64 protein-coding genes and 1 pseudogene (2 of these 65 cut by a window edge) are annotated in these 52,993 nt (G+C 71.8%); 16 read left to right on the forward strand and 49 right to left on the reverse strand.

Features of this window, described 5'->3' with window-relative positions; all coding sequences use genetic code 11:
* A protein-coding gene (locus tag AB0E19_RS22210) for a response regulator transcription factor (protein ID WP_003948568.1) crosses the window boundary here: on the reverse strand, window positions 1-275 show its 5' portion. It extends 337 nt beyond the left edge of the window; the window shows 275 of its 612 coding nt (coding positions 1-275); the start codon lies at window positions 273-275; its stop codon lies off the left edge, out of view.
* A 436-nt stretch (window positions 276-711) separates the two neighbouring features.
* Between AB0E19_RS22210 and AB0E19_RS22215 the strand changes: the two genes are divergently transcribed.
* On the forward strand, window positions 712-1,056 hold the full coding sequence (locus tag AB0E19_RS22215; RefSeq protein WP_360601318.1) for a WhiB family transcriptional regulator: 345 nt from the start codon (window positions 712-714) through the stop codon (window positions 1,054-1,056).
* 103 nt (window positions 1,057-1,159) lie between these two features.
* Here the strand turns inward: AB0E19_RS22215 and AB0E19_RS22220 are convergent, their stop codons facing one another.
* Complete coding sequence (locus AB0E19_RS22220; protein WP_362182797.1) at window positions 1,160-2,059, reverse strand: LysR family transcriptional regulator; 900 nt, start codon at window positions 2,057-2,059, stop codon at window positions 1,160-1,162.
* 387 nt (window positions 2,060-2,446) lie between these two features.
* Between AB0E19_RS22220 and AB0E19_RS22225 the strand changes: the two are divergent.
* Both AB0E19_RS22225 and AB0E19_RS22230 read left to right on the forward strand, forming a co-directional pair.
* Window positions 2,447-2,833: pseudogene (locus AB0E19_RS22225) on the forward strand (MOSC domain-containing protein); the annotation flags it as partial.
* Between the two features lie 52 nt (window positions 2,834-2,885).
* On the forward strand, window positions 2,886-3,659 hold the full coding sequence (locus tag AB0E19_RS22230; RefSeq protein WP_362182800.1) for an SDR family oxidoreductase: 774 nt from the start codon (window positions 2,886-2,888) through the stop codon (window positions 3,657-3,659).
* A 20-nt stretch (window positions 3,660-3,679) separates the two neighbouring features.
* On the opposite strand, the gene AB0E19_RS22235 is transcribed toward AB0E19_RS22230, so the two are convergent.
* Entirely contained in the window at window positions 3,680-5,530 is a 1,851-nt protein-coding gene (locus AB0E19_RS22235; RefSeq protein ID WP_362182803.1) for a DUF2264 domain-containing protein, read from the reverse strand.
* Between the two features lie 179 nt (window positions 5,531-5,709).
* Between AB0E19_RS22235 and AB0E19_RS22240 the strand changes: the two genes are divergently transcribed.
* The 6 genes from AB0E19_RS22240 to AB0E19_RS22265 all read left to right on the forward strand — a co-directional run bounded on the left by AB0E19_RS22240 (window position 5,710) and on the right by AB0E19_RS22265 (window position 11,782).
* Complete coding sequence (locus tag AB0E19_RS22240; RefSeq protein WP_362182806.1) at window positions 5,710-6,792, forward strand: substrate-binding domain-containing protein; 1,083 nt, start codon at window positions 5,710-5,712, stop codon at window positions 6,790-6,792.
* Window positions 6,793-6,929: 137 nt separating this feature from the next.
* Window positions 6,930-8,246, forward strand: a complete 1,317-nt coding sequence (locus AB0E19_RS22245) for a sugar ABC transporter substrate-binding protein (RefSeq protein ID WP_362182809.1) — start codon at window positions 6,930-6,932, stop codon at window positions 8,244-8,246.
* Between the two features lie 4 nt (window positions 8,247-8,250).
* Window positions 8,251-9,141: a sugar ABC transporter permease gene (locus tag AB0E19_RS22250; RefSeq protein ID WP_362182812.1), complete on the forward strand. Its 891-nt coding sequence runs from the start codon at window positions 8,251-8,253 to the stop codon at window positions 9,139-9,141.
* Complete coding sequence (locus AB0E19_RS22255) at window positions 9,138-9,986, forward strand: carbohydrate ABC transporter permease (RefSeq protein WP_362182815.1); 849 nt, start codon at window positions 9,138-9,140, stop codon at window positions 9,984-9,986. The genes AB0E19_RS22250 and AB0E19_RS22255 overlap by 4 nt, the downstream gene beginning before the upstream one ends.
* A gap of 34 nt (window positions 9,987-10,020) precedes the next feature.
* Window positions 10,021-11,040 carry a hydroxyacid dehydrogenase gene (locus AB0E19_RS22260; protein ID WP_362182818.1) on the forward strand — a complete coding sequence of 340 codons (1,020 nt, stop codon included), beginning with the start codon at window positions 10,021-10,023 and terminating at the stop codon, window positions 11,038-11,040.
* 43 nt (window positions 11,041-11,083) lie between these two features.
* Window positions 11,084-11,782 carry an ester cyclase gene (locus AB0E19_RS22265; RefSeq protein WP_362182821.1) on the forward strand — a complete coding sequence of 233 codons (699 nt, stop codon included), beginning with the start codon at window positions 11,084-11,086 and terminating at the stop codon, window positions 11,780-11,782.
* A 63-nt stretch (window positions 11,783-11,845) separates the two neighbouring features.
* Here the strand turns inward: AB0E19_RS22265 and groL are convergent, their stop codons facing one another.
* The 4 genes from groL to AB0E19_RS22285 form a co-directional block, all read right to left on the reverse strand.
* Window positions 11,846-13,474, reverse strand: a complete 1,629-nt coding sequence (groL, locus tag AB0E19_RS22270) for a chaperonin GroEL (RefSeq protein ID WP_362182824.1) — start codon at window positions 13,472-13,474, stop codon at window positions 11,846-11,848.
* 105 nt (window positions 13,475-13,579) lie between these two features.
* Entirely contained in the window at window positions 13,580-13,888 is a 309-nt protein-coding gene (gene groES, locus AB0E19_RS22275; protein WP_004955293.1) for a co-chaperone GroES, read from the reverse strand.
* A 178-nt stretch (window positions 13,889-14,066) separates the two neighbouring features.
* A complete protein-coding gene (locus AB0E19_RS22280) occupies window positions 14,067-14,234 on the reverse strand; it encodes a hypothetical protein (protein ID WP_362182827.1) in 168 nt (55 codons plus the stop codon).
* Window positions 14,231-15,169: a polysaccharide deacetylase family protein gene (locus AB0E19_RS22285; RefSeq protein WP_362182830.1), complete on the reverse strand. Its 939-nt coding sequence runs from the start codon at window positions 15,167-15,169 to the stop codon at window positions 14,231-14,233. The genes AB0E19_RS22280 and AB0E19_RS22285 overlap by 4 nt, the downstream gene beginning before the upstream one ends.
* Window positions 15,170-15,295: 126 nt before the next feature.
* On the opposite strand from AB0E19_RS22285, the gene AB0E19_RS22290 reads away from it, so the two are divergent.
* Window positions 15,296-16,471, forward strand: a complete 1,176-nt coding sequence (locus tag AB0E19_RS22290; protein ID WP_362182833.1) for a class I SAM-dependent methyltransferase — start codon at window positions 15,296-15,298, stop codon at window positions 16,469-16,471.
* On the opposite strand, the gene AB0E19_RS22295 is transcribed toward AB0E19_RS22290, so the two are convergent.
* From AB0E19_RS22295 to tsaB, 8 genes are all read right to left on the reverse strand, one after another.
* Window positions 16,416-17,072, reverse strand: a complete 657-nt coding sequence (locus AB0E19_RS22295; RefSeq protein WP_362182836.1) for a hypothetical protein — start codon at window positions 17,070-17,072, stop codon at window positions 16,416-16,418. The genes AB0E19_RS22290 and AB0E19_RS22295 overlap by 56 nt on opposite strands.
* 10 nt (window positions 17,073-17,082) lie before the next feature.
* On the reverse strand, window positions 17,083-18,330 hold the full coding sequence (locus AB0E19_RS22300; protein ID WP_362182955.1) for a DUF6596 domain-containing protein: 1,248 nt from the start codon (window positions 18,328-18,330) through the stop codon (window positions 17,083-17,085).
* A 73-nt stretch (window positions 18,331-18,403) separates the two neighbouring features.
* Window positions 18,404-18,769 carry a YciI family protein gene (locus AB0E19_RS22305; RefSeq protein ID WP_319010182.1) on the reverse strand — a complete coding sequence of 122 codons (366 nt, stop codon included), beginning with the start codon at window positions 18,767-18,769 and terminating at the stop codon, window positions 18,404-18,406.
* 96 nt (window positions 18,770-18,865) lie between these two features.
* A complete protein-coding gene (locus AB0E19_RS22310) occupies window positions 18,866-19,708 on the reverse strand; it encodes a polysaccharide deacetylase family protein (protein ID WP_362182840.1) in 843 nt (280 codons plus the stop codon).
* A 55-nt stretch (window positions 19,709-19,763) separates the two neighbouring features.
* Window positions 19,764-20,024 (reverse strand): hypothetical protein, encoded by a 261-nt coding sequence (locus tag AB0E19_RS22315; protein ID WP_359526346.1) that lies wholly within the window; start codon window positions 20,022-20,024, stop codon window positions 19,764-19,766.
* Window positions 20,021-21,121, reverse strand: a complete 1,101-nt coding sequence (gene tsaD / locus AB0E19_RS22320) for a tRNA (adenosine(37)-N6)-threonylcarbamoyltransferase complex transferase subunit TsaD (protein WP_362182845.1) — start codon at window positions 21,119-21,121, stop codon at window positions 20,021-20,023. Before tsaD ends, AB0E19_RS22315 begins: the two co-directional genes overlap by 4 nt.
* Window positions 21,121-21,594, reverse strand: a complete 474-nt coding sequence (rimI, locus tag AB0E19_RS22325) for a ribosomal protein S18-alanine N-acetyltransferase (protein ID WP_362182958.1) — start codon at window positions 21,592-21,594, stop codon at window positions 21,121-21,123. Before rimI ends, tsaD begins: the two co-directional genes overlap by 1 nt.
* A gap of 38 nt (window positions 21,595-21,632) precedes the next feature.
* A complete protein-coding gene (tsaB, locus tag AB0E19_RS22330) occupies window positions 21,633-22,292 on the reverse strand; it encodes a tRNA (adenosine(37)-N6)-threonylcarbamoyltransferase complex dimerization subunit type 1 TsaB (protein ID WP_360601279.1) in 660 nt (219 codons plus the stop codon).
* Window positions 22,293-22,413: 121 nt separating this feature from the next.
* Between tsaB and AB0E19_RS22335 the strand changes: the two genes are divergently transcribed.
* Complete coding sequence (locus tag AB0E19_RS22335; RefSeq protein WP_362182848.1) at window positions 22,414-22,980, forward strand: hypothetical protein; 567 nt, start codon at window positions 22,414-22,416, stop codon at window positions 22,978-22,980.
* 29 nt (window positions 22,981-23,009) lie between these two features.
* Here AB0E19_RS22335 and AB0E19_RS22340 read toward each other — a convergent pair whose 3' ends face one another.
* The 6 genes from AB0E19_RS22340 to AB0E19_RS22365 form a co-directional block, all read right to left on the reverse strand.
* Complete coding sequence (locus AB0E19_RS22340) at window positions 23,010-23,171, reverse strand: hypothetical protein (RefSeq protein WP_362182851.1); 162 nt, start codon at window positions 23,169-23,171, stop codon at window positions 23,010-23,012.
* 147 nt (window positions 23,172-23,318) lie between these two features.
* Window positions 23,319-23,819 carry a tRNA (adenosine(37)-N6)-threonylcarbamoyltransferase complex ATPase subunit type 1 TsaE gene (gene tsaE, locus AB0E19_RS22345; protein ID WP_362182854.1) on the reverse strand — a complete coding sequence of 167 codons (501 nt, stop codon included), beginning with the start codon at window positions 23,817-23,819 and terminating at the stop codon, window positions 23,319-23,321.
* Between the two features lie 10 nt (window positions 23,820-23,829).
* On the reverse strand, window positions 23,830-24,906 hold the full coding sequence (locus tag AB0E19_RS22350) for an alpha/beta hydrolase (protein WP_362182857.1): 1,077 nt from the start codon (window positions 24,904-24,906) through the stop codon (window positions 23,830-23,832).
* Window positions 24,907-24,912: 6 nt separating this feature from the next.
* Complete coding sequence (gene alr / locus AB0E19_RS22355) at window positions 24,913-26,064, reverse strand: alanine racemase (protein WP_362182860.1); 1,152 nt, start codon at window positions 26,062-26,064, stop codon at window positions 24,913-24,915.
* Between the two features lie 21 nt (window positions 26,065-26,085).
* On the reverse strand, window positions 26,086-27,033 hold the full coding sequence (locus AB0E19_RS22360) for a L,D-transpeptidase family protein (RefSeq protein ID WP_362182863.1): 948 nt from the start codon (window positions 27,031-27,033) through the stop codon (window positions 26,086-26,088).
* 85 nt (window positions 27,034-27,118) lie between these two features.
* Window positions 27,119-28,570: an NAD(P)H-hydrate dehydratase gene (locus AB0E19_RS22365; protein WP_362182866.1), complete on the reverse strand. Its 1,452-nt coding sequence runs from the start codon at window positions 28,568-28,570 to the stop codon at window positions 27,119-27,121.
* A 204-nt stretch (window positions 28,571-28,774) separates the two neighbouring features.
* Between AB0E19_RS22365 and AB0E19_RS22370 the strand changes: the two genes are divergently transcribed.
* Window positions 28,775-29,344: a hypothetical protein gene (locus tag AB0E19_RS22370; RefSeq protein ID WP_362182868.1), complete on the forward strand. Its 570-nt coding sequence runs from the start codon at window positions 28,775-28,777 to the stop codon at window positions 29,342-29,344.
* Window positions 29,341-30,840, forward strand: a complete 1,500-nt coding sequence (locus AB0E19_RS22375) for a YncE family protein (RefSeq protein WP_362182871.1) — start codon at window positions 29,341-29,343, stop codon at window positions 30,838-30,840. The genes AB0E19_RS22370 and AB0E19_RS22375 overlap by 4 nt, the downstream gene beginning before the upstream one ends.
* Before the next feature lie 137 nt (window positions 30,841-30,977).
* On the opposite strand, the gene AB0E19_RS22380 is transcribed toward AB0E19_RS22375, so the two are convergent.
* Both AB0E19_RS22380 and glmS read right to left on the reverse strand, forming a co-directional pair.
* The gene (locus AB0E19_RS22380) at window positions 30,978-31,346 is read right to left on the reverse strand and encodes a holo-ACP synthase (RefSeq protein ID WP_362182874.1); all 369 of its coding nucleotides are present in this window, start codon (window positions 31,344-31,346) and stop codon (window positions 30,978-30,980) included.
* A gap of 8 nt (window positions 31,347-31,354) precedes the next feature.
* On the reverse strand, window positions 31,355-33,202 hold the full coding sequence (gene glmS, locus AB0E19_RS22385; RefSeq protein ID WP_362182877.1) for a glutamine--fructose-6-phosphate transaminase (isomerizing): 1,848 nt from the start codon (window positions 33,200-33,202) through the stop codon (window positions 31,355-31,357).
* Window positions 33,203-33,334: 132 nt separating this feature from the next.
* Here glmS and coaA point away from each other — a divergent pair, with 132 nt between their 5' ends.
* On the forward strand, window positions 33,335-34,360 hold the full coding sequence (gene coaA / locus AB0E19_RS22390) for a type I pantothenate kinase (protein ID WP_362182880.1): 1,026 nt from the start codon (window positions 33,335-33,337) through the stop codon (window positions 34,358-34,360).
* 18 nt (window positions 34,361-34,378) lie between these two features.
* The gene (locus tag AB0E19_RS22395) at window positions 34,379-35,329 is read left to right on the forward strand and encodes a DUF389 domain-containing protein (RefSeq protein WP_362182883.1); all 951 of its coding nucleotides are present in this window, start codon (window positions 34,379-34,381) and stop codon (window positions 35,327-35,329) included.
* A gap of 70 nt (window positions 35,330-35,399) precedes the next feature.
* Here AB0E19_RS22395 and glmM read toward each other — a convergent pair whose 3' ends face one another.
* The 4 genes from glmM to AB0E19_RS22415 all read right to left on the reverse strand — a co-directional run bounded on the left by glmM (window position 35,400) and on the right by AB0E19_RS22415 (window position 39,727).
* Window positions 35,400-36,758 (reverse strand): phosphoglucosamine mutase, encoded by a 1,359-nt coding sequence (glmM, locus tag AB0E19_RS22400; protein WP_362182886.1) that lies wholly within the window; start codon window positions 36,756-36,758, stop codon window positions 35,400-35,402.
* 119 nt (window positions 36,759-36,877) lie between these two features.
* On the reverse strand, window positions 36,878-37,390 hold the full coding sequence (gene rpsI, locus AB0E19_RS22405) for a 30S ribosomal protein S9 (RefSeq protein WP_030750225.1): 513 nt from the start codon (window positions 37,388-37,390) through the stop codon (window positions 36,878-36,880).
* A 44-nt stretch (window positions 37,391-37,434) separates the two neighbouring features.
* On the reverse strand, window positions 37,435-37,878 hold the full coding sequence (gene rplM / locus AB0E19_RS22410; protein ID WP_189948219.1) for a 50S ribosomal protein L13: 444 nt from the start codon (window positions 37,876-37,878) through the stop codon (window positions 37,435-37,437).
* 226 nt (window positions 37,879-38,104) lie between these two features.
* Window positions 38,105-39,727, reverse strand: coding sequence for an ATP-binding cassette domain-containing protein (locus tag AB0E19_RS22415; RefSeq protein ID WP_362182891.1), 1,623 nt, complete (start codon window positions 39,725-39,727; stop codon window positions 38,105-38,107).
* Between the two features lie 56 nt (window positions 39,728-39,783).
* On the opposite strand from AB0E19_RS22415, the gene AB0E19_RS22420 reads away from it, so the two are divergent.
* Complete coding sequence (locus AB0E19_RS22420) at window positions 39,784-40,797, forward strand: hypothetical protein (RefSeq protein WP_362182894.1); 1,014 nt, start codon at window positions 39,784-39,786, stop codon at window positions 40,795-40,797.
* Between the two features lie 19 nt (window positions 40,798-40,816).
* Here AB0E19_RS22420 and truA read toward each other — a convergent pair whose 3' ends face one another.
* From truA to rpmC, 22 genes are all read right to left on the reverse strand, one after another.
* A complete protein-coding gene (truA, locus tag AB0E19_RS22425; RefSeq protein ID WP_362182897.1) occupies window positions 40,817-41,674 on the reverse strand; it encodes a tRNA pseudouridine(38-40) synthase TruA in 858 nt (285 codons plus the stop codon).
* 82 nt (window positions 41,675-41,756) lie between these two features.
* Window positions 41,757-42,227 carry a 50S ribosomal protein L17 gene (rplQ, locus tag AB0E19_RS22430; RefSeq protein WP_031012120.1) on the reverse strand — a complete coding sequence of 157 codons (471 nt, stop codon included), beginning with the start codon at window positions 42,225-42,227 and terminating at the stop codon, window positions 41,757-41,759.
* Between the two features lie 149 nt (window positions 42,228-42,376).
* Window positions 42,377-43,399, reverse strand: a complete 1,023-nt coding sequence (locus AB0E19_RS22435; RefSeq protein ID WP_004946635.1) for a DNA-directed RNA polymerase subunit alpha — start codon at window positions 43,397-43,399, stop codon at window positions 42,377-42,379.
* A gap of 150 nt (window positions 43,400-43,549) precedes the next feature.
* On the reverse strand, window positions 43,550-43,954 hold the full coding sequence (gene rpsK / locus AB0E19_RS22440) for a 30S ribosomal protein S11 (RefSeq protein WP_003956432.1): 405 nt from the start codon (window positions 43,952-43,954) through the stop codon (window positions 43,550-43,552).
* 66 nt (window positions 43,955-44,020) lie between these two features.
* A complete protein-coding gene (gene rpsM, locus AB0E19_RS22445) occupies window positions 44,021-44,401 on the reverse strand; it encodes a 30S ribosomal protein S13 (protein WP_015035595.1) in 381 nt (126 codons plus the stop codon).
* A 190-nt stretch (window positions 44,402-44,591) separates the two neighbouring features.
* Window positions 44,592-44,705, reverse strand: coding sequence for a 50S ribosomal protein L36 (gene rpmJ, locus AB0E19_RS22450; RefSeq protein WP_003956441.1), 114 nt, complete (start codon window positions 44,703-44,705; stop codon window positions 44,592-44,594).
* 63 nt (window positions 44,706-44,768) lie between these two features.
* Entirely contained in the window at window positions 44,769-44,990 is a 222-nt protein-coding gene (infA, locus tag AB0E19_RS22455; RefSeq protein ID WP_003956442.1) for a translation initiation factor IF-1, read from the reverse strand.
* A gap of 161 nt (window positions 44,991-45,151) precedes the next feature.
* Window positions 45,152-46,003 carry a type I methionyl aminopeptidase gene (gene map, locus AB0E19_RS22460; RefSeq protein ID WP_189948229.1) on the reverse strand — a complete coding sequence of 284 codons (852 nt, stop codon included), beginning with the start codon at window positions 46,001-46,003 and terminating at the stop codon, window positions 45,152-45,154.
* A 97-nt stretch (window positions 46,004-46,100) separates the two neighbouring features.
* On the reverse strand, window positions 46,101-46,748 hold the full coding sequence (locus tag AB0E19_RS22465; RefSeq protein ID WP_362182904.1) for an adenylate kinase: 648 nt from the start codon (window positions 46,746-46,748) through the stop codon (window positions 46,101-46,103).
* Window positions 46,748-48,067, reverse strand: a complete 1,320-nt coding sequence (gene secY / locus AB0E19_RS22470; RefSeq protein WP_362182907.1) for a preprotein translocase subunit SecY — start codon at window positions 48,065-48,067, stop codon at window positions 46,748-46,750. The genes AB0E19_RS22465 and secY overlap by 1 nt, the downstream gene beginning before the upstream one ends.
* A 216-nt stretch (window positions 48,068-48,283) precedes the next feature.
* The gene (gene rplO, locus AB0E19_RS22475; protein WP_169088488.1) at window positions 48,284-48,739 is read right to left on the reverse strand and encodes a 50S ribosomal protein L15; all 456 of its coding nucleotides are present in this window, start codon (window positions 48,737-48,739) and stop codon (window positions 48,284-48,286) included.
* Between the two features lie 2 nt (window positions 48,740-48,741).
* Window positions 48,742-48,924, reverse strand: a complete 183-nt coding sequence (rpmD, locus tag AB0E19_RS22480; protein WP_005313525.1) for a 50S ribosomal protein L30 — start codon at window positions 48,922-48,924, stop codon at window positions 48,742-48,744.
* Window positions 48,924-49,529, reverse strand: coding sequence for a 30S ribosomal protein S5 (rpsE, locus tag AB0E19_RS22485; protein WP_030201551.1), 606 nt, complete (start codon window positions 49,527-49,529; stop codon window positions 48,924-48,926). The genes rpmD and rpsE overlap by 1 nt, the downstream gene beginning before the upstream one ends.
* 45 nt (window positions 49,530-49,574) lie before the next feature.
* Window positions 49,575-49,958, reverse strand: a complete 384-nt coding sequence (gene rplR / locus AB0E19_RS22490; RefSeq protein WP_362182913.1) for a 50S ribosomal protein L18 — start codon at window positions 49,956-49,958, stop codon at window positions 49,575-49,577.
* 3 nt (window positions 49,959-49,961) lie between these two features.
* Window positions 49,962-50,501: a 50S ribosomal protein L6 gene (rplF, locus tag AB0E19_RS22495; RefSeq protein ID WP_362182916.1), complete on the reverse strand. Its 540-nt coding sequence runs from the start codon at window positions 50,499-50,501 to the stop codon at window positions 49,962-49,964.
* 20 nt (window positions 50,502-50,521) lie between these two features.
* Window positions 50,522-50,920 (reverse strand): 30S ribosomal protein S8, encoded by a 399-nt coding sequence (rpsH, locus tag AB0E19_RS22500; protein WP_030759363.1) that lies wholly within the window; start codon window positions 50,918-50,920, stop codon window positions 50,522-50,524.
* Window positions 50,921-51,143: 223 nt separating this feature from the next.
* The gene (locus tag AB0E19_RS22505; protein WP_003956452.1) at window positions 51,144-51,329 is read right to left on the reverse strand and encodes a type Z 30S ribosomal protein S14; all 186 of its coding nucleotides are present in this window, start codon (window positions 51,327-51,329) and stop codon (window positions 51,144-51,146) included.
* A gap of 5 nt (window positions 51,330-51,334) precedes the next feature.
* Window positions 51,335-51,892: a 50S ribosomal protein L5 gene (rplE, locus tag AB0E19_RS22510; protein ID WP_362182963.1), complete on the reverse strand. Its 558-nt coding sequence runs from the start codon at window positions 51,890-51,892 to the stop codon at window positions 51,335-51,337.
* A complete protein-coding gene (rplX, locus tag AB0E19_RS22515; protein WP_043230276.1) occupies window positions 51,889-52,200 on the reverse strand; it encodes a 50S ribosomal protein L24 in 312 nt (103 codons plus the stop codon). Before rplX ends, rplE begins: the two co-directional genes overlap by 4 nt.
* A gap of 2 nt (window positions 52,201-52,202) precedes the next feature.
* A complete protein-coding gene (gene rplN / locus AB0E19_RS22520) occupies window positions 52,203-52,571 on the reverse strand; it encodes a 50S ribosomal protein L14 (protein ID WP_003956455.1) in 369 nt (122 codons plus the stop codon).
* Window positions 52,572-52,672: 101 nt separating this feature from the next.
* A complete protein-coding gene (gene rpsQ, locus AB0E19_RS22525) occupies window positions 52,673-52,954 on the reverse strand; it encodes a 30S ribosomal protein S17 (RefSeq protein ID WP_024755411.1) in 282 nt (93 codons plus the stop codon).
* A protein-coding gene (gene rpmC, locus AB0E19_RS22530) for a 50S ribosomal protein L29 (protein ID WP_030494258.1) crosses the window boundary here: on the reverse strand, window positions 52,954-52,993 show its final stretch. 185 nt of this gene lie beyond the right edge of the window; only the last 40 of its 225 coding nucleotides appear in the window; its start codon lies beyond the right edge, outside the window; its stop codon occupies window positions 52,954-52,956. The genes rpsQ and rpmC overlap by 1 nt, the downstream gene beginning before the upstream one ends.

Raw genomic sequence — 52,993 nt, forward strand, 5'->3', positions numbered from 1 at the left:
AGCGCCACGCCGTCGAGGTCCTCGGCGACGGTGAGCATGATGATCCGGGCGCCGGGGTCGGCGGAGAGCAGCCGGCGGACGGTTTCCACACCGCCGAGGCCGGGCATGCGCACGTCCATCAGGATGAGGTCCGAGCGGTCCGCGCCCCAGCGGCGGAGGACTTCCTCGCCGTTGGCCGCGGTGGTCACGCGCTCCACGCCGGGCACGGTCGCGACCGCGCGGCGAAGCGCCTCTCGGGCAAGCGGGGAGTCGTCGCAGACGAGAACGGACGTCATGACTGACCTCCGCGGCTCTCGCAGCTGATGCGCGTCACCTTGAGCCTCCAGGGCTGGTACGTATCGTCACCTGTGCGGTTGACGCTCCCGGACACCTGCCCGATCGCTTGTTCATTCAACCGCCTCGCACTCTCAACGATGGTCACTCGAAAGAGTTACGGGTCGGACGGGACCTTCGGCACTCCTTGTGAGGGGCCGTGCACGGAGAAGAGCGTCGCAGGTCGTTGCGTCCACCATCAGAAGCTATGCCCCATTTAGCGGGTTTTCTTCCCTTTTCGCGGTGTCTGTGGCTAGATTCGCAATGAGTCATATTTACATCTACTTCGACAGTAGTCGGACACATCCGGCCCACCGGGGTCCGAGGAGCCCCGGACCGACAGCCGATACCCGCCCACCCACCAACCCGTCTCGACACGGTTTCAAGGGGACTAGCGCAATGGCAGATTTCTCCCGCCTTCCCGGACCCAACGCCGATCTGTGGGACTGGCAACTGCTCGCGGCCTGCCGCGGGGTCGACAGCTCCCTGTTCTTCCACCCCGAGGGAGAGCGCGGCGCGGCACGGAGTGCGCGTGAGAACTCGGCGAAAGAGGTCTGCATGCGGTGCCCGGTCCGCGCGCAGTGCGCGGCACACGCACTCGCCGTGCGGGAGCCCTACGGCGTATGGGGCGGCCTCACCGAGGACGAACGCGAAGAACTCATGGGTCGAGCGCGCAACCGTCTGATCACGACGGCGCCGGCCCCGGCCGCGACCGCCGGCCGATCGATCATGGGACATGCATGAAGGAACGTTTCCCCTCGTGAGCCGGGACCCGAGCCCGGCCTGAGCCGGGACCCAGGGTCCGGCTGAAACCCCCGAGAGGCCCCCGGAGGCCCGGGGACGCGGGCTACGCGCGCGTGGCGGCGCGGGTCAGCTCGTCGAGGGTGGCCGCGACCGCCGGGACCTGGGCCAGGTCCGGCAGGGTCAGCGCCACGATCTCCCGCTCCACGGCGGGCTCGACGGCGACGGTCCGCGCCCCCTTGGGCCGTACGGACTCGATGGCCAGCTCCGGCAGGACGGCCACGCCGAGCCCCGCGCCGACCAGGCCCACCACCGCCGGGTAGTCGTCGGTGGCGAAGTCGATGCGCGGGGCGAAGCCGGCCTCCTCGCAGACGTCGACGAGCTGGCGGCGGCAGCGCGGGCAGCCCGCGATCCAGGAGTCGCCGGCCAGCTCGGCGATGGAGACGGAGCCGGCGTCCGCGAGCGGGTGGGCCTCCGGGACCAGGCCGACGAGCCGGTCGGCGAGGAGCGGGCGGACCACCAGGTCGTCCCACTCGCCGGGCGCGTGGGACGAGCCGTACCGGAAGGCGAGGGCGATGTCGCAGTCGCCCTCGCGGAGCATCTCGACGGAGCGCGGCGGTTCGGCCTCGACCAGGGAGACCCGGGTGCCGGGGTGGGCGGCGCGCAGGGCGGCGAGGGCGGTGGGGACGAGGGTCGAGCTGCCGCTGGGGAAGGAGACCAGGCGGACCCGGCCGGCCCGGAGGCCCGCGATGGCGGCGACCTCCTCCTCGGCGGCCGTGAGTCCGGCGAGGATGCCGGCGGCGTGCCGGACCAGGACCTCGCCGGCCTGGGTGAGGCGCATCTCGCGGCCGGTGCGGATGAGCAGGGGGGTGCCGGCCGAGCTCTCCAGGGCCTTCATCTGCTGGCTGACGGCGGGCTGGGTGCAGCCCAGTTCGCGTGCGGCGGCGGAGAAGGAGCCGGTGGCGGCGACGGCGCGCAGGACGCGGAGGTGGCGTGCCTCGATCATGCGTCGAGCATAAGCTGCTCTTTGAGGTGACCACGAATGGCTGGCCCATGCTTTGAGGTGGGGCGAGGGCGCTGCGGCGTGCCCTCGCCCCACCTTGCCTTGTTCGGATCGCTTTCCGGATCCGCGCATGACCTTGTTGAGCTTGAACCCTCCCCTGGCCGAAGCCCGGGGATCTCTGGCTCACGACGGCTGACGGTCGACGACCGCCAGCTCTTACACGATCAGCACCAGCCGGGACGGCACCTGCCCGGTTTGATACGGCAACGAAAGCGTTGCTGTGCCTGCTTGGCTCTCGCACGGCACGGTGCACGCGCTTGGCTCTCGCAACGTGCAGGCCTCACCCTACTGGCCAGAAGCCGCATCCGCTGCCGTTCCAGCTGAAACGCCCAAATCGGCGAGGACGTGGTCGTCGAGGTGACCGGCGGCCGGATCCCCTGCCGCACCTTCCAGGGCCACCTGGAGGAGAAGGGGGTCGACGCCCGCGGCTGGGTGAAGCGGTTCACCCGGGCGGAGGCCGGTCCCGGCGCGCTGCTGCGGGTGATCGAGCCGGGCGAGGTGCGGGCCGGCGACCCGGTCACGGTGGTGCACCGGCCGGACCACACCGTCACCGTCGCCTTCCTGCACCGCGCGGCGACCGTCGAGCGGGAACGCCTTGCGGAGACGCTGGTGGCCGCCGAGTGGATGGAGTCCGGACTGCTCGACCTCGCCCGCACGTACGCGGACAAGTACGCGGAGCGGGACGCGCGGGAGGACGCGGACGGCCGCGACGGCTGAGGCGGGGCCGTACGGGGCCCGGGGGCGCGCTTCCGGGCACTACGGTTCCGGTATGACCACTGCACTGATCACGGGAGCCACCGCCGGCATCGGAGCCGCCTTCGCGCGCAGGCTGGCGGCCGACGGGCGCGATGTCGTCCTGGTGGCGCGGGACCTGACGCGCCTTCGGGAGCAGGCCACCGAGCTGCACGACCGGCACGGGGTCGAGGCCGAGGTGCTCGCCGCGGACCTCTCCGAGGAGAAGGGGATCGCGGCGGTCGAGGCCCGGCTCTCCGACCCGCGCCGCCCGGTCGACCTGCTGGTGAACAACGCGGGCTTCGGCAACAAGGGCCGCTTCCTCGACGTGTCGATGGCCGACGAGCTGAAGATGCTGACCGTGCACTGCGAGGCGGTGCTCCGGCTGACCTCGGCGGCGGCCGCCGCGATGCGGGAGCGCGGGCGGGGCGGCGTGGTGAACGTGGCCTCGGTGGCCGCCTTCGTGCCGCGCGGCACCTACGGCGCCTCGAAGGCGTGGGTCGTGCAGTTCACCCAGGGCGCGGCCAAGGACCTCGCGGGCAGCGGGGTGCGGCTGATGGCGCTCTGCCCCGGTTTCGTGCGCACCGAGTTCCACGAGCGGGCCGGGATGGGCACGGACAACATCCCGGGCTGGATGTGGCTCGACGCGGACAAGCTGGTGTCGGCGGCCCTGGCGGACCTGGCGCGGGGGAAGACCCTGTCGATCCCCGACCCGCGCTACAAGGCCCTCATGGGCGTGGTGAAGCTGGCCCCGCGCTCGCTGCTCGGCGGCGTGTCCTCCAAGGCGGGACGCAAGTACGGCCCTCAGTAGGACGTCACCGGCGGTCTCCGTCAGGACGTCACCGGCGGTCTCCGCGCGGTCCGGCCGGCGGGCGCCGCGTCGAGGCGCGTGGACGCCCCGTCCCGCCATCCGACGTACAGCTCGGTGCCGCCGGTGACCCGGACCTCCGCGAGGGCGGCGGCCGGGGCCGGGTCGGGCTCGGCGGTGAGCGAGGCGAGGGCGGCGAAGAGCGAGACGGGCCCCCGGGTGGTGCCGTGGACGGCGGGGGTACGGGTCGGGGCCGGGCCCTGGAGGGTGGCCCCGGTGTCCAGGGCGGTGACCTCGGGGTCGTAGCCGTGGACGGGGTGGAGCTGGGAGACCGGTGCGCCGGGTCCTTCGGCGACGGCCCAGCCGGTCTGCCGTACGGGGGTCCCCTCGGGGGCGTCCAGGACGAGGTGGACGCGGAGTTCGGCGCGGCCGTGGACCACGGTGGTGGAGACGACCCGGACGCCGGGGAGCGGGGTGTGCGCGGAGGCGGCCCGGTCGGGGCCGGCGGCGAGCGGTTCGGCGGGGCCCCGGTGGGTGGCCGTGCCGTCGGGGCCGAGCAGCGCGAAGTGGTTGTCGGCCGGGTCGGGTCCGCCGGTGGGGCCGGTGCGGGTGGCGTAGGCGAAGCGGGCGTAGCCGGGGTCGTCGCCGTCCTCGCCGCCGGCGGCGAGGTGGTTGCTGCCGTGGTTGTGCAGGCGGACGAGGCCGTCGGCGGCGGTGGTCTGGACGAGGAGTCCGGTGGGGCCGAAGGGGCGGGCGGTGTCGGCGCGTTCGGCCGGGAGGGGCTCCTCGGGGTCGGTCCAGGCGGGATGGTCGGGCGGGAGCAGCAGCCCGAGGAAGCCCTTGGCCGCCCAGTAGGGGGAGCCCGGTCCCGAGTACGCCTGGACCAGCGGCGGGTGGGGGCCGTGCCAGCCGAGGGTGAGCAGGCCTCCGGCGTCGGTGGCGCCGCGGTCGAGGAAGTACCGCAGGCTTCCGGAGGCGAGGCGGCGGGTGGCGCCGGGGGTGAGCGGGGTGTGGCCGGTGAGGGTGCCGAGCCAGGGGGCGGCGGCCGCGGCGAAGCGGTAGATCAGGGAGCGCCCGTAGGGGACGGGGGCGCCGTTCGCGTCGAAGAGGTGGGCGTGGTCGGCGAGGTGGGCGCGGAGCCGGGGCCCGTAGCGGTCGAGGAGGGCGCGGTCGCCGGCGAGGTGGGCGTGGAGCATCGGATAGAGGTGCAGGGCCCAGGAGTTGTAGTGGTCGAAGGCGCGGTTGTCGCCGTCGCTGTACCAGCCGTCGCCGAGGTACCACTCCTCGATCCGGGCGAGGGAGCGGTCGGCGGTGGCGGCGGCGCGGCCGGTCTCGACGCCGGCGTCGTGGAGGAAGCCGGCGACGGTGAGGCCGAAGAGCCACCAGTTGTTGTCGACGGGGGACGGGCCGAGGGCGGGGAGCAGCCACCGGACGAGGCGTTCGCGGGCCGGGAGGTCGAGGTGGTCCCAGAGCCAGGGGCGGGTGAGGCGCAGGGCGAGGGCGATCGAGGCGGACTCGACGACCGCCTGGCGGGTGTCGGCCATCAGGGGCCAGGACTCCCGGTCGCCGCGGCCGGGGTGCGCGGTGCCGGCGGCGAGGCCGGAGGCGTACCGGTCGAGGTGGCCGTGCGGGTCGGCCCCGCGGGCCCCGGCGACGCGGAGGGCGGCGAGGAGGAACGTACGGGCGAAGCCCTCCAGGCCGTCGGAGCGGGCGCCGGACCAGCTGGGGCGGGGGCCCGGCAGGTCGACGAGTGCGCCGCGCGGGGAGGCGTGGGGCCGGACGGCGAGGAGGAGCCGGTCGGCGGTGTCCTCCCAGTGGGCGCGGGTCCAGCCGGTGTACGGACTGAGGCCGCGGTCCTCGGGTGGCGTGGGCATGATGCTCGTGTGCTCCCTGGGCTCCGGGGGCGTACGCGTCGGCGTCGGCGCCGTCCGGAATCCTCGGCGGGGGCCGATCGAATCGTCAAGGGATGCGGATCGAATGATCGAAACTCCCGCCGTTCGATCATTTTCGTCTAAGGTCGGGGGACCACCACCACCGCGAGGGGGAACCGCACGTGCGCGAGAGTGCCGCCGAACGACACGCCCGACTGCTGGACCTGGTGCGCGAGCGCGGCACGGTCCGCGTCGCCGAGCTGGCCGGCCTCCTGGGGGTCTCCCCCGTGACCGCCCGCCGCGACGCCGAGGCGCTCGCCTCGCGCGGACTGCTCGACCGGGTGCACGGCCAGGTCTCCTGGCCCCGGCCCGCCGCGCCCGGGGCCCCGGCCGGCGAGGGCCTGGTGCTGGGCCTGCTCGCGCCCTCCGCCACGTACTACTTCGCCGAGGTGATCCGGGGCGCGCACGAGGCGGCGGCCCGGGCGGGCGCCCGGCTCGTGCTGCGGATCTCGGACTACCGCCCCGAGGAGGACCGGGCCCGCACCGAGGGGCTGCTCGCGGCCGGCGCCGAGGGCGTGCTCGTCGCGCCGGGCTGGCGCGGGCCCGAGGACCGGCTCGCGTACGGCGACTGGCTGGCGGAGCTGCCGGTGCCGGCCGTGCTCCTGGAGCGGCGCGCCGAGCCCGGCAGCCCGCTCGACGGCCTGGACCGGGTCTCCTCCGACCACGCCCACGGGGTGCTGCTCGCCCTGCGCCATCTGCTGGGGCTCGGGCACGCGACGCCGCTGCTCGTGGCGCGGGGGGACTCGCCGACCGCGCTCGCGGTGCGGGCCGGGTACGCGGAGGCGCTGGCGGTGCTCGGCCTGGAGCAGCCGCTTCCGGTCATCGAGTCCGTGCCGGCCGAGGCGGATCCGGAGGGTTTCGAGCGGGCGGTGCGGGCGCTGCACGAGGCGGTCCGCTCGGGCCTGGCGAGCGCGGCGCTCGTCCACAACGACGTGGACGCGATCGAGATCACCCAGCGGCTCGCCCCGCTCGGCGTGCGGGTGCCGCAGGACCTCGCCCTCGTCGCGTACGACGACGAGGTCGCCGCGCTGGCCGACACCCCGCTGACGGCGGTCGCCCCGCCGAAGCGGCAGGTGGGCCGGCACGCCGCGGAGCTGCTCGTCGAGCGGCTCCGTGGCGGCGCGGACGAGGAGGAGGCGGCCGCCCGCCATGTGAGCCTGCTGCCGCGGCTGCGGGTCCGGGCGTCCTGCGGGACCGCCCGCTGAGCACCACGCGCTGAACACCACCCGCTGATCGAACTATCCTTTTTTCGATCATTCAATCTTTCGCTCTTGACTTCGCTCAGGAACGGTCCCAGGATCACGGCCAACCCCGTCCACGCCCTTCCACCAGGAGCCGTGCCGTGAGCCTCAGCTGGAGCAGAACGACCCGCGTCATAGCCGGCACCGCCACCGCCCTCGCCGTCCTCACGGCCTGCGGCGGCGGCGGTGACGACACCGCGGACAAGCCGGACGGTCCCGTCACGATCACCTTCTGGGGCTGGGCCAAGGGCACGAAGGACGTCGTCGACGCCTTCAACGCCTCGCACACCGACATCCGGGTGACCTACGAGGAGATCCCCTCCGGCAACGCCGGCGGCTACGCCAAGATCTCCAACGCCGTGAAGGCGGGCAACGCCCCCGACCTCGTCTCCCTGGAGTACCCCTCGCTCCCCGAGTTCGTCTCCTCCGGCGCCCTCCAGGACATCGGCGACGCCTTCACCGAGGCCGACCGCGCGAAGTTCCTTCCCCAGGCCGTCGAACTCACCACCCTCGGCGGTAAGTCCTGGGCCGTCCCCTTCGACGCCGCCCCGCAGGCCTTCTACTACCGCAAGGACCTCTTCGAGAAGCACCGGATCGAGGTCCCCACCACCTGGGACGCCTTCAGGAAGGCCGCCGAGCAGGTGCGGAAGGCCGACGCCGGGGCCCGGATCGCCACCTTCTTCCCCGACGACCCCACCACCTTCGAGGCCATGGCCTGGCAGGCCGGCGCCCAGTGGTTCAAGGCCGAGAACGACACCTGGAAGATCGACACCACCGACCCGGCCACCACCAAGGTCACCGCCTACTGGCAGGGCCTCCTCGACGACGGACTCGTCCACAAGAACGCCTCCTTCAGCCCCGAGTGGACCGGCTCCCTCAAGAACGGCACCACCCTCGGCTACCTCGGCGCCTCCTGGGGCGCCGGCGTCCTCAAGGGCACCCTCCCCGAACAGTCCGGCAAGTGGGCCGTCGCCCCCATGCCCAGCTGGGACGGCAAGCCCGCCTCCGGCATGCTCGGCGGCTCCACCTTCGCCGTGCCGAAGAACAGCGCGAAGAAGGCGGCGGCCGTCGAGTTCGCGAAGTGGATGACCACCACCGAGGAGGGCGTCAAGGCACGCATCGCCTCCGGCACCTCCAGCGCCTTCCCCGCCGCGACCGCCCTGCGCCCCGTCGCCAGGAAGGCCTTCGACGCCGGCTACTACGGCGGCCAGGACATCTACGCCCTCTTCGAGGCGGCCGGCGCCTCCATCTCCCCGCGGTGGTCCTGGGGCCCGACCACCGGCACCACCAACACCACCATCAAGGACCGCTTCGGCGCCGTCGCCCCCGGCGGCCCCACCCTCGCCGAGGCGGTGAAGGCCGGCCACGACGCCACCGTCGCCGAACTCACCAAGCGCGGCCTGAAGGTCGAGGGCTGAGCACGTGAAGGCCCGCACCCGTGCCGCGGCACTCCTGCTGACCCCGTTCCTCCTGCTCTTCACCGCGGTACTGGTGGTGCCGATCGGCTACGCGGTCTGGCTGAGCCTCTTCACCGAGAAGCAGTCGGGACTGGGCTTCGGCGGCTCCGAGACCGTCTTCGCCGGCCTCGGCAACTACGCCACGGCACTGGGTGACCGGGCCTTCCGCGAGGGCTTCGGCGTGCTGCTCGGCTACTGCCTGCTCTATCTTCCGCTGCTGCTCGGCGGCGCCCTCGGCCTCGCCCTCCTCCTCGACTCCGCCCTCGCCCGCGCCCGGCGCTTCTTCCAGCTCGCGCTCTTCCTGCCGCACGCCGTGCCCGGCATCATCGCCGCGCTGATCTGGGTCTACCTCTACACGCCCCAACTCAGCCCGGTCGTCCGCGCGATGGAGGCCGGCGGGATCGGCTTCGACTTCTTCTCCCCCGAGGGCGCCCTGCCGTCCGTCGTCAACATCGCCCTCTGGGAGTGGCTCGGCTACAACCTGATCATCTTCTACGCCGCCCTCCAGGCCATCGACCGCTCCGTCCTCGAAGCCGCCACCGTCGACGGCGCCGGCGCCTGGCGCACCGCCTTCGCCGTCAAGATCCCGCTGCTCCGCGGCTCCCTGGCGATGGTCGGCCTCTTCACCGTCATCGGCTCCCTCCAGCTCTTCACCGAACCGCTGATCCTCAGCAGGGGCACGGGCTCCGCCGTCACCTCCACCTGGACGCCGAACATGTACGCGTACTCCGCCGCCTTCGACCGCAACGACTACGGCCTGGCCGCGGCCGCCTCGATCCTGCTCGCCCTGACGGCCGCGCTGCTCTCCTTCGCCGTCACCCGCCTGACCGGCACCCGGAAGGAGCGGACCGCATGAGCGCCCCCCGCTCCCGCTGGCTCTCGAAGACCGCCGTCAACGGCGCCCTCCTCCTCGCCACCTGCTACATGCTCTTCCCGCTCGTCTGGCTGGTCACCGCCGCCACCAAGGACGCCGGCGGCCTCCTCGCCGGAAACGCCTTCTCCTTCGAGGGCTTCGACCTCGGCGGCAACCTCGCCCGGCTCGCCGCCTACAACGACGGCGTCTACTTCCGCTGGTACCTCAACAGCCTGCTCTACGCCGGAGTCGGCGCCGCCGCCTGCGCGCTGATCAGCGTCGCCGCCGGATACGCCTTCCACGTCTACGACTTCCGCGGCAAGGAGAAGCTCTTCGGGCTCGTCCTGCTCGGCGTCCTCGTCCCCACCACCGCGCTCGCCCTGCCGATGTACCTGCTCGCCAGCGAACTCGGCATCGTCAACACCTACGCCGCCGTGCTCCTGCCGGTCCTCGTCAACCCCTTCGGGGTCTACCTCTCCCGGGTGCTGTGCGCCGCCTACGTCCCCGACGAGGTCCTGGAGGCCGCGCGCGTCGACGGCGCCGGCGAGCTGCGGGTCTTCTGGTCGATCGGTCTGCGCACGGTCATGCCGGGCTTCGTGACCGTCTTCCTCTTCCAGTTCACCGCCGTCTGGAACAACTTCTTCCTCCCCCTGGTGATGCTCTCGGACCAGAAGCTCTTCCCGCTGAGCCTCGGCCTGTACGCGTGGAACAGCAACGCCCACGCCGAACCGGACTACTACCCCCTGGTCGTCACCGGCTCCCTGCTCGCCGTCGTCCCCCTCGTCCTCGCCTTCGTCTCGCTCCAGCGCCACTGGAAGGCCGGCCTCACCGCCGGCAGCGTCAAGTGAGGAGCCCCGTCACGTGAGGAGCTCACCTCCCACCATGCACCCGACCACCGACAACCGCCCCGCGCTGCTGCTCGCGATGGGCCCCGGCGTCGCCGACCGCCTCCTCACCGACGCCCACCGCACCCGCCTCGCGGCCCTCACCCGCACCGATCCGCACCTGGTCGCCCACGACCTGACCGCCCCCGACCCGCGCACCGCCGCCGCCCTCGCCGAGGCCGAACTCCTCCTCACCTGCTGGGGAGCCACCCCGCTCACCCCGGAGGTGCTGGCCCGCGCCCCCCGCCTCAAGGCCGTGGTGCACGCGGCCGGTTCGGTCAAGCACCACGTCACCGACGCCTGCTGGGAACGCGGCCTGAAGGTCACCAGCGCCGCCGCCGCCAACGCGCTCCCGGTCGCCGAGTACACCCTCGCCGCGATCCTCTTCGCCGGGAAGCGGGTGCTGCGCTCGGCCCGCCGGTACGCCGAACTCCGCACCGGCCACGGCTGGCTGGCCGAGTCCGCCGCCTGGGGCAACTACCGCCGCACGGTCGGCATCGTCGGCGCCTCCCGGATCGGCCGCCGGGTCGTGGACCTCCTGCGCCCCTTCGACGTCGAGGTGCTGCTCTACGACCCGTACCTGACGGCACCCCCGCCGGGCGCGGCCCTCGCCGGTCTGGACGAGCTCTGCGCCCGCAGCTCGGTGGTCTCCGTGCACGCGCCGCAGCTCCCGTCCACGTACCGCATGATCGGTCCCCGCCAGCTCGCCGCCCTGCCCGACGGCGCCACCCTGATCAACACCTCCCGGGGCTCCCTGGTCGACGAGGACGCCCTCCTCCCGCACCTCACCTCGGGCCGCCTCCACGCGGTCCTCGACGTCACCGACCCCGAGCTGCCGCCGCCCGGCTCCCCGCTCTACACCCTCCCCAACGTCCTGCTCACCCCGCACATCGCCGGCTCCCTCGGCAACGAACTGCACCGGATGACCGACCAGGCACTGGACGAGATCGTCCGCTACACCCGCGGCGAGCCCTTCGCCGAGGAGCTAAGAGCCGCCGACCTCGGCCACTCGGCCTAGACTGGAGGGGTCCATCCGCGGCTTCGCCCGGTCGGAGGCGGCCATGACCTTCGTGCAGATCATCGATTGCAGGACGAGCCAGGTCGAGGAGCTCAACCGGCTCATGGACCGCTGGGTCGAGCAGACCCGGGGGAAGCGGACCGCCACCCACTCCATCGTCGGGACCGACCGGTCCGACTCCCAGCACGTCGTGGAGATCGTGGAGTTCCCCTCGTACGACGTGGCGATGCGCAACTCCCAGCTGCCGGAGACCGACCGGATCTTCCGGGAGATGGTCGCCCTCTGCGACGAGATGCCGACCTTCACCGATCTGGACGTGGTGCGGGACGAGGCGCTGTACAAGGCGAACGCGCGGCGCTTCTTCGAGCTGATCTCCTCCGACGGGGAGCTGCCGCCGCTCGACGAGGTCTTCGCCGAGGGGTACCACGACCACGACCCCGGCAACCCCAGCGACTCCTACGGCATGGACGCCCTGCGGCGCGAGGCCGAGATGTGGCGGTCGGCGTTCGACTTCACGTTCACCATCGAGGACCAGATCGCCGACGGCGACCGGGTCTGCACCCGCTGGACCTGGAAGGGCAGCCACGTCGGCGACTTCATGGGGATCCAGCCCACCGGCATGGAGGTGAGCATGACCGGGATGGTCGTGCACCGCTTCCGGGAGGACGGCAAGGCCGTCGAGGGCTGGTGGCAGTACGACCTGCTCGGGCTGATGGGCCAGCTCGGCGCGGTCGAGGCGTGAGAAGCACCGAGGCCCGGTGCCCCCGCGACGGGGGCACCGGGCCTCGGTGGTCAGTCGGTGGCCTCAGTGGGAGTGGCCGTGCGAGTGGCCGTGGCCCGCGTCCGCCGGCTCCTCCTCCTTCTTCTCCACCACGAGGGTCTCGGTGGTGAGGAGCAGGGAGGCGATCGACGCGGCGTTCTCCAGGGCGGAGCGCGTGACCTTCACCGGGTCGATGACGCCGGCCTTGACCAGGTCGCCGTACTCGCCGGTGGCGGCGTTGAAGCCCTGGCCCTTGTCGAGCTCGGCGACCTTGGAGGTGATGACGTAGCCCTCCAGGCCGGCGTTCTCGGCGATCCAGCGCAGCGGCTCGACGGCGGCGCGGCGGACGACGGCGACACCGGTGGCCTCGTCGCCGTCCTTGCCGAGGTTGCCCTCCAGGACCTTGACGGCGTGGACGAGCGCGGAGCCACCACCGGAGACGATGCCCTCCTCGACCGCGGCGCGGGTCGCGGAGATGGCGTCCTCCAGACGGTGCTTCTTCTCCTTCAGCTCCACCTCGGTGGCGGCGCCGACCTTGATCACGCACACGCCGCCGGCCAGCTTCGCGAGGCGCTCCTGGAGCTTCTCGCGGTCCCAGTCGGAGTCCGTGGACTCGATCTCGGCCTTGATCTGGGCGACGCGGCCCGCGACGTCGGCGGACTCGCCGCCGCCGTCGACGATGGTGGTGTCGTCCTTGGTGACGGTGACGCGGCGGGCGGTGCCCAGCACGTCGAGACCGGCCTGGTCGAGCTTGAGGCCGACCTCCTCGGCGATGACGGTGGCACCGGTGAGGGTGGCCATGTCCTGGAGCATCGCCTTGCGGCGGTCGCCGAAGCCGGGGGCCTTGACGGCCACGGCGTTGAAGGTGCCGCGGATCTTGTTGACGACGAGGGTGGAGAGCGCCTCGCCCTCGACGTCCTCGGCGATGATCAGCAGCGGCTTGGAGCCACCGGCCTGGATGACCTTCTCCAGGAGCGGCAGGAGGTCCTGGATCGAGGAGATCTTGCCCTGGTTGATCAGGATGTACGGGTCGTCGAGGACGGCCTCCATACGCTCCTGGTCGGAGACCATGTACGGCGAGAGGTAGCCCTTGTCGAAGGCCATGCCCTCGGTGAACTCCAGCTCCAGGCCGAAGGTGTTGGACTCCTCGACGGTGATGACACCGTCCTTGCCGACCTTGTCCATGGCCTCGGCGATGAGCTCGCCGACCTGCTGGTCCTGGGCGGAGAGCGCGGCGACGGCGGCGATGTCCGACTTGTCGTCGATCGGGCGCGCGGTGGCGAGCAGCTCGTCGGAGACGGCCTTGACGGCGGCGTCGATGCCCTTCTTCAGGGAGGCCGGGGAGGCGCCGGCGGCGACGTTGCGCAGACCCTCGCGGACGAGCGCCTGGGCGAGCACGGTGGCGGTGGTGGTGCCGTCACCCGCGATGTCGTTGGTCTTGGTCGCCACCTCCTTGACGAGCTGGGCGCCGAGGTTCTCGTACGGGTCGTCGATCTCGACCTCGCGGGCGATCGTGACACCGTCGTTGGTGATGGTGGGGGCGCCGAACTTCTTGTCGATGACGACGTTGCGGCCCTTGGGGCCGATCGTCACCTTCACCGTGTCGGCAAGCTTGTTGACGCCGCGCTCAAGGGCGCGACGGGCGTCCTCGTCGAACTTCAGGATCTTCGCCATGGGAGCGGTTCAGCCCTCTCGGAAATCGTGTGGGAAAACGAACCGCGCCCCTGGACGCCCAAGAGATCAAGGGGTCAGGGGCGCGGTCAAAGCAGGTACGTCGTCTTACTTCTCGATGATCGCGAGCACGTCGCGGGCCGAGAGGACGAGGTACTCGTCGCCGTTGTACTTCACCTCGGTGCCGCCGTACTTGCTGTAGAGCACGACGTCGCCGACCTTGACGTCGAGCGGCAGGCGCTCGCCGTTCTCGAAGCGGCCCGGGCCCACGGCGAGGACGGCGCCCTCCTGGGGCTTCTCCTTCGCGGTGTCCGGGATGACCAGGCCGGAGGCCGTGGTCTGCTCGGCGTCGAGCGGCTGGACCACGATGCGGTCCTCAAGCGGCTTGATGGCAACCTTGGAGCTGGCGGTCGTCACGATCCGACCTCCCCCTTCGGAGATCTCGCGGGGTTAACTGTCTGGGGTCGCGACCAGCTGGGATCCGTCGTCGCGGGTGCCGGACCTGCCCGTCGCTGTTCTGGCACTCTCCTGCGGGGAGTGCCAGAGCCGAGACTATGACCGCGATTAGCACTCGGTCAAGCGGAGTGCCAATTCCTCACCCCGTGGCGCCCTCCGCGCGGACGGCGCCGCCGGCCGGACCGCCGTCGCCGACCCGCTCGACGGCCTTGCGGCCGAGGCGTTCCAGGGGGTCGACCGCGGCGGCGCAGCCGGTGAGGGCGAGGAGGAGCGCGGCGACCAGCAGGGGCCGCAGGCGGCGGCTCATACGTAGTCCTCCAGCCTGGCGACCGCGTAGCCCTTCGAGGTGATCACGTTCATCACCCGCCGGATCATGTCCGGCATGCTGCCCTTCCATTCCTCCTCGCCGCGGAAGTGGGTGAGGACGATGTCGCCGGGGTGGAGGTCGCGGTCCCACTCGCGCCACTCCATGTGGTCGGGGAAGGCCTCGGAGGCCCAGAGCGGGACCGCCTTGACGCCGCAGGACCCGGCGGCGCGCAGGGTGTCCTCGTTGTAGTTGCCGTAGGGCGGGCGGAAGAGTTCGGGGCGCTTGCCGTACTTCTTCTCGATGACGTCCTGCATGCCGCAGATCTCGCGCTTCTGACGGGCGTAGGAGAGTCCGGGCAGGTACTTGTGGTTGAGGGTGTGGTTGTGGAGGGCGACGCCGCGCGGCTGGGACTTCTGCATCCTCCCGAAGTAGCCGTAGTCGTCGCTGACCACGTAGTCGCTGAGGAAGGCGCTGTACGGGATGGACAGGTCGGCCATCATCCGGATGAGCGCGGGGTCCTTCTCCGCGCCGTCGTCGATCGTCAGGAAGACGATCTTCTCCTTGGTGGGGACGGTGGTGAAGACGGGCGGCAGGCCCTCCCCGTCGGTCTCGAAGCCCTTGCGGGTGGTGATCCTCGGCTTGGTCTTCGGCGGGGCGGGGGCTTCGAGGGGGGTCAGCTTGAGCCCCCACTTCTTCGCGGCGGCGGCCCGCACGGCCCGTCGCTTCGCCGTCGCGGCCTTCTCGGCGGCGGCCTTCTCCGCGGCGAGCCGGGCGGGGGTCTTCGCCGGGGCCTGCTGGCCGGCGGCGGGCGCGGGGGCGCCGCCGGACCCCGGCCCCGAGGCGGTGTCGGAGCCGCCGGAGCAGGCGGCGGTGGAGGTGAGCGCGGCGACGAGGAGCGCGGCCCCCAGGGCACGGCGCGAGCCACCCTTTGCCATCGATTCTTCCTTTTGTCGTACGAACGGTATGGCGCCGCATCCTGTCAGCGCGACCCGCCCCTCCGGCCGCGACACCGCCGAGCCGGCCCCACCGTCCCCCGCCCGGCCCACAGGGAGAATGGGACGGTGACCGACCTCGCCGCCTTCACCGCCCTGCTCGCCCCCGAGGGCCAGACGCTCCTCGCCGCCCTGCGCGACTACGACCCCGCCCAGGAGCTGGCGGTCGCCTCCCGGCTGCGCCGCGACCACCCCGCCGAGCTCGTCTCGGCCGCCCTCGGGCAGGCCCGGCTGCGGCAGCGCGCGGTGGCGAAGTTCGGCGCCGAGGACGCCTACCGCATGTACTTCACGCCCCACGGCGTCGAGCAGTCCACCCGCGCGACCGTCGGCACCTACCGCGCGGCCCGCCTCAAGGCCCTCGGCGTCGGCTCGGTCGCCGACCTCTGCTCCGGCATCGGCGGCGACGCGCTCGCGCTCGCCCGCGCCGGCATCTCCGTCCTCGCCGTCGACCGCGACCCGCTCACCGCCGCGACCGCCCGCGCCAACGCCGCCGCCCTCGGCCTCGACGGCCTGATCGAGGTGCGCTGCGCCGACGTCACCGAGATCGACACGGCGCCGTACGACGCCGTCTTCGTCGACCCGGCCCGGCGCGACGGCCGGGGCCGCATCTTCGACCCGGAGGCCTACTCGCCGCCGCTCTCCTGGGCCATGGAGGCCGCCCGCAAGGCCCCGCACGCCGCCCTGAAGATCGCCCCCGGCATCCCGCACGAGACCGTCCCGGACGAGGCGGAGGCCGAGTGGATCTCGGACGGCGGGGACGTGAAGGAGGCCGTCCTCTGGTTCGGTACGGAGCCGGGCGCGCGCCGCGCCACCCTGCTGCCCTCCGGCGCGAGCCTCACCGGCCGGGGCCTGCCCGACCCGGCGGTCCGCCCCGTCGGCCGGTACCTCTACGAGCCCGACGGCGCCGTCATCCGCGCCCACCTGGTCGCCGAGGTCGCCGAGGAGCTGGGCGGGGGCCTGATCGACGGGACGATCGCGTACGTCACCGCGGACGAGCTGCGCCCCACCCCGTACGCCTCCGCCTACGAGATCACCGACGTCCTGCCCTTCAACCTCAAGAAGCTGAAGGCCCTGCTGCGCGAGCGCGAGGTCGGCACCCTGACGGTGAAGAAGCGCGGCTCGGCCGTCGAGCCCGAGGAGATCCGCCGCAAGGTGCGGCCGAAGGGCCCGAACGCGGCGACGGTCCTGCTCACACGTGTCGCGGGGGCCCCGACGATGCTGATCGGCCGGCCGGCACGAGCCTGAGCGCCGTCCGGTAGTGCCCGACGGCCTTGAAGAGCCCGGTCAGGCCGTTGATCCAGAGGATGAGCGCGACGCCCATGCCGTACGCGACCAGCCCGTAGCCGTTCGCCGGGTCCGTCCCGGCGGGCACGGCGAAGCCCAGCCACAGCCCCAGACCGCACAGGACGGCGGAGACCGCCATCCAGCAGGCGCTCGCGACGGGCGCGCGCAGCCGCGCGTCCGTCGGCCCGTGCCGGTCCAGGGCGGCCCAGCCGAGCAGCCGTGCCCGCGCCACGCGGTCCCGGCGCACCCCGCGCACCGCGAGCCAGACGCCCGGGACCATCACCCCGAGGCCGAGGAAGGCGATGACCAGCCCGAGGAAAAAGGTGATCGGGTCGAGGATCGCCCCGTGACCGAGGTCGACGAGGAGCACGCCGACCATGCCCCAGCCGAGCTGGAGCACCAGCACCGCCCCGGCGAAGAGCGCGAACCTCCCCCCGCCGAGCAGCCGCCGGGTCAACTCCCCCATCGCGAGGGCCCGGTCCGCGAGCAGCGCGTCCCGGTCGGGCCAGCTGCGGAGCTCGACGGGCGGGGGCGGCGGGGGCAGCGGTATGCGCGGGGACATGATCAGCACCCTAGGGCCCGTCGACCCGGGCCCCGTCCGCCGGCTCCCTTGCGCGGCCCCGCAGCAGTGTCCGCTCCCGCTCGTTCCGGGTCAGCTCCGCCGCCCGCGCGAACTCGGCCCGCGCCTCCTCGGTCCGCCCGAGGCGGGCGAGCAGGTCGCCGCGGACGCTGGGCAGCAAGTGGTACCGCTCCAGAGCGGGTTCGGCGGCGAGCGCGTCGACGATCGGGAGCGCGGCGGCCGGGCCCTCGGCCATCGAGACGGCCACCGCCCGGTTCAGCTCGACCACCGGTGACGGGGCCAGCTCCATCAGCCGCCCGTACAGTCCGGCGATGGTCGTCCAGTCGGTCTCCTCGTAGGAGCGGGCCCGCGCGTGGCAGGCGGCGATCGCGGCCTGGAGGGCGTACGGGCCGTAGGCGCGGCCTCCCCCGGACTCCGTCCGGGGGGACCCCCAGGCGCGGGCGAGGGCCGCGTATCCGCGCCGGACGAGGAGGCGGTTCCAGCGCCGCCGGTCCTGCTCGGCGAGGAGCACCGGCCGCCCGTCGGGGCCGGTGCGGGCGAGGATGCGGGAGGCCTGGAGTTCGAGGAGCGCGGCGAGGCCGTGGGCCTCGCTCTCGCCCGGCATGAGGGCGGCGAGCCCGCGGGCCAGCCGGAGCGCGTCCTCGCAGAGCCCGGGCCGCAGCAGGTCGTCGCCGGCGGTGGCCGCGTACCCCTCGTTGAAGACCAGGTAGACGACCTCCAGGACGGAGCCGAGGCGGGCCGCCCGGTCCTCCCCGTACGGCACCTCGAACGCCACCCCGGCCTTCGCGAGCGCCCGCTTGGCGCGGGTGATCCGGGCGGCGACGGTGGCCTCCGGGACGAGGAAGGCGCGGGCGATCTCGTCCGTCCGCAGCCCGCCGACGAGCCGCAGGGTGAGCGCCGCCCGGGCCTCGGCGGAGAGCACCGGATGGCAGGTGGTGAAGAGGAGCCGCAGCACGTCGTCGTCGATGTCGCCGGGGCCGGAGGGCTCGGGGTCGTACGACTCCTCGGGCAGGTTCCGGCCGACCTCGGCGAGCTTGCGCGCGTACGTCTCGCGGCGCCGCACGAGGTCGACGGCCCGGTGCTTGGCGGTGGCCGTCAGCCAGGCTCCGGGCCGGTCCGGGACGCCGTCGCGCCGCCACTGTTCGAGCGCGGCGACGAGGGCGTCCTGGGCGATCTCCTCGGCGATCCCCACGTCCCGGACGATCCGCGCCACCGTGGCGATGATCCGCGCCGACTCCATCCGGAAGACCGTCTCCAGCGTGCTCTCCACCGTCACGCCTCACATGACAGCACGACGGGGAGCGCGGCGCGGGTCAGCCCTCCGGCATCTCCTCGACCTCGCGGACCTCCAGGCCGACCTTCCAGTGCGGCGGGTGGACGGCGAGGAAGCGCTTCCCCCACTCGACGGCCTCGGCCATGTCCTTGCACTGGAGCATCGCGTAGCCGCCGACGACCTCCTTGGTCTCGGTGAAGGGGCCGTCGGTGAAGGACAGCTTCCCGTCCGACCAGGTGATCCGGGTGGCCTCGGCGGTCGGCTTCAGGCCTGCGGTGTCCACCATGGCGCCGGCCTTGGTGATCTCCTCGAAGAGGGCGCCCATCCGCTCCTCGAAGCCGGGGTCGGCGCTCTCCATGTCGATGGTGTTCTCCTCGATGCGGACGAGGGAGAGGAAGCGGGGCATGGTGACTCCTGGGGGTGCGGTGGCGGGGCCGTTCCCCGCCTTCCACACATACGTCGAACGGGCCGGGCCCGCATCGACACCGCGCCCGGACTTTTCTCAGACGTAGTCCTCCAGGCGGGCCACCGTGAAGCCCTGCTCCTGGATCCTGCGCAGCATCGTCGCGGTCATCTCGGTCATCGTGCGGCCCTTGAGCTCGCCGGGGCCGCGGAAGTGGGCGAGGACGATGTCGCCGGGGTGGAGCTTCCGGTCGCCGCGCTGGTACTGCATGTCGTTGATCTGCATGGACTCGCGCCAGAGGACGATCGCGTCGATGCCGCAGCTGCCGGCGGCGGCGCGGGTGGCCTCGTTCCAGTTGCCGAACGGCGGGCGGAAGAGGCGCGGGGCGGTGCCGTAGCGCTCGCGCAGCCTCTTCTGCTGGCCGCAGATCTCGCGGCGCTGGGCCTCCGGGGAGAGGGTGGGCAGGTTCGGGTGGGTGAGGGTGTGGTTGGCGACGCCGTGGCCCTGTGCGACGAGCGGCTCGAAGTAGCCGTAGTCGCCGCTGATCGCCGCGTCGGTGAGGAACATCGTGAAGGGGACGTCGAGCTCGTCCATCATCCGCACGAACGCGGGGTCCTTCTCGGCGCCGTCGTCGATGGTCAGGAAGACGACCTTGTCGGTGGTCGGGATGTCGCTGATCACCGGGACCGGCCCGCCCGGTTTCCGCTGCACCGGCTTGACGGCGGGCGGGGCGGGCGGCGCGGCGAGGGGCTTGATCCCCCACTTGCGGTACGCGGCGGCCCTGGCGGCCGCCGGGGCGGGCGTCGGTTCCGGGGCGGCGGCCGTCTCCGAGGGCGTCGCCGGGGCGGGGGCGGCCGCCGCGGGCGGGGTCCGGGCCGTGCAACCCGTCACCAGGAGGGTCACCGCGGTCAGCGCCGCCCACACCGCGATCTGCTTCTTCACGGGCTGTGGGATGCCCGATCGGATCGAAAGGTTGCTCGATCGTCGAACTATTCGCCTATTCGACCGATTCGAAGCGCCAGCGGTGGACCGGCCGGGTGATCAGCTCCGCGTCCGGCTCCGGCAGCTCGGGCAGCTCGGCGTCGAGGGCGTCCGCCTCCCACCAGGTGAGCACGAGGACCCGGTCCTGGGGGGCGCGGAAGACCTCCCGGCGGAGCGGCTCGCGCGCCAGGACCCGGGCCCGGGCCCGCGCCCACTCCAGGAGCTCGGCCCCGCGGCCCTGCACCGCCCGGGCCTCCCACATCAGCGCGACCCTCACGAGTAGAGGTTCTCCTTGCTGATCTCGTGCACGTGGTCGTGGTCGTGGGTGTGCCCGGGGACGTGCGGGTCGGTCACCGGAAGCGACGAGTCCGCCGACAGCTCCAGGTCGGAGGCGGCGCGGTTGCGGGCGACCATCTCGGCGCCGAGCGCCGCGACCATCGCGCCGTTGTCGGTGCACAGGCCCGGCCGGGGCACCCGGAGCCGGATGCCGGCCCGCTCGCAGCGCTCCTCGGCGAGCGCCCGGAGCCGCGAGTTCGCGGCGACGCCGCCGCCGATCATCAGGTGGTCGACGCCCTCGTCCTTGCAGGCCCGGACGGCCTTGCGGGTGAGCACGTCGACGACGGCCTCCTGGAAGGAGGCGGCCACGTCCCGCACCGGCACCTCCTCGCCCGCCGCCCGCTTCGCCTCGATCCAGCGGGCCACGGCGGTCTTGAGCCCGGAGAAGGAGAAGTCGTACGCGGGGTCCTTGGCGCCCGACAGGCCGCGCGGGAACGCGATGGCCGCCGGGTCGCCCTCCCGGGCGAGCCGGTCGATGACCGGGCCGCCGGGGAAGCCCAGGTCGAGGACGCGGGCGATCTTGTCGAAGGCCTCGCCGGCCGCGTCGTCGATCGTCGCGCCCAGCGGCCGGACGTCGGAGGTGATGTCGGCGGAGAGCAGCAGCGAGGAGTGCCCGCCGGAGACGAGCAGCGCCATCGTCGGCTCGGGCAGCCTGCCGTGCTCCAGCTGGTCGACGCAGATGTGCGAGGCCAGGTGGTTGACGCCGTACAGCGGCTTGCCGAGCGCGTAGGCGTACGCCTTGGCGGCGGAGACGCCGACGAGCAGGGCGCCCGCGAGGCCGGGGCCCGCGGTGACCGCGATGCCGTCGAGGTCCTTCGCGGAGACGCCGGCGGTCTTCAGGGCCCGCTCGATCGTCGGGACCATCGCCTCCAGGTGGGCCCGGGAGGCGATCTCGGGCACGACGCCGCCGAAGCGGGCGTGGGTGTCGACGCTGGAGGCCACGGCGTCGGCGAGCAGGGTGGTGCCGTGCACGATGCCGACGCCGGTCTCGTCGCAGGAGGTCTCGATGCCGAGCACGAGGGGTTCGTCAGCAGCCATCAGATTTCGGTCCCAGTTCCTTGAACAGTCAGTCGCATCACGAGCGCGTCGACGTTGCCCGGCTGGTAGTAGCCGCGGCGGAAGCCGATGGGCTCGAAGCCGAAGCGCTCGTACAGCTTCTGCGCCCGGGTGTTGTCCACGCGCACTTCGAGCAGGACCTCGTCGCACTCGAAGGCGGTGGCGTGCTGGAGGAGGTCGGCGAGGAGCCGGGCGCCGAGCCCGGTGCCCCACTGCTCGCGGGCGACGGCGATGGTCTGCACGTCCCCGAGTCCGCCGGCCGCCGCCAGGCCCGCGTACCCCGCGAGGCGCGCGGTGCCGTCCGGGGCGGTCTCCTCGGCGACGACGTACCGCCGGGTGGCCCGGGGCCCGCGCGCGTGCGCCAGCTCGGACCAGAACATCCCCTCCGACCAGGCGTCCTCGGGGAAGAGCACGGCTTCGAGCTCCAGCACCTGCGGCAGGTCCCACCAGCGCATCTCGCGCAGCACGGCCTCGCCGCCCGCCACGTCCCCGCTCACTGGGGGGTGACCACCTTGTAGTTCTTCGGCACCTGCGCGTCGGGCCGCCGCAGGTACATCGGCTGCGGGTCGAGGAAGCCCTCGCCGCCCGCCGCGATCCGCTCCGCCGCGAGGGCGGCGAGCGCGCCGGCGGACTGGTGCTCGGGGCCGCGGGCGTCGGGGAAGGCGTCCGGGTAGAGCAGGGCGCCCGCGCCGACCACCGGGAGCCCGGCGAGCCGCTCGGCGATGTCGGCGGGCCGGTCGACGGAGGCGTCGGTGACGCGGGTGCGGGCGTCGTCGTACCGCGCCCAGTAGACCTCCTTGCGGCGGGCGTCGGTCGCCACCGCGAAGGGGCCCTCGATGCCGGAGGCGTACGCGAGGCCGTCGAGGGTGCACAGGCCGTGCACGGGCACCCCGCCGAGCGCGGAGGAGAAGGCGGCGGCCGTGACGAGCCCCACCCGCAGCCCGGTGTAGGGGCCGGGGCCGACCCCGACCACGATGCCGGTCACCGCGTCGAGCGCGGTCCCGGCCTCCTTCAGGACCCGGTCGACGGCGGGGAGCAGCAGCTCCCCGTGACGGCGGGCGTCGACGCGGGTCGACTCGGCGACGACGGCCGTGCCGTCGTGGAGGGCGACGGTGACGGCGGGGGTGGCGGTATCCATGGCGAGCAACAGCACGCGAACAGCCTACGGCGCCACGGGCGGGCGATGCGGCGCGCGGCCCTCCGGGAGCCCGGCTGCTACCGTCAGGCGCGACAGCTCGTCAGGCTCGGCACGTACGTACGAAGAGGTGGAGACGGTGGCAAGGAGCAGCTCGGGATTCGTGGCCGGGCTCACCGCGGCGGCGATCGCCGCGGTCGCCTTCCTCGCCTACCAGGCGTCGGCGAGCGTGCCGGCGGACCTCGCGGAGCCGTCCCGGACGCCGGGCGCGGTCGCCCCGTCGGCCTCGGCCTCGGCCGGGGCGAAGAAGCCGGCGAAGAACCCGCTGGCGGTGCCGGCGGCCTCGGGCCAGGGCGAGCGCGTGGTGTACGCGCTCGGGGACCGCCGGGTGTGGCTGGTCGACGGGAAGAACAAGGCGGTCCGCACGTTCACGGTGACGCCGAGCTCGGTGAGCCCGGCGCCGGGGGCGTACGCGGTGACCTCCCGGTCCAATTCGGTGCGCGGCTCCGACGGGGTGCAGATCGAGCACGTGGTGCGCTTCGCGACCGTGGAGAGCGTGACGATCGGCTTCAGCGCGGCGGTCGACGGCTCGACGCCCGCGGCCGACCCGTCGCGGAGGACCGGCGGCATCCGGATGAAGCGGGCGGACGGCGACGCGATGTGGACCTTCGCGTCGATCGGCGCGAAGGTCGTCGTCGTCTCCTGACGTCCGCCCTCGAAGCTCCCCCGTAAGGGTTACGCGGCCTCGTCCCGCAGTTCCGCCTCGAACTCCTCCCGGGGCTCGGGGCGCGGCGGGGTCGAGACGGCGCTGGCCGCGGCGCAGGAGGCCAGCAGTTCGCTCATCGAGACGCGCTCCTCGGCGGTGCGGTCGTCGCGCTCCGGCATCTGCGTCGCCATGCATGCCTCCCGTAGGTTAGGTTCACCTAACCAGCTCGTGCATCCATGTCACCACGGCGCGGAGCGGCGGCGCAACATTTTCCCGACATGCTGTCGGAACCTACGTACGTCCACGCCCCGTCCACGGCCGCCGTCGAGGGCCGCCGTTCACAGCGACGCGAGGTCCTCGCCGGCCCAGCGCCCGCCGATCCCGCGCAGCACGACCGTGCGCCGGTCGTCGTCGGTGTCGCCGGTGACGCGGTGGATGAGGACGTGCAGCCGGTCGTCGGTCAGCTCCTCGACCTTGCCGTCGCCCCACTCCACGACCACCACGGACTCGGGCAGCGAGACGTCGAGGTCCAGGTCCTCCATCTCGTCGAGCCCGCCGCCGAGCCGGTACGCGTCCACGTGGACGAGGGCCGGGCCGCCGGTGAGCGAGGGGTGGACGCGGGCGATCACGAAGGTCGGCGAGGTGACCGCGCCGCGCACGCCCAGGCCCTCGCCGAGGCCGCGGGTCATGGTCGTCTTCCCGGCGCCCAGTTCGCCGGTGAGCATGACGAGGTCGCCGGGGCGGAGGAGTTTCGCGAGCCGGCGGCCGAGCTCCTGCATGCGCTCGGGGGAGTCGACGGAGACGGTGGCGCCGGAGACGGGCGGGTGCGCTGCTTCCATACCCGCCAACCTATCCGTTGTCCGGGCCCTCCCCGGCCCTGGCCAGCAGGGCGGCGAGCGCCTCGCCGACGGCCCCGGGCCGCTCCAGCATCACCAGGTGCCCGGCGTCGGGGACGACGACCGACGCGGCGCCGGGCAGGGCCTCGACGATGGCCTCGGTGTGCGCGGCCGGGGTGACGAGGTCCTGGTCGCCGACGAGGGCGAGGGCGGGCAGGCCGCGGAAGGCGGCGAGGGCGGCGAGCTTGTCGTGCGCGCCGAAGGCCGGGTAGAAGTCCGCCACCACGTCGACCGGCACGGACTCGATCATCCGCTCGGCGAAGCGGACGACGGCCGGGTCCACGTCCCGCGAGGCGAAGGAGTACTTCCGCACGAGCCCGGCGAAGAGGTCGGCGGTGGCCCTGCGGCCCTTCTCGACCAGTTCGGCCTGGGAGCCGAGGGCCCGCAGCACGCCCGGCAGGACCCGGCGGACCGCGTTGACGCCGGCGAGCGGAAGCCCGTACGAGACCTCCTCCAGACGGCCCGGGGAGGTACCGACGAAGGCGACGCCGACGACCCGGTCGCGGACCAGCTCCGGGTACTGCTCGGCGAGCGCCATCACCGTCATCCCGCCCATCGAGTGCCCGACGAGCACCAGCGGCCCCACGGGCGCGGCGGCGTCGATCACGGCCTTGAGGTCGCGGCCGAGCAGCTCGATGCCGACCGGTTCCCCTTCCCCGCGCTCCGAGCGGCCGTGGCCCCGCTGGTCCCAGAAGACGGTCCTGACCCGGCCGCGCAGGGCGGCTCGCTGGTAGTGCCAGGAGTCCTGGTTCAGGCAGAAGCCGTGCGAGAAGACGACGGTGACCGAGGAGGAGGCCTCGTCGGTCTCGTACGCGAGGATCGTGCCGTCGTCGGCGAGCGCCCGGCCCGGGGTGCCGCGCAGGGTGCCGTACGGGCCGGTGGCGTCCAGGGCGAGCCGGGCCTTGCGGCGTACCGAGCGGCTCACGGTCAGCCGTTCGACGGCGACGCCCGCCGCCGCACCGGCCGCGAGCACGCCTATCGCCGCGCCCGCGATCCCGGCGCGCCGCCAGCCCCCGCCCGACTCCCCCACGGCCGGCTACTCCCCGACGTACACGCGCGGCACGCGCGCGCCGATCCGGGTGACGATCTCGTACGCGATGGTGCCGGCGGCCTCCGCCCAGTCCTGGGCCGTCGGCTCGCCGTGCTCGCCGGAGCCGAAGAGGACGGCCTCGGTGCCGGGCGCGGGCCGGTCGCCGCCGAGGTCGACCACGAACTGGTCCATGGCGACCCGCCCGGCGACCGTGCGGACCTTGCCGCCGACGAGGACCGGGCCGCGGCCCGAGGCGTGCCGGGGGACGCCGTCGGCGTACCCCACGGGGACCAGGCCGAGGGTGGTCTCGCCGGCGGTGACGTAGTGGTGGCCGTAGGAGACGCCGTGGCCGGACGGCACGTCCTTGACCAGGGCGACGCTCGCCTTCAGCGACATCACCGGGCGCAGGCCGAGCTCGGCGGAGGTGCCCAGCTCGGGCGCGGGCGAGACGCCGTACATCGCGATGCCCGGGCGGACCAGGTCGAAGTGGGCCTCGGGGAGGGTGAGGGTGGCCGGCGAGTTGGCGATGTGCCGGACCTCGGGCTCGATCCCGGCCTTCTCCGCGTAGTCGAGCATCGAGCGGAAGACGTCGAGCTGGGCGGCGATCGACGGATGCCCGGGCTCGTCCGCGCAGGCGAAGTGGGACCAGAGGCCGGTGACCTTGACCAGCCCCTCCTTCTCGGCCTTCAGGGCCTCGGCGACGAGCTCCGGCCAGTCGGCGGGCTGGCAGCCGTTGCGGCCGAGGCCGGTGTCGGCCTTGAGCTGGATGCGGGCCGTGCCGCCGGTGCGGCGGGCGGCGGCGGTGACCTCGTCGAGGGCCCACCGGCCGCTCACCGCCATGTCGAGCCCGGCCTCGATGCCGGCGTCCCACGGGTCGCCGGGCGTCCACAGCCAGCACATGACCGGGACGCCGGTGATCCCGGCGGCGCGCAGCGCGAGCGCCTCCTGCGGGGTGGCCGTGCCGAGCCACTCCGCGCCCGCGTCGAGGGCGGCGCGGGCGCAGCGCACGGCGCCGTGACCGTACGCGTCGGCCTTGACCACGGCCATGATCCGGACGTGGGGGGCGACGCGGGCGCGCAGCGCGCGGACGTTGGCGCGCAGCGCCCCGAGGTCGATCTCGGCGCGGGCTCGGCGGGGCGGCGGTGCTGTCTCACTCATCGCGCCCAGTCTCTCAGGTGGTCACAGCCCCGGCCGCTTGCCCCAGATGTAGACCCGGTCACCCTTGCGGAGGACCGACCACAGCTTCTCCGCGTTCTTGTAGGTCAGGTTCACACAACCGCGGCTTCCGGTGGGGGTGGCGATGGCCCCGTAGACGCCGTGGAAGGCCTGGCCGCCGTCGAAGAACTGGGAGAACGGCATCGGCGTGTCGTAGATGGACGACCAGTGGTCCTTGTGGCGCCAGTAGACGGAGTGCCAGCCGGTGCGGGTGCGGTATCCGGCCCGGCCGCTGCGGATGTTGACCACGGCGTAGGTGACCTTCCTGCCCTTCTGCACCCACATCAGCTCGCGGTTCAGGTCGACGCAGGCGACCGGGTAGGAGCGGACGGGGCACTTCCCGGCGGCGTTGGGGTTCTTCCGCGCGGCGAGGAGTTCGGCGCGGGCCCAGGTGACGGGCCCGGCGTAGCCGTTGGCGGGCTTGATCTTCTGCTTGGTCTGGAAGGCGCGGACGGCCTTGCAGTCGGCGGCGGACTGCTTCCCGTCGACCTTGAGCCCCAGCAGCCGCTCGACCTGCCGCTGGTACATCCCGGACCGGGAGGTGCAGGCGGCCTTGACGGCGTTGCGCGGGAGGTACTCGACGAGTTCGTCGACCTCCTCCTCCGGCACGGGGACGGGGATCTCGCCGTCGGGGGCGGTCGGCGGGAGGACCTGGTCGGGGGTGTCCATGGGGTACTCGGGGCGTCCGGCGCCCGCGATGCCGGGGACGAGGACCTCGGCGGCGGGGTCGGGCTCCACCCCTTGCTCGGGGGCGGACGCGTGCGCGGGGGCGGACGCGGGTGCGGACGCGGGTGCGGGTGCGGGTGCGGACGCGGACGCGGGTGCGGGTGCGGACGCGGACGCGGGTGCGCCACCGCCCAGGAGTGCGGCGGCGAGCAGGGGCGGCAGGATGCGGTGTCTCCGTCTGATCACCCGTCCATCCGAACCGCCCGCGTCCGGCCCGGCGCGCGCTGCCCCCCACCCGGCGCAACGCGGTTGGGCCGACCGGCGGCGCGTCCTACGGTTCCCGCACGTCCTGCCAGGCGCCGGACAGGGCGTCGGCGACCTCGGTCGCGGTGACCGGCCCGCCCCGGCCGGTGGCCCGCCGGGCGGCGAGTCCGTGCAGGTAGGCCGCGCAGGAGGCGGCGTCCACGGCGTGGAGTCCGGCGGCGAGGAGGGAGCCGGCCAGGCCGGCGAGGACGTCGCCGGAGCCGGCGGTGGCGAGCCACGGGGTGCCGGTCGGGTTGATCCGCACGGGGCCGGTGCCGCCGGGCCCGGCGACCAGGGTGGTGGAGCCCTTGAGGAGGACGGTGGCGCCGTACCGGTCGGCGAGCTCGCGGACGGCGGCGAGCCTCCGCGCCTCCACGTCCGCCCGGTCGGTGCCGAGCAGCGCCGCCGCCTCGCCGGCGTGCGGGGTGAGCAGGGTGGGCGCGGACCGCTCCCGTACGGCGTCGGGGTCGAGGCCGCGCAGTCCGTCGGCGTCGACGAGGACCGGCACCTCCGAGGCGAGGACCTCGGCGACGGCGACCTCCGTGCCGGGCCCGTCGCCGAGGCCGGGCCCGACGACCCAGGCCTGGACGCGGCCGGCCTTCTCCGGCGGCCCCGCGTGCACCAGGGTCTCCGGGTGGGCGGCGATCACCGCCTCGCGGGCGGGGCCCACGTACCGCACGGCCCCCGCGCCGCCGCGCAGGGCGCCCGCGACGGTGAGGACGGCCGCGCCGGGGTAGCGGGAGGAACCGGCGACGACGCCGAGGACGCCCCGCCGGTACTTGTCGCTCGCCGCGCCGGGCGCGGGCAGCAGCCGGGCCACGTCCTGGTGCTGGAGCGCCTCGGCGGCGGGCACGGAGGGGAGGGTGGCGGCGAGCCCGATGTCCACGAGCCGCAGCGCGCCCGCGTACTCCCGCGCCGGGTCGACGAGCAGCCCCGTCTTGTAGGTGCCGAAGGTGACGGTCACGTCGGCGGGCAGGGCCTCGCCGGCGACCTCGCCGGTGTCGGCGTCGACGCCGCTGGGCAGGTCGACGGCGACGACGACCGCGTCGGAGCCGCGCGCGGCGCGGGCGACGGGCACGGCATCGGGGCGCAGTCCGCCGAGCCCGCCGATGCCGGTGATGCCGTCGAGGACGAGGTCGGCGGCGGCCAGCGCCTCGTACGGGTCCTCGGTGACGCGTCCGCCGGCCGCCCGCAGCGCGGCGAGTCCGGCGCCGTGGGCGCGGGCGCCGAGCAGCACGGCGGTGACCCCGGCGCCGCGCCGGGCGAGCCGGGCGCCGGCGTAGAGGGCGTCGCCGCCGTTGTCCCCGCTGCCGACCAGGAGGACGACCCGGGACCCGTACACCCGGCCCTTGCCGAGCAGCGAGCAGCAGGCGGCGGCGAGTCCGGCGGCGGCCCGCTGCATCAGGGCGCCCTCGGGCAGTCCTGCCATCAGCTCGGCCTCGGCGGCCCGGACGGTCTCCACGTGGTGAGCGGTACGCATGGGGAGCAGTCTGCCCCAGGTGCGGGACGACCGCCGGAGGAACTGCGGAGCGGAGCGCCGCGCGGCGGGCCGGGCGGCGGGCCGGGGGCGGGGCCGAGGAGGAGCGGTCAAGCGCCGTCCGCAAGAGGCGGGTTGACGCCCCCTCATCATCCAACTTAGGTTTGCCTTACCTAACCAACTCCGCCTCGGAAGGCCGGCTTCGCCATGCGCACCCGCACCCGTACCGCCCTCACCTCCGCCCTCGCGCTCGCCTCCGCGAGCGCCCTCACCCTCGGCCTCGCCTCCTCCGCCTCGGCCGCCACCGCCGGCCGCACCGTCACCGACGGCACCCGCAGCTACTCCCTCTCCCTCACCGCCCCGGGCACCGCCGCGGCCACCGGCGCCAACGTCACGGTCACCGGCTCCGGCTACAACCCGGACCAGGGCGTCTACGTCGGCCTGTGCGTCGTACCGGCGGGGGTGAACACGGCCGACCCGGCCACCTGGAACAGCAAGCCGACCCCCTGCCTCGGCGGCCAGGACGAGACCGGCACCACCGGCGCCTCCCACTGGGTGAACAGCGACTGGTACTGGATGTCCCCGTCCAACTCCTCCCCGTTCACCGAGTCCGGCGGCCTCGGCTCCTTCTCCGTCCAGATCCACGTCAAGGCGAAGATCTCCGACACCGTCACCTGCGGCCAGGCGGGCGTGAAGTGCGCGATCGTCACCCGCGCCGACCACTTCGACAGCTCGGACCGCAAGTACGACGTCTACGTCCCGGTGACCTTCCAGTGAGGACAGCCCTTCTGACGGCCGCCGCCGCGCTCGCCCTCACGGGCGCGGCGGCGGCCCCGGCCCCGGCACCCGCCGGCCCGCACCACGAGACGCTCCGCACGATCGCCCCGCCGACGGGAGCCGCCCTCGACGCCGAGGTCGACCCGGTCGCCGACCGCCTCTACGTGAGCAGCAGCGACGGCACCGCGCACCACCTCACCGTGTACGACACGGCCACCGGAGCCGCCGTCGGCGACCCGGTGCCGCTGCCCGCCCCGGCGACCGTCCTCGCGCTCGGTCCGGGCGGCACGCTCCACCTCGGCCTCTCCACCCGGATCGCCGCCTACGACCCGGCCACCGGCACCCTCGCCGACGACCGCATCCCGGTCACCGGCAGCGTCACCCTCCTCGCCGCCGACCCCGCCCAGGGCCGGCTGTACGTCGGCGACCAGGCGGCGAAATCGGTGACGGTCTACTCCACGACGACCGGCACGCCCGTCGGGGACCCGGTCGTCCTCCCCTTCCACCCGGCCGGACTCGCCGTGGACACCACGCACCACACCGGGTACGCCACGTACGTCGGCGGCGCCGTCGAGAACGGCACGGTCGTCTACCGGAACGTCCTCAACGCGGTCGACGGCACCACCGGCCGCCTCACCGGCAGCGTCAGCCTCGGCGCCACCGCACTCGGCTCCATGGGCGTCACCGTCGACCCGACCACCCGCACCGGCTACGTCGCCAACCTCGCGGCCGGCACGGTCTCGGTCGTCGACCTCGCGGCGGAGCGTGTCACCGGCACCCTCCCGGTCCCCGGCAACCCGAAGGCCCTCGCGTACGACCCCGGCACCGCCACCCTCTACGCGGCGCAGACCGGCACCTCGTCGGTCGCGGTCGTCGACCCGGCGAAGGCCGAGGTCACGGAGACCGTCCCGACGGGCGAACGCCCCGCCGCCCTCGCCCTGGACACGGAGACCCACACGCTCTACACGGTGGCGGGAGGCGCGGTCACCCAGACGGTCCGCAGAGCCCCGGTCGACCCGACCCCGACCCCGACCCCGGAACCCACGGGGACTCCGGAGCCGACGCAGACGCCGACCCCCACTCCGACGCCGACCGGCGAGCCGACGGGCGAACCCACCGGAGAGCCCACGGCCTCCCCGACCCCCACGGCGACGGGCACGACGGAACCGACCCCGACGGACACCCCGGCCGACACCGCGACCACGCCCCCAACACCCGTACCGGATCCCACGGACACGGACACGGGAACGCACACGGACACGGGAACGGGAACGGACGCGCCCCCCGGCACGGCCCCCGGCACGACGACCGTCGTCAGCGGGTCGGCCGGCACGACGACAGTCGCCGCCTCGTCACCCGGCTCCGCCCTCGCCTCCACCGGCGGCGGCACCCCCCTCTCCCTCGCCCTCGCGGCAGCGGGCTTCGCCGCCCTGGGCGGCACCGCGATCGCCCTGGCCAGGCGCCGGCAGCGCGCCGAGGAGGAACCCGCCCGCTGACGACTCACGGGCGGGGCGGACACCGACCCCGCACGCGGCACTCGCATCCGACGCCGGCCCTGGCAGCCGCGTGCGGCAGGGTACGGGGCCCGGCACCGCCTCCTCGCGGCCGGGCCCCGCTCCCGTACGCGGACGGCTCAGCCCTCGGCGATCACCACCGCCGAGGCGACCCCGGCGTCATGGCTCAGCGAGATGTGCCAGTGCTTCACGCCCAGCTCGGCCGCGCGGGCCGCCACCGTGCCGCGCACCCGCAGCCGGGGCTGGCCGGTGGACTCGGCGTACACCTCGGCGTCCGTCCAACGCAGGTTCCCGGGCGCGCCGAGCGCCTTGGCCAGGGCCTCCTTCGCGGCGAAGCGCACCGCCAGGGAGGCCGGGCCCCGGCGCTCCCCGCTCGGCAGCAGCAGCTCCTCGCGCACGAAGAGCCGCTCCACCAGCGCCGGCGTCCGTTCGAGCGACGCGGCGAAGCGGTCGATCTCCGCCACGTCGATCCCCACCCCGATGATCATTTCTCTCCTCACTCCACCGTCACGGACTTGGCCAGGTTGCGCGGCTGGTCCACCTCGTTGCCCCGGGCGGTGGCCAGCTCGCAGGCGAAGACCTGGAGCGGCACCGTCGAGACGAGCGGCTGGAGCAGCGTGGGCGTGGCGGGGACGCGGACGAGGTGGTCGGCGAAGGGGACGACGGCCTCGTCCCCCTCCTCCGCGATCACGATCGTCCGGGCGCCACGGGCCCGGATCTCCTGGATATTGGAGACGATCTTGTCGTGGAGGACCGAGCGCCCCTTGGGCGAGGGCACCACGACGACGACCGGCAGGTCCTCCTCGATCAGGGCGATCGGCCCGTGCTTCAGCTCGCCCGCCGCGAAGCCCTCGGCGTGCATGTACGCCAGCTCCTTCAGCTTCAGCGCGCCTTCGAGGGCCACCGGGTAGCCGACGTGCCGGCCGAGGAAGAGGATCGTGTCCTTGTGGGCGAGGGAGCGGGCGAGGGCCCGTACGGGCTCCATGGTCTCCAGGACCCGCTCGACCTCCTCGCCGATCCGCGCCAGCTCGCGGACCACGTCCCGGATCTCGTCGCCCCACTTGGTGCCGCGCACCTGCCCCAGGTAGAGGGCGAGCAGATAGCAGGCGACGAGCTGCGTGAGGAAGGCCTTCGTCGACGCCACGGCGACCTCGGGCCCGGCGTGCGTGTAGAGCACGGCGTCGGACTCGCGGGGGATGGTCGAGCCGTTGGTGTTGCAGACCGCGAGGACCTTGGCGCCCTGCTCCCGGGCGTGCCGCAGCGCCATCAGGGTGTCCATGGTCTCGCCGGACTGCGAGACGGCGATGACGAGCGTCCGCTGCCCGAGGATCGGGTCCCGGTAGCGGAACTCGCTGGCCAGCTCCACCTCGCAGGGGATGCGGGTCCAGTGCTCGATGGCGTACTTGGCGATCAGCCCGGCGTGGAAGGCGGTGCCGCAGGCGACGATGACGACCTTGTCGGCCTCGCGGAGCACCGCGTCGGGGATCCGCACCTCGTCGAGGGTCAGCCGCCCGTTCGCGTCGATCCGCCCGAGGAGGGTGTCGGCGACCGCCTTCGGCTGCTCGGCGATCTCCTTGAGCATGAAGTGGTCGTAGCCGCCCTTCTCGGCGGCGGAGGCGTCCCAGTCGACGTGGAAGGCCCGGACGTCGGCCGGCGCGCCCTCGAAGTCGGTGACGGTGACCCCGTCCCGGCTCAGCTCGACGACCTGGTCCTGTCCGAGCTCGATGGCGGACCGGGTGTGCGCGATGAAGGCGGAGACGTCGGAGGCGAGGAAGTTCTCCCCCTCCCCCACGCCGACGACCAGCGGCGAGTTCCGCCGCGCGCCGACGACCACGTCGGGCTGGTCGGCGTGGACGGCGACCAGCGTGAAGGCCCCGTCGAGCCGCCGGCAGACCAGCCGCATCGCCTCGGCCAGGTCGCCGACGGACGAGAACTCCTCGGCCAGCAGATGGGCGACGACCTCGGTGTCGGTCTCGGAGAGCAGCTCGTGCCCCCGCTCCGCCAACTCCTCGCGCAGCGCCGCGAAGTTCTCGATGATCCCGTTGTGCACGACGGCGACCCGCCCCGCGTTGTCGAGGTGCGGGTGCGCGTTGGCGTCCGTCGGCCCGCCGTGGGTCGCCCACCGGGTGTGCCCGATCCCCACCGATCCCCCGGCCAGCGGCCGGTCGACCAGCTCCTTCTCCAGATTGACGAGCTTCCCGGCCTTCTTGGCCGCGGCGAGCCCCCCGTCCGCCAGGACGGCGACCCCGGCCGAGTCGTACCCCCGGTACTCCAGCCTCTTCAGCCCCGCGACGACCACATCGAGCGCCGACTGCCCACCGACGTATCCCACGATTCCGCACATGACGGCAGCCTACGGCCGAACCCGGTCCCCGGCCCGGACCCCCGCACGGAGTCGCGGGCCTCCGCCGACGGCGGCGCGCCACGTGACCCACCCCACCCCCCACGCCCCGCGTGGACCCGGGACAATGGGCGGGTGATCACTTCGCCGCCACGAAGCGCCAACGCCAACGGCAACGGCAACGGAGCCGGGACCGGGACCGGGGGGAGCCGTCGGGCCCCCGAGCCGACTCCGTACGTCGACCTCACACGGGCCGAGTGGAGCGCGCTGCGCGACAAGACGCCGCTGCCGCTCACCGCCGACGAGGTCGAGCGGCTCCAGGGGCTCGGCGACGTCATCGACCTCGACGAGGTGCGGGACGTGTACCTGCCGCTGTCGCGGCTGCTCAACCTCTACGTGCAGGCCACCAGCGGCCTCCGCGGGGCGCTGAACACCTTCCTCGGGGAGAAGGCGGAGCAGCGCGGCACGCCCTTCGTCATAGGGGTCGCCGGGTCGGTCGCGGTCGGCAAGTCGACCGTGGCGCGCCTCCTCGAAGCGCTGCTCGCGCGGTGGCCCGAGCATCCCCGGGTGCAGCGGATCACCACCGACGGGTTCCTCTACCCGATGGAGGAGCTGAAGGCGCGCGGGCTGATGTCCCGGAAGGGCTTCCCCGAGTCGTACGACCGGCGGGCGCTGACCCGCTTCGTCGCCGACGTGAAGGCGGGCAAGGACGAGGTCACCGCGCCCGTCTACTCGCACCTCATCTACGACCGGGTGCCGGGCGAGCGGCTCGTGGTGAGCCGCCCGGACATCCTCATCGTCGAGGGGCTGAACGTCCTCCAGCCGGCGCTGCCCGGCAAGGACGGGCGGACCCGGGTCGGCCTCGCCGACTACTTCGACTTCTCCGTGTACGTGGACGCCCGCGCGGAGGACATCGAGGGCTGGTACCTCAACCGCTTCCGGAAGCTGCGCGAGACCGCGTTCCAGGACCCGTCCTCGTACTTCCGCCGCTGGACGCAGGTCTCCGAGGAGGAGGCCCTGGACTACGCCCGCACGATGTGGCGGACCGTCAACAAGGTGAACCTCCTGGAGAACGTGGCACCGACGCGCGGCCGGGCGACGCTCGTGCTGCGCAAGGGCCCGGACCACAAGGTGCAGCGCCTGAGCCTCCGCAAGCTCTGACCTCCGTAAGCTCGGGGGATGTTGCATCTGCGGATGATCGTGCCCCAGGACCGCACGGAGGCGGTCACGGAACTGATCGCGTCGACGGTGGGCACCACCCATGTGGTGGTGCTGCCCGGGGCGGCCCGGGACCCCGCAGGCGACGTGGTGATGTGCGACGTGGCCCGCGAGGCGGGGGACGAACTCCTGCACGGGCTGCGCGATCTGAAACTGGATCAGGACGGTTCGATCGCGGTCGAGAACATCGACCTGTCGCTGTCGGAGCGGGCGGACAGGGCCGAGTACGACGCTCCCGGCGAGGGCGCGGACGCGGTGATCTGGGAGCAGCTGGCGGAGGCCACCCACGAGGAGTCGACGCTCTCCGTCACGTACCTCTCGTTCATGCTGCTCGCGACGATGATCGCCGCCTGCGGTGTGGTCCTGGACAACGCGATCCTCATCGTGGGCGCCATGGCGGTCGGCCCGGAGTTCGGCCCGATCGCCGGGGTGTGCACGGCGATCGTGCAGCGGGCTCCGCGGCTGGCGGCCCGCTCCCTGATCGCGCTGCTGATCGGCTTCGTGGCGGCGATCGCGGTGACGACCTTGTTCAGTCTGCTCATGGACCTGCTGGGCCTGTTCAGCAGGGAGATGCTGGACGGGCAGCGGCCGCAGACCAGCTTCATCTGGCAGCCCGACCCGTTCTCGCTGGTGGTGGCACTGCTGGCGGGCGCGGCCGGCACGCTCTCGCTGACCTCGTCCAAGTCGGGCGCCCTGGTGGGCGTGGCCATCTCGGTGACGACCGTGCCGGCCGCCGCGAACGCGGCGGTGGCCCTCAGCTACGGCGAGGTCGGCCAGATGTGGGGGTCGATCCAGCAGCTGCTGCTCAATCTGGTGGCGCTCATGGTGTCGGGCACCGCGACGCTCGCCCTGCAGAAGCGGCTGTGGCGGACCCAGCGCGGCAAGCTGCGGCGCCGCCTGCGGAGGGGCTGAGCCGGGCCGTACGGGAAAGGGCCCCGCGCACCGGAGTGCGGGGGGCCCTTTCCGTACCGATCGGGGGCGGCTAGCCCAGCGCGGACTTCACGACGTCGGCGAGGCGCTGCGCGACCGAGCGGGCCTGCTCGATGTCGGCGGCCTCCACCATGACGCGGACCAGCGGCTCGGTGCCGGAGGAGCGGAGCAGCACGCGGCCGGTGGTGCCCAGCTCGCGCTCGGCGTCGGTGACGGCGGCGGCGAGTTCGCCGGAGGTGGCGACGCGGGACTTGTCGACGTCCTTGACGTTGATCAGGATCTGCGGCAGCCGCTCCATGACGGAGGCCAGCTCGGCGAGGGACTTGCCGGTGGCGGCGACCCGGGCGGCCAGCATGAGGCCGGTGAGGGTGCCGTCGCCGGTGGTGGCGTGGTCGAGCACGATGACGTGCCCGGACTGCTCGCCGCCGAGGGCGTAGCCGTGCTCCTTCATGGACTCCAGGACGTAGCGGTCGCCGACCGCGGTCTGGACGAGGGTGAGGCCCTCGCGCTCCATGGCGAGCTTGAAGCCCAGGTTGGACATGACCGTGGCGACGACGGTGTCGCCGCGCAGGGTGCCGGCCTCGCGCATGGCGAGGGAGAGCACGGCGAGGATCTGGTCGCCGTCCACCTCCGCGCCGGTGTGGTCGACGGCGAGGCAGCGGTCGGCGTCGCCGTCGTGGGCGATGCCGAGGTCGGCGCCGTGCTCGACGACGGCGGCCTTGAGCAGCTCCAGGTGGGTGGAGCCGCAGCCGTCGTTGATGTTGAGGCCGTCGGGGGCGGCGCCGATGGTGACGACCTGGGCGCCGGCGCGGGTGAAGGCCTCGGGCGAGACGCGGGCGGCGGCGCCGTGGGCCTCGTCGAGGACGATCTTCAGGCCGTCGAGGCGGTTGGGCAGCACGCCGAGGAGGTGGGCGACGTAGGTCTCGAAGCCCTCGGTGTAGTCGCGGACGCGGCCGACGCCGGCACCGGTCGGGCGGTCCCACGGGGCGCCGGTGCGGTGCTCCTCGTAGACGCCCTCGATCTTGTCCTCCAGGTCGTCGGCCAGCTTGTGGCCGCCGCGGGCGAAGAACTTGATGCCGTTGTCGGGCATGGCGTTGTGGCTGGCGGAGAGCATCACGCCGAGGTCGGCGCCGAGGACGCCGGTGAGGTGGGCGACGGCCGGGGTCGGCAGGACGCCGACGCGCAGCACGTCGACACCGGCGCTGGCGAGACCGGCGACGACCGCGGCCTCGAGGAACTCTCCGGACGCCCGCGGGTCCCGTCCGACCACGGCCGTCGGCCGATGGCCCTCGAAGGTCCCCGCTTCGGCGAGCACGTGCGCCGCCGCGACCGACAGGCCGAGCGCGAGCTCCGCCGTCAGGTCGGCATTGGCTACGCCGCGTACGCCATCGGTGCCGAAGAGTCGTCCCACAGCTGTCCTCCGAAAATGCGTGCCCAAAGACTGGAAGGTGAAAAAGGTTAAGAAAAAACGTACGCCCCGACGGCACGCGCAGTGCGCCGGGGCGTACGTACAAGCAGTGCGGCAGGCGATTAACGCTTGCTGTACTGCGGAGCCTTACGGGCCTTCTTGAGACCGGCCTTCTTCCGCTCGACCGCGCGGTCGTCACGGGAGAGGAAGCCGGCCTTCTTCAGCGCCGGGCGGTTGTTCTCGACGTCGGCCTCGTTCAGGGCACGGGCGACACCGAGACGCAGGGCGCCGGCCTGGCCGGAGACACCGCCACCCGCGATGCGGGCGATGACGTCGTAGCGGTTGTCGAGCTCGAGCACCTTGAAGGGCTCGTTGACTTCCTGCTGGTGGACCTTGTTCGGGAAGTAGTCCTCGAGCGTACGCCCGTTGATCTTCCACTTGCCGGTGCCCGGGACGATCCGGACGCGGGCGATGGCGTTCTTGCGACGGCCCAGGCCGGCGGCCGGCTGCGGGTCGCCGAAGCGGGACGCGAGGGACTCGGAGGTGTAGTCACCCTCGACGATCTCGGTCTCGGTGGTGTACTCCTCGACGCCCTCGAACTCGTCGACGGGGGTCTCGGGGGTGGTCTCGGCCACGATGCTCCTCAGATTTCTTTCGTTCTTAGGGGGTGTGGCCGGAATTACTGCGCGACCTGGGTGATCTCGTACGGAACAGGCTGCTGGGCAGCGTGCGGGTGGTTCTCGCCCGCGTAGACCTTCAGCTTCGAGAGCATCTGGCGGCCCAGGGTGTTCTTCGGGATCATGCCCTTGATGGCCTTCTCGACGGCCTTCTCGGGGTTCTTGTCGAGCAGCTCGTCGTAACGGACCGAGCGCAGACCACCCGGGAAGCCGGAGTGGCGGTACGCCATCTTCTGGGTCTTCTTGTTGCCGGACAGGTGGACCTTGTCAGCGTTGATGATGATGACGAAGTCGCCCATGTCCATGTGCGGGGCGTAGACCGGCTTGTGCTTGCCTCGCAGGAGGTTCGCAGCCGTCGTGGCCAGACGACCCAGGACGATGTCCTGCGCGTCGATGATGTGCCACTGGCGAGTGACATCGCCGGGCTTGGGGCTGTACGTACGCACTTCGTAGCCTTCGCTTCTTCAGTGGATGGAGTCCAGACACACCTGAAGCGATCATGCAGCTGGGGCCTGCACTGCCGGGTCATCGCCCGTATGCGAGCCACTGGTAACTGCTCCAGGGAACCTGCGCAAGGCCTCTTCGTACGAGAACGACGAAGCCAATACGCATAACAAACCGCAACAGTACCCGCGCCACCCCCGACGGGTCAAAATGCCGAGACCCCCCAGGTCACCGCGCCCGCTCGACCCGCCGCTCGTCCCACACCGGCTCGGTCGACTCCCGTACGACGCCGTCGGAGCCGAAGACCAGGTAGCGGTCGAAGCTCTTGGCGAACCAGCGGTCGTGGGTGACGGCCAGGACCGTGCCCTCGTACGACTCCAGGCCGTCCTGGAGGGCCTCCGCCGACTCCAGGTCCAGGTTGTCCGTCGGCTCGTCCAGGAGCAGCGCGGTGGTGCCGGCCAGCTCCAGGAGGAGGATCTGGAAGCGGGCCTGCTGGCCGCCGGAGAGCTTGTCGAAGGGCTGGTCGCCCTGGCGCTCCAGCTCGTACCGCCGCAGCATCGACATCGCCGCGCCCCGGTCCTTGGCGTGCTCCGTCCACAGGATGTCGACGAGCGGGCGCCCGGCGAGCTCGGGGTGGGCGTGGGTCTGCGCGAAGTGCCCGGGGACGACCCGCGCGCCCAGCTTCCACAGGCCCGTGTGCGCCACCGACGCGTCGCCGGCGAGCAGCCGCAGGAAGTGCGACTTGCCGGAGCCGTTCGAGCCGAGGACGGCGACCCGCTCCCCGTAGAAGATCTCCAGCGAGAAGGGCTTCATCAGACCGGTGAGCTCAAGGTTCTCGCAGGTCACGGCGCGAACGCCGGTACGGCCGCCGCGCAGCCGCATCCGGATGTCCTGCTCGCGCGGCGGCTCCGGCGGCGGACCCGCCTCCTCGAACTTCCGCAGCCGGGTCTGGGCGGCCGCGTACCGGGAGGCCAGCTCGTGGCTGACCGCGGCCGCCTGCCGCAGCGTGACGACCAGCTTCTTCAGCTGCGCGTGCTTCTCCTCCCAGCGCCGCTTCAGCTCCTCGAAGCGGGCGAACCGCTCGCGCCGCGCCTCGTGGAAGGTGTCGAAGCCGCCGCCGTGCACCCACACGTCGGAGCCGGCCGCGCCGGGCTCCACCGCGATGATCTTCTGCGCGGCCCGGGAGAGCAGCTCCCGGTCGTGGGAGATGAAGAGCACGGTCTTCCGCGTCTCCCGCAGCCGCTCCTCCAGCCACCGCTTGCCCGGCACGTCCAGGTAGTTGTCCGGCTCGTCGAGGAGCAGCACCTCGTCGGTGCCGCGCAGCAGCGACTCCAGGACCAGCCGCTTCTGCTCACCGCCGGAGAGCGTCCGCACCTGCCGGAACTGCGCCTTGTCGTACGGCACGCCGAGCGCGGCCGTCGTGCAGATGTCCCACAGCGTCTCGGCTTCGTAGCCCTGCACCTCGGCCCAGTCGGCGAGGGCCTGCGCGTACTTCATCTGCGCGGCCTCGTCGTCGACGGTCATGATCAGGTGCTCGGCCTCGTCGACGGCCTTCGCCGCCTCCCGGATCCGCGGGTGCGCCACGGAGACGAGCAGGTCGCGGACGGTGGACTCGTCCCGCACCGAGCCGATGAACTGCGGCATCACGCCGAGCCCGCCGCTGACGGTGACGGAGCCGCCGTGCGGCTGGAGGTCCCCCGCGATCATCCGCAGGAGGGTGGTCTTGCCGGCGCCGTTCGCTCCGACGAGCGCGACGACCGCCCCCTCCCCCACGCGGAAGGAGGCGTCCCCGAGCAGGACCCTCCCGTCGGGAAGGTAGTACTCCAGATGTGCGGCCTCGACATGTCCCATGAGGTGCATTGTCACCGCCCGCGCCCGCTTCTCCCAAGCGGTTTAGGATGCGCGGCATGAGCTTTGGGGGACCGCAGTGGCCGCAGGAGCCGCAGCAGCAGGGGCAGCAGGGACAGCAGGGGTACGGACAGCCGCAGGGGTACGGGTACCCGCAGCAGCCGGGACCGCCGTACGGACAGCAGCAGCCGCCGCAGCACGGGTACGGCTACCCGCCGCCGCAGGACCCCTTCGCGGGCGGACCGGGCGGGCAGGGCGGGCACGGCGACGGCACCCCTGACTGGGGCGCCCTCGCGGCCGCCTCCGAGGCCGGCAGCCGCCGCAAGCGCAGGCTGCTGATCGCCGGCGGCGTCGTCGCCACGCTCGCCGTCGGCGCCCTCGTCGCGACCGCCGTCGTCGCCACGAACAAGAAGAACGACGAGGCCAAGAACGGCGACCCGACCCCCACGGGCTCCGTCACCGCGACGGCCTCCCCCACCCCCGCGCCGACCTTCTCCTCCGTGGCCCCGCCGCCCCCGCCGGACCCGAAGGACTACATCACCGACCCGAAGAAGGACACCGCGCCGCTGACCGCCGAGGGCCTCTACCCGGGCACCAAGCTCACGATGTTCGGCCGCCCGTACAAGAAGGGCGCGACCTCGGCGACGAAGAACTGCGCCTCGGTCACCGCGGGCGGGCTCGGCTCGGTCCTGCAGAAGAACGGCTGCGAGCGCGTGCTGCGCGCCACCTACGTCAAGGACGGCGTGGCGATCACCGTCGGCGTGGCCGTCTTCCCCTCGGAGAAGGCGGCCCTGGCCGCGAAGAAGCAGGCCACCGGCGGCATCGCGCCGCTCGCCGGCCAGGGCGTCGGCACCTTCTGCCACGCCACCGTCTGCCTGCGCCGCGCCAACTCGGTCGGCCGCTACGCCTACTTCACCCAGGCCGGCTTCACGAACGGCAAGAAGGTCACCACCAAGGACAAGCCGGTCTTCCAGGCCAGCGACGACCTCGGCACCTTCGTCTTCAACCAGATCTACGCCCGCGGCAAGAGCCAGGCGAAGGCGGCGGCGGCCGCCTCGGCCCCGCCGCGCTAGCGCGGCACTCCGGCGGGTCTCAGCAGCAGCCGGCGACGCCCGGCAGGGTCCGCTTGTTGCGGGCCTCGCGGCTGCGCGCGGCCAGCTGGTCGTCGGCCGGGTAGCCGACCTCTTCGAGCGTGAGCCCGTGCGGGCGCACGACGTGGACGGCGGAGTCCCGCACGCCGGCGGCCAGCACCTTCCCCGGCCACTCCACCGGCCGGTGCCCGTCGCCGACGAAGAGCAGCGCGCCGACCAGCGAGCGGACCATGTTGTGGCAGAAGGCGTCGGCCTTGACCGTGGCCTCCATGATCCCGTCGGGCCGCCGCTCCCAGCGCAGCTCCTGGAGGGTGCGGATGGTCGTCGCGCCCTCGCGCTTCTTGCAGTACGCGGCGAAGTCGTGCTCGCCGACGAGCGCGGCCGCGGCCTCGTTCATGGCGTCCATGTCGAGCGTCCAGTCGTGCCACAGGACGTGGCCGCGCAGCAGCGGGTCGACGCCGCCGGGGTGGTCGGTGACCCGGTAGGCGTACCGCCGCCAGATCGCCGAGAAGCGGGCGTTGAAGCCCGCGGGGGCCTCGGCGACGCTCCACACCCGGACGTCGTGCGGGAGCCGCCCCGCGAGCCGCCGCAGCAGCTTCTCGCGGTGCTCCTGCCACAGCCCCTCCGGCAGGTCCACGTGCGCGACCTGGCCGCGCGCGTGCACCCCGGCGTCGGTCCGGCCGGCGACGGTCAGCTCGAACGTCTCCGGGGACCGCGTCACGGTCTTCAGGGCGTCCTCGATCTCGCCCTGCACCGTCCGCTGCCCGCGGGCCTGCTTGGCCCACCCGGAGAAGTCCCGGCCGTCGTACGAAAGGTCGAGCCGTACCCGTACGAACCCGGGCTGCACGTCATCACTCACCAGAAAATCCTCTCAGACACACGGGAACGGGCCCGCACCCCAGGGGGTACGGGCCCGTCCGCGAGAAACGTCGCAAAAACGCTTACGCGTCCTTCGCCTCGTCCTCGGTCGCCTCGACGGCGGCGGCCTCGTCGGCCTCCTTGACGGCGCGCTTGGTGGCGGCCTCGGCCTCGGCGACGGTCGCCTTCTTGGCGATCTCGCCCTCGACCAGCTCGATCACGGCCATCGGGGCGTTGTCGCCACGACGGTTGCCGATCTTGGTGATACGGGTGTAACCACCCGGACGCTCCGAGTAGCGCGGGGCGATCTCGGTGAAGAGGGTGTGGACGATGCCCTTGTCGGTGATCGTCTGCAGCACCAGGCGACGGTTGTGGATGTCGCCCTTCTTCGCCTTGGTGATCAGGCGCTCGGCGACGGGACGCAGACGGCGGGCCTTGGCCTCGGTCGTCGTGATGCGGCCGTGCTCGAACAGCGACTTCGCCAGGTTGGCGAGGAGCAGCTTCTCGTGAGCGGCGGAACCGCCGAGGCGGGCACCCTTCGCGGGACGCGGCATGGTGTTTCTCCTTGTGATCTGCACCGGCCGTATGAGGTACCGGTGTCAGTGTCCGAGCGGGCGAGTGCCCGTCGGAGACCCCGCGCCCCGTCAGGGGCGCGGGGAACTGCGCGATCAGCCGAAGCGGACCCGCAGCAAGAACGTGACCGTCAGTACTGCTCGGTCTCGACGAACCCGGCGTCCGCGTCGTCGTCCGCGCCGAAGGCGTCGGCCGCGGCGGTCGGGTCGAATCCGGGCGGGCTGTCCTTGAGCGCGAGGCCCATGCCGGCCAGCTTCGCCTTGACCTCGTCGATCGACTTCGCACCGAAGTTGCGGATGTCGAGGAGGTCGGCCTCGGAGCGGGCGACGAGCTCACCCACGGAGTGGATGCCCTCGCGCTTGAGGCAGTTGTAGGAGCGGACGGTGAGTTCCAGCTCCTCGATCGGCAGCGCGAGGTCGGCGGCCAGGGCGGCGTCCGTCGGGGACGGGCCCATGTCGATGCCCTCGGCGTCGATGTTCAGCTCGCGGGCGAGACCGAACAGCTCGACCAGGGTCTTGCCGGCGGACGCCATGGCGTCGCGCGGGCGCATGGCCTGCTTGGTCTCGACGTCGACGATGAGCTTGTCGAAGTCGGTGCGCTGCTCGACTCGGGTCGCCTCGACCTTGTAGGTGACCTTGAGAACCGGCGAGTAGATGGAGTCGACCGGGATACGGCCGATCTCCTGGCCCACCTGCTTGTTCTGGACGGCGGAGACGTAGCCGCGACCGCGCTCGACGGTCAGCTCCATCTCCAGCTTGCCCTTGGCGTTCAGGGTCGCCAGGACGAGGTCGGGGTTGTGCACCTCGACACCGGCCGGGGGCGCGATGTCGGCGGCGGTGACCAGACCCGGGCCCTGCTTGCGCAGGTACATCACGACCGGCTCGTCGTGCTCCGAGGAGACGACCAGCTGCTTGATGTTGAGGATGAGGTCGGTGACGTCCTCCTTGACACCCGGCACGGTGGTGAACTCGTGCAGGACGCCGTCGATCCGGATGCTGGTGACAGCGGCGCCCGGGATCGAGGAGAGGAGGGTGCGGCGGAGCGAGTTGCCGAGGGTGTAGCCGAAGCCCGGCTCCAGCGGCTCGATGACGAACCGGGAGCGGAACTCGTCGACGACCTCTTCGGTCAGCGAAGGACGCTGAGCGATAAGCATGTCTGTGATTCCTTCAGTCGTGGACGCCCACTATTTGACGCCCGACGGTCACCGGGCGGAGCCCGATGGTGTTACGGCTACAAGGGTACGGGCGGTACGTCCCCAGAAGGGGACGCACCGCCCGAAAGCCCAGGTCAAGCAGGCGACGCGTCAGACGCGGCGGCGCTTGGGGGGACGGCAGCCGTTGTGCGGCGTGGGGGTGACGTCCTGGATCGAGCCGACCTCGAGGCCGGTGGCCTGGAGGGAGCGGATCGCGGTCTCACGGCCGGAGCCGGGACCCTTGACGAAGACGTCGACCTTGCGCATGCCGTGCTCCTGCGCGCGGCGGGCGGCCGACTCGGCGGCCATCTGCGCGGCGAAGGGGGTGGACTTGCGCGAGCCCTTGAAGCCGACGTGGCCGGCGGAGGCCCAGGAGATCACGTTGCCCGAGGGGTCCGTGATCGAGACGATCGTGTTGTTGAACGTGCTCTTGATGTGCGCGTGGCCGTGAGCGACGTTCTTCTTTTCCTTGCGGCGCACCTTCTTGGCAGCGCCCTGACGACCCTTGGGGGGCATGTCAAACTCCTACGGGAGGTGGTCGGTCCTACAGCGAAGACCGTGTGGTCAAGCGTCCGCTGAGGACTACTTCTTGCCCGGCTTCTTCTTGCCGGCGATGGCGCGACGCGGGCCCTTGCGGGTACGAGCGTTCGTGCTGGTGCGCTGACCGCGGACGGGCAGGCCACGACGGTGGCGAAGGCCCTGGTAGCAGCCGATCTCGACCTTGCGGCGGATGTCGGCGGCGATCTCGCGGCGGAGGTCACCCTCGGTCTGGAGGTTGGCGTCCACGTACTCGCGGATCTTGACGAGGTCTTCCTCGGCAAGGTCGCGGACACGGGTGGACGGGTTCACGCCGGTCGCGGCGAGGATCTCCTCGGACCGGGTACGCCCGATGCCGAAGACGTAGGTGAGTGCGACCACCACACGCTTTTCGCGCGGGATGTCAACACCGGAAACGCGTGCCATTCAATGGCTCCTGTGTTCTCGGGGGTCTGCTGCAGAACCGTTCCCGGCTGCCGTATGAGGTACAGATCGGGTCCCCGGCCCCCGCCGGAGGTGCCGTCAGCCGTGGATCACGACCGGACGGGCTCTGCGTATGTACGTATTGCTATGCGTCGCGCGAAGAACTGCGAAGTTGCAGGTCGGTCGGCGTGCGTCAGCCCTGGCGCTGCTTGTGGCGCAGGTTGTCGCAGATGACCATGACCCGGCCGTGACGGCGGATCACCTTGCACTTGTCGCAGATCTTCTTGACGCTCGGCTTGACCTTCATGGGATGTGAGGTTCTCCGGGTCAGTGCCACCACCCGCGCACGGAGGCGGGGTGCGGGCAAGATCTACTTGTACCGGTAGACGATCCGGCCACGCGTCAGGTCGTACGGAGACAGCTCCACGACGACCCGGTCGTCCGGGAGGATTCGGATGTAGTGCATCCGCATCTTGCCGGAGATGTGCGCGAGGACCTTGTGACCGTTCTGGAGCTCCACCTTGAACATGGCGTTCGGCAGGGACTCGATCACGGTGCCCTCGATCTCGATGGCACCTTGCTTCTTGGCCACGCTTCGCCCTTCGAATCGGCTACCTTGATCGACTCTCACTCCCCGGTGCGGACACACGGGTACACGAGAGCCGACGCATCAGTCTACGCCAGGCCCCTGGAAAAGACGAATCCGGGGAGCCTGCCCAGCACTGAAGATCGTTACGCCGGCGGGGACAGGCCCTACGCCAGCGGGTCCGGCGCCGCCGTGACGCCCAGTTCCGCCAGCTTGGCCTTGCCGCCGTCGACGGCGGTCAGGACCAGAGGGCCCTCCTCGGTGAGGGCGACGCTGTGCTCCCAGTGGGAGGACCAGGTGCCGTCGGTGGAGACGACCGTCCAGTCGTCCGCCAGGACCTCGGTGTGCGGGGTGCCGAGGGAGACCATCGGCTCGATCGCCAGGCAGAGGCCGGGGACCAGCTTCGGGCCCTTGCCGCGCTTGCGGGAGACGTAGTTCAGCAGGTGCGGGTCCATGTGCATCTCGGTGCCGATGCCGTGGCCGCCGTAGTCCTCGACGATGCCGTACTTCCCGAGGCTGTGGTCGCCCACGGCCGGCCGCGGCTGGCGCTTGATGTACGACTCGATCGCCTTGGAGATGTCGACCAGGCGCCCGCCCACCCGCATCGCCGCGATGCCGGCCCACATCGACTCCTCGGTCACCCGGGAGAGCTCGATCAGCTCCGGGGCGTGACCGGTGCCGACGAAGGCGGTGTACGCCGCGTCGCCGTGCCAGCCGTCGACGATCGCGCCGGCGTCGATCGAGATGATGTCGCCGTCCTTGAGGACGGTCTTCTCGTCGGGGATGCCGTGGACCACGACCTCGTTGACCGAGGTGCAGATGGTCGCGGGGAAGCCGCCGTACCCGAGGAAGTTCGACTTCGCCCCGTGGTCGGCGATGACCTTGCGGGCGACCTCGTCCAGGTCCTTCGTCGTGGCGCCCGGCACGGCCGCCTCGCGCGTCGCCGCGTGGATGGCGGCGACGACCAGCCCCGCCTCACGCATCTTCGCGATCTGCTCCGGGGTCTTGATCTGCACCATCGTCGGCGGGGCCTTTCCATCGAATACGGGGAACAGAACAACGATACGGCCGCGGCGCCCGTCAGGGGCACCGCGGCCGTATCGCGTGAGCGTGGGGTTACTTCTTCAGCGCGCCCATCGCGCGCGCCGTGACCTCGTCCACCTTGCCGAGCGCCGAGATCGTGACGACCAGGTTCTGCGCCCGGTAGTAGTCGATGATCGGCTCGGTCTGCGTGTGGTAGACCTCCAGGCGGGTGCGGACGGTCTCCTCGGAGTCGTCCGCGCGCTGGTAGAGCTCGCCACCGCAGGTGTCGCAGACGCCCGCGGTCTCGGGGGCGTTGTACACGACGTGGAAGACGTGCGAGGAGTCGTTGCGGCAGATGCGGCGACCCGCGATCCGCTTCACGACCTCGTCCTCGGGGACCTCGAGGTCCAGAACCGCGTCCAGCTGCATGCCGTCCGCCTTGAGGGCGACATCCAGGGCCTCGGCCTGAGCCACGTTGCGCGGGAACCCGTCGAGCAGGAAGCCGTTCGCGGCGTCCGCCTGCTGCATGCGGTCCTGGGCCATCCCGATGGTCACCTCGTCCGGGACGAGCTCGCCCCGGTCCATGTAACCCTTCGCCTTCAGGCCCAGCTCCGTGCCCTGCGAGATGTTCGCACGGAAGAGGTCACCCGTGGAGATGTGGGGAATGGCCAGGTTCTTGGCAAGGAACGCAGCCTGCGTTCCCTTGCCGGCCCCGGGCGGTCCGACGAGGACGATTCGCATCAGCGGAGGAACCCTTCGTAATTGCGCTGCTGGAGCTGGCTCTCGATCTGCTTCACGGTCTCCAGCCCGACACCCACGATGATGAGGATGCTCGTCCCACCGAAGGGGAAGTTGGCATTGGCACCGCCGAAGCCTGCCAACGCCATCGTCGGCACAAGAGCGATCAGACCCAAGTACAGCGAGCCCGGCCAAGTGATCCGGTTGAGCACGTAGCTCAGGTACTCGGCAGTAGGTCGACCAGCCCGGATACCCGGGATGAAGCCACCATACTTCTTCATGTTGTCCGCGACTTCCTCGGGGTTGAACGAGATCGCCACGTAGAAGAAGGCGAAGAACACGATCAGGAGGAAGTACGTCGCGATGTAGTAGGGGTGGTCACCCTTGACGAAGTGGGCTTCGATCCAGGTCTTCCAGCCCGCGGTGGAGTTGGAGAACTGCGCGATCAGCGCCGGGATGTAGAGCAGCGACGAGGCGAAGATGACAGGAATCACACCTGCCTGGTTCACCTTCAACGGGATGTAAGTGGACGTACCGCCGTACGACCTGCGGCCGATCATGCGCTTCGCGTACTGCACCGGGATGCGGCGCTGTGCCTGCTCGACGAAGACCACGAGGGCCACCATCACGAAGCCGATGAGGATGACGGTGCCGAACTCGATCCAGCCCTGGGCGAGCTTGCCGCTCTCCTTGATGGCCCACAGGGCGCCCGGGAAGCCGGCGGCGATCGAGATGAACATCAGGATCGACATGCCGTTGCCGATGCCGCGGTCGGTGATGAGCTCACCGAGCCACATGACGATGGCGGTGCCCGCGGTCATGGTGATGACCATGGTGGCGATGGTGAAGATCGACGGGTCCGGGACGACCTGGTCGGCGACGTTGCAGCCGCTGAAGAGGGCGCCGCTCTTGGCGGTGGCCACGAGGCCCGTGCCCTGGAGGATCGCGAGCGCGATCGTCAGGTAGCGGGTGTACTGCGTGATCTTCGCCGTACCGCTCTGGCCCTCCTTCTTGAGGGCTTCGAGACGCGGGATCACGACGGTGAGCAGCTGCAGGATGATGCTCGCCGTGATGTACGGCATGATGCCGAGCGCGAAGATGGTGATCTGCAGCAGTGCGCCGCCACTGAACATGTTCACCAGGCCGAACAGGCTGTTGTTGCCCTCGCTCGCCTGGTCCACGCACATCTGGACGGCCTCGTAGCTGACGCCGGGGACGGGGATGTGGGCCCCGAGGCGGTACAGCACGATGATCGCCAGCGTGAAGAGCAGCTTCTTGCGCAGGTCGGGCGTCTTGAACGCCCGGGCGAAGCCGGTGAGCACGGTGCCTCCTGCGACCCCCGCGCTATGCGTCAGAGGTGACGGTTTTGTGATTCGACAATGACTGGGTGGATCAGTCCCGACCCCTGCGGTCTATACCGCATGAGCATGGACGGTGCACGCCACCTTACCGGCGACCATGCCCCCCTAGGAACGACCAACCGGGGATGCCCCTTTTGGGAGGCATCCCCGGTCGGATGTTCAGGCCATCGAGTCGTCTCAGACGAGCTCGGTGACGGTGCCGCCGGCGGCGGCGATCTTCTCCTTGGCGGAGCCGGAGACGGCGTCGACCGTCACCTGCAGCGCCACGGAGACCTCGCCCTGGCCCAGGACCTTGACGAGCTGGTTCTTACGAACGGCACCCTTGGCGACCAGATCGGCCACCGTGACCTCGCCACCCTGCGGGTAGAGCGCGGCCAGCTTGTCCAGGTTCACGACCTGGTACTCGGTGCGGAACGGGTTCTTGAAGCCCTTGAGCTTCGGGAGGCGCATGTGGAGGGGCATCTGGCCACCCTCGAAGCGCTCCGGAACCTGGTAACGGGCCTTCGTGCCCTTGGTACCACGACCGGCCGTCTTACCCTTCGACGCCTCACCACGACCCACACGGGTCTTGGCGGTCTTGGCGCCCGGGGCGGGACGGAGGTTGTGGATCTTGAGCGGGTTGTTCTCCGCCATGATCAGTCGACCTCCTCAACCGTCACGAGGTGGCGGACGGTGTGCACCATTCCGCGGAACTCGGGGCGGTCCTCCTTGACGACCACGTCGTTCAGGCGCTTGAGCCCGAGCGAACGCAGCGTGTCGCGGTGGTTCTGCTTGCTACCGATGTACGACTTCGTCTGCGTGATCTTGAGGCGAGCCATTACGCACCCGCTCCCGCACGCGCACGGAGCAGAGCCGCGGGGGCGACGTCCTCGAGCGGCAGACCACGGCGAGCCGCGATCTCCTCGGGACGCTGCAGGCCCTTCAGGGCCTCCACGGTCGCGTGCACGATGTTGATCGCGTTGTCGGAGCCGAGCGACTTCGACAGGATGTCGTGAACGCCGGCGCACTCGAGAACGGCGCGCACCGGGCCACCGGCGATCACACCGGTACCGGGGGAAGCCGGCTTGAGCAGGACGACGCCCGCAGCCTTCTCGCCCTGGATCGGGTGGGGGATGGTGCCCTGGATACGGGGGACCTTGAAGAAGTGCTTCTTGGCCTCCTCAACACCCTTGGCGATGGCGGCCGGCACCTCCTTGGCCTTGCCGTAACCGACACCCACGGTGCCGTCACCGTCACCCACCACGACGAGCGCGGTGAAGCTGAAGCGACGACCACCCTTGACAACCTTGGCGACGCGGTTGATCGCGACTACGCGCTCAACGTACGCGGTCTTCTCGGCGGCGGCAGCGCCACCGTCGCGGCCCTTCCGGTCCCGCCGCTCGCCGCCACCGGCACCGCTGCCGCGGCGCTGGGGTCCAGCCATTGGAATACCTCTCTCTGTTACGTCCGTTAGTCCCGGAACCGGGGCTTAGAACTTCAGCCCGGCTTCGCGGGCGGCGTCAGCCAGAGCGGCAATGCGCCCGGCGTACCTGTTGCCACCACGGTCGAACACGACGGCCTCGACACCGGCGGCCTTGGCGCGCTCGGCGACCAGGGCGCCGACCTGCTGGGCCTGCGAGGACTTGGAGCCCTCGCCGCCGCGGACGGAGGCGTCCAGGTGGGACGCCGACGCCACGGTGTGGCCCTTCAGGTCATCGATGACCTGCGCGGTGATACCGCGGTTCGAACGCGTCACGACGAGGCGCGGACGCTCCGCCGTACCCGACACGTGCTTGCGGATGCGCAGGTGACGGCGCGCCTTCGCAGCGCGCTTGTAAGCGTCGCCCTTGGCGATCTTGACACCGTATGCCATGGCTTACTTACCAGCCTTTCCGACCTTGCGGCGGATGACCTCGCCCGCGTACTTGACGCCCTTGGCCTTGTACGGGTCGGGCTTCCGCAGCTTGCGGATGTTCGCGGCGACCTCGCCGACCTTCTGCTTGTCGATGCCCTCGACCGAGAACTTGGTCGGCGACTCGACCTTGAACGAGATGCCCTCGGGCGCCTCGATCAGGATCGGGTGGCTGTAGCCGAGCTGGAACTCCAGGCCGGAGCCCTTCGCGGCCACGCGGTAACCGACACCGCTGATCTCGAGCGCCTTGACGTACCCCGTGGTCACACCGGTGATCATGTTGGCCACCAGCGTGCGGGACAGGCCGTGGAGGGCCTTGTTCTGACGCTCGTCGTTCGGACGGGTGACGTTCAGAACGCCGTCCTCGCCCTTAACGATCTCGATCGGCGCGGCGACGGTGTGGCTCAGGGTGCCCTTGGAACCCTTCACCGTGACCGTGCGGCCCTCGATGGTGACGTCCACGCCGGCGGGAACCGTGATGGGGAGCTTGCCGATTCGCGACATTGCTATTCCTCCGTTCCCGACTACCAGACGTAGGCGAGGACTTCCCCACCCACGCCCTTCTTCTGCGCCTGCTGGCCGGTCAGGAGACCGTGGGACGTGGAGATGATCGCCACGCCCAGGCCGCCGAGGACCTTCGGCAGGTTGGTGGACTTCGCGTAAACCCGGAGGCCCGGCTTCGAGATCCGCTTGATGCCCGCGATGGAGCGCTCACGGTTCGGACCGAACTTGAGGTCGACGACGAGGTTCTTGCCGACCTCGGCGTCCTCGACCTTCCAGCCCGTGATGAAGCCCTCCTGCTGGAGGATTTCCGCGATGTGAGACTTGATCTTGCTGTGCGGCATCGTCACGGTGTCGTGGTACGCCGAGTTCGCGTTACGCAGACGCGTGAGCATGTCTGCGATCGGATCAGTCATGGTCATGAATTGGCCTTCGGCCTCTCTCGCCGGGGTTTCCTGGTGCACCATCCCTCTCCCCGATCCGAGACGGGGCGGGTGCGGTGCGGTGGACCTACGGCGTAGTAAGTCGTAAGGGCGGCGGACGCCCAACCCCACTAGCCTAAGCCATGCGGGGGTGGGAGTCCGCCATCCCAATGCCTACCGAGAGACTCCGGTCATTCACCAACGCCCAGAGGGCGAAGGGGAATTACCAGGAGCTCTTGGTCACGCCCGGCAGCTCGCCACGGTGAGCCATCTCACGAAGGCACACGCGGCAGAGGCCGAACTTGCGGTACACGGAGTGGGGGCGGCCGCAGCGCTGGCAGCGCGTGTACGCACGCACACCGAACTTGGGCTTGCGGGCAGCCTTCGCGATGAGAGCCTTCTTCGCCATCTCGCTTACGCCTCCTTGAACGGGAAGCCGAGGTGACGGAGAAGCGCGCGGCCCTCGTCGTCGTTGGTCGCCGTGGTGACCACGGTGATGTCCATACCCCGGGTACGGTCGATCTTGTCCTGGTCGATCTCGTGGAACATGACCTGCTCCGTGAGACCGAAGGTGTAGTTGCCACGGCCGTCGAACTGCTTCGGGGACAGGCCGCGGAAGTCGCGGATGCGCGGCAGCGCGAGCGACAGGGTGCGGTCCAGGAACTCCCACATGCGGTCGCCACGGAGCGTGACGTGCGCACCGATCGGCTGACCCTCACGCAGCTTGAACTGCGCGATGGACTTGCGGGCCTTGGTGACGGCCGGCTTCTGACCGGTGATCGTGGTGAGGTCGCGGATGGCGCCCTCGATCAGCTTCGAGTCACGGGCGGCGTCGCCGACACCCATGTTGACCACGATCTTGACGAGGCCGGGGATCTGCATGACGTTCTCGTAGGAGAACTCCTCACGCAGCTTGCCCGCGATCTCCTCGCGGTACTTCGTCTTGAGACGCGGAGTGGTGGTAGCCATCAGATGTCCTCACCCGTCCGCTTGGCAACGCGGATCTTGTTGCCCTCGTCGTCGAAGCGGAAACCGACACGCGTGACGACCTTCTTGCCGTCCTTCTCCACGACCAGCTGGACGTTGGAGACGTGGACCGGCGCCTCGGTGGTCACGATGCCGCCGGCCTGGTTGGGGCCGGCCTTCGTGTGCTTCTTGACCCGGTTGACACCCTCGACCAGGACACGGGAGTCGGCGGGGTAGGCCGCGATGACCTTGCCCTGCTTGCCCTTGTCCTTGCCGGTGATGACCTGGACCAGGTCGCCCTTCTTGATCTTCATGCTTACAGCACCTCCGGCGCGAGCGAGATGATCTTCATGAACTTCTTCTCGCGCAGCTCACGGCCGACCGGGCCGAAGATACGGGTGCCACGAGGGTCGCCGTCGTTCTTGAGAATGACAGCGGCGTTCTCGTCGAAGCGGATGTACGAGCCGTCCTGGCGGCGGCGCTCCTTGACGGTGCGAACGATGACCGCCTTGACGACGTCACCCTTCTTCACGTTGCCACCGGGGATCGCGTCCTTGACGGTGGCGACGATGACGTCACCGATGCCCGCGTAGCGGCGACCCGAGCCACCGAGAACACGGATGCAAAGGATCTCCTTGGCACCAGTGTTGTCGGCGACGCGAAGTCGCGACTCCTGCTGGATCACGTCTATCTCCTGATTGTCTGCCGGTTCCCGGCGGGGGCCGCTGGTCAGCGACCCCCGCCGAGCCTGGCGGAACTGTTCCTAGGGGGTCCCCCTAGGAGGGATTACTTGGCCTTCTCGAGGATCTCGACGACGCGCCAGTGCTTCGTCGACGACAGCTTCCGGGTCTCCATCAGGAGGACGCGGTCGCCGATGCCGGCAGCGTTCTGCTCGTCGTGAGCCTTGAGCTTGTTCGTACGGCGGATGACCTTGCCGTACAGCGCGTGCTTCACGCGGTCCTCGACGGCGACGACGACGGTCTTGTCCATCTTGTCGCTGACGACCAGGCCCTCGCGGACCTTGCGAGCGTTGCGCTCGGTCTTCTCAGTCACGTTGCTCTCGCTCATCAGGCGTTCTCCACCGTCTCAATGCCGAGCTCACGCTCT

Origin of the sequence: Streptomyces sp. NPDC047974 (assembly GCF_040653375.1) — a bacterium.
Classification (GTDB): Bacteria; Actinomycetota; Actinomycetes; order Streptomycetales; family Streptomycetaceae; genus Streptomyces.

Excerpts from the sequence above, each read along its gene's own strand:
- AB0E19_RS22380 (WP_362182874.1), bottom strand. The coding sequence starts at position 31,346 with ATGATCATCGGGGTGGGGATCGACGTGGCGGAGATCGACCGCTTCGCC.
- tsaD (WP_362182845.1), bottom strand. The coding sequence starts at position 21,121 with ATGGCTGCTGACGAACCCCTCGTGCTCGGCATCGAGACCTCCTGCGAC.
- AB0E19_RS22230 (WP_362182800.1), top strand. The coding sequence starts at position 2,886 with ATGACCACTGCACTGATCACGGGAGCCACCGCCGGCATCGGAGCCGCC.
- rimI (WP_362182958.1), bottom strand. The coding sequence starts at position 21,594 with ATGCGCTGGTGGGACCTGCCGCAGGTGCTGGAGCTCGAAGCCGTGCTC.
- tsaE (WP_362182854.1), bottom strand. The coding sequence starts at position 23,819 with ATGGAAGCAGCGCACCCGCCCGTCTCCGGCGCCACCGTCTCCGTCGAC.
- rpsK (WP_003956432.1), bottom strand. The coding sequence starts at position 43,954 with ATGCCCCCCAAGGGTCGTCAGGGCGCTGCCAAGAAGGTGCGCCGCAAG.
- AB0E19_RS22365 (WP_362182866.1), bottom strand. The coding sequence starts at position 28,570 with ATGCGTACCGCTCACCACGTGGAGACCGTCCGGGCCGCCGAGGCCGAG.
- AB0E19_RS22260 (WP_362182818.1), top strand. The coding sequence starts at position 10,021 with ATGCACCCGACCACCGACAACCGCCCCGCGCTGCTGCTCGCGATGGGC.
- map (WP_189948229.1), bottom strand. The coding sequence starts at position 46,003 with ATGGTGCAGATCAAGACCCCGGAGCAGATCGCGAAGATGCGTGAGGCG.
- rpsH (WP_030759363.1), bottom strand. The coding sequence starts at position 50,920 with ATGACCATGACTGATCCGATCGCAGACATGCTCACGCGTCTGCGTAAC.
- AB0E19_RS22370 (WP_362182868.1), top strand. The coding sequence starts at position 28,775 with ATGCGCACCCGCACCCGTACCGCCCTCACCTCCGCCCTCGCGCTCGCC.
- glmS (WP_362182877.1), bottom strand. The coding sequence starts at position 33,202 with ATGTGCGGAATCGTGGGATACGTCGGTGGGCAGTCGGCGCTCGATGTG.
- AB0E19_RS22505 (WP_003956452.1), bottom strand. The coding sequence starts at position 51,329 with ATGGCGAAGAAGGCTCTCATCGCGAAGGCTGCCCGCAAGCCCAAGTTC.
- AB0E19_RS22395 (WP_362182883.1), top strand. The coding sequence starts at position 34,379 with ATGTTGCATCTGCGGATGATCGTGCCCCAGGACCGCACGGAGGCGGTC.
- AB0E19_RS22215 (WP_360601318.1), top strand. The coding sequence starts at position 712 with ATGGCAGATTTCTCCCGCCTTCCCGGACCCAACGCCGATCTGTGGGAC.
- AB0E19_RS22420 (WP_362182894.1), top strand. The coding sequence starts at position 39,784 with ATGAGCTTTGGGGGACCGCAGTGGCCGCAGGAGCCGCAGCAGCAGGGG.
- AB0E19_RS22220 (WP_362182797.1), bottom strand. The coding sequence starts at position 2,059 with ATGATCGAGGCACGCCACCTCCGCGTCCTGCGCGCCGTCGCCGCCACC.
- rplO (WP_169088488.1), bottom strand. The coding sequence starts at position 48,739 with ATGGCGGAGAACAACCCGCTCAAGATCCACAACCTCCGTCCCGCCCCG.
- AB0E19_RS22285 (WP_362182830.1), bottom strand. The coding sequence starts at position 15,169 with ATGGCAAAGGGTGGCTCGCGCCGTGCCCTGGGGGCCGCGCTCCTCGTC.
- rplF (WP_362182916.1), bottom strand. The coding sequence starts at position 50,501 with ATGTCGCGAATCGGCAAGCTCCCCATCACGGTTCCCGCCGGCGTGGAC.
- AB0E19_RS22340 (WP_362182851.1), bottom strand. The coding sequence starts at position 23,171 with ATGGCGACGCAGATGCCGGAGCGCGACGACCGCACCGCCGAGGAGCGC.
- AB0E19_RS22300 (WP_362182955.1), bottom strand. The coding sequence starts at position 18,330 with ATGGAGTCGGCGCGGATCATCGCCACGGTGGCGCGGATCGTCCGGGAC.
- AB0E19_RS22295 (WP_362182836.1), bottom strand. The coding sequence starts at position 17,072 with ATGTCCCCGCGCATACCGCTGCCCCCGCCGCCCCCGCCCGTCGAGCTC.
- AB0E19_RS22465 (WP_362182904.1), bottom strand. The coding sequence starts at position 46,748 with ATGCGAATCGTCCTCGTCGGACCGCCCGGGGCCGGCAAGGGAACGCAG.
- AB0E19_RS22255 (WP_362182815.1), top strand. The coding sequence starts at position 9,138 with ATGAGCGCCCCCCGCTCCCGCTGGCTCTCGAAGACCGCCGTCAACGGC.
- rpmD (WP_005313525.1), bottom strand. The coding sequence starts at position 48,924 with ATGGCTCGCCTCAAGATCACGCAGACGAAGTCGTACATCGGTAGCAAG.
- rplQ (WP_031012120.1), bottom strand. The coding sequence starts at position 42,227 with ATGCCGCGTCCCGCGAAGGGTGCCCGCCTCGGCGGTTCCGCCGCTCAC.
- rplR (WP_362182913.1), bottom strand. The coding sequence starts at position 49,958 with ATGGCATACGGTGTCAAGATCGCCAAGGGCGACGCTTACAAGCGCGCT.
- rpsM (WP_015035595.1), bottom strand. The coding sequence starts at position 44,401 with ATGGCACGCGTTTCCGGTGTTGACATCCCGCGCGAAAAGCGTGTGGTG.
- AB0E19_RS22415 (WP_362182891.1), bottom strand. The coding sequence starts at position 39,727 with ATGGGACATGTCGAGGCCGCACATCTGGAGTACTACCTTCCCGACGGG.
- AB0E19_RS22435 (WP_004946635.1), bottom strand. The coding sequence starts at position 43,399 with ATGCTTATCGCTCAGCGTCCTTCGCTGACCGAAGAGGTCGTCGACGAG.
- rpsQ (WP_024755411.1), bottom strand. The coding sequence starts at position 52,954 with ATGAGCGAGAGCAACGTGACTGAGAAGACCGAGCGCAACGCTCGCAAG.
- AB0E19_RS22305 (WP_319010182.1), bottom strand. The coding sequence starts at position 18,769 with ATGCCCCGCTTCCTCTCCCTCGTCCGCATCGAGGAGAACACCATCGAC.
- groL (WP_362182824.1), bottom strand. The coding sequence starts at position 13,474 with ATGGCGAAGATCCTGAAGTTCGACGAGGACGCCCGTCGCGCCCTTGAG.
- AB0E19_RS22280 (WP_362182827.1), bottom strand. The coding sequence starts at position 14,234 with ATGAGCCGCCGCCTGCGGCCCCTGCTGGTCGCCGCGCTCCTCCTCGCC.
- rpsE (WP_030201551.1), bottom strand. The coding sequence starts at position 49,529 with ATGGCTGGACCCCAGCGCCGCGGCAGCGGTGCCGGTGGCGGCGAGCGG.
- rpmJ (WP_003956441.1), bottom strand. The coding sequence starts at position 44,705 with ATGAAGGTCAAGCCGAGCGTCAAGAAGATCTGCGACAAGTGCAAGGTG.
- AB0E19_RS22265 (WP_362182821.1), top strand. The coding sequence starts at position 11,084 with ATGACCTTCGTGCAGATCATCGATTGCAGGACGAGCCAGGTCGAGGAG.
- alr (WP_362182860.1), bottom strand. The coding sequence starts at position 26,064 with ATGAGTGAGACAGCACCGCCGCCCCGCCGAGCCCGCGCCGAGATCGAC.
- AB0E19_RS22235 (WP_362182803.1), bottom strand. The coding sequence starts at position 5,530 with ATGCCCACGCCACCCGAGGACCGCGGCCTCAGTCCGTACACCGGCTGG.
- rplX (WP_043230276.1), bottom strand. The coding sequence starts at position 52,200 with ATGAAGATCAAGAAGGGCGACCTGGTCCAGGTCATCACCGGCAAGGAC.